The organism is Hydrogenophaga sp., assembly GCF_030158645.1.
Taxonomy (GTDB): domain Bacteria; phylum Pseudomonadota; class Gammaproteobacteria; order Burkholderiales; family Burkholderiaceae_C; genus Hydrogenophaga.
Map to the genome: position 1 here is coordinate 1 of NZ_JAOASO010000136.1, position 55540 is coordinate 55540.

Here is a 55540-nt window from a genome sequence, read left to right on the forward strand (position 1 = left end):
TTTTCAGTCGGCACTTCGACTTCTAGATGGTCAGTTTTCGGTCGGCGTCAACAGCCAAGCCATCCGGAACGGGTTCACACCCCGTTTTGGTCCAGTTCTTTCCATAGAACTCCATGAAAACCTTCCGGACGGCAGCTTGAAAAGGGCACCTTGGAGTACGAGGAGCATCGAGACGGCTCAGGCCCGTCTTGAAGGGATGAAGTCGCAGTTCCAAGGCCAGTACGAACAGTATCTGGCAGCCAGTCGACTGGCGAGCTGAACCCCTATTTTTCATTCGAGCGGCATCGGGTATTGGTCCCGGGGTCTGGTGTTGCTCGCTCCTTTTTCCCGGGACCAGGAGCAGCAGATGAAAAAGTTGACCGTTGAGAACGGACCCAGCAAAACCGGCAATCCCTCGGGTGGTGGTCGCGGAAACAACCCGCCGCGCAAGTAAGTGACATGGAGCCCCGACGGTTGACCGCCGGGGCTCTACCAGCAGCCATGCATCTTCGATGGAGGAGGGCGCTCCTGGCCGCACAACGCAGAACATTCTCTCTACGTTGTCGAACTGGCTTCATGAGAGCAGGGCCCGCGCGCTCCTCCCCGCCGCAGGGCGTGGAGGAGTATTTCTTTGGGGAGGCATGACCAGGTGAGACCTGGGCAGACATGGTGCTACCAATTGTCGAAACAACACCTAAGAATTCAGAATCCAACTCTGGAGTTTTAGCTGACCGTGCAACTGCCGTTGGCCCAGGCGAAGTGAATGTCTCCGTCCTTACGCGTTGTGAGCACACTGCGCGAAACACCTTGCGCCCGGAAGTTTGTAATGCCGGTCGTCTTGGAAGCGTAGTAGTTGGTTGTTTCTTGGGTGGTGTACTGCTTGTAGTCGTCGGAAATGACAACTAACTGCGGGCGACACCCGTAGGAATCGAACATCTCGGGGCAAACGCCATTGGCCCTGCCATGGTGTGACGCCATCAGCACATTGATGTTCGGAACAATCTGGCGGAAACGGGCATTGGTAGCCAGCAGGTGCTCGAAACCGTCGCATTCCATGTCCCCCGAGAACAGGAAAGAGGTGCCGTAAACCGTCAGGTACAACACCAAGCTGAGGTTGTTCTCATCCTCGAATATCGGGTAGCTGTTAAAGAAGTACTCCATTGATACACCCTGGAACTTAGGGACGGATTTCCCGTTGTCACCCACCAAGCCGAACGCACCAAGGCTCCGCACCAGCGTGTCAATGCCTTTGCCCATGCCGTCCTCGCTCTTGAGTAAGCGAATGGTCTCGGGCGATACAGTTGTGTTCCGGGCAATCCAGTCTACGTAGACGCCCTGAGCGAGCAAGTCCGGGTAGCCCGAGACGTGGTCTTCGTCGTAGTTGGTCACTACAAGTTGCTCGAGAAACGTCACACCTAGTCCGCGAAGGTGCTGCCCGGGGTACCAGCATTGAGATGCGTTATGACCGCAGTCGATGAGCACCCGCCGAAAGCCACCAAGGCCGGCTGGAGTGGTCAGGAGCGCGCAGCCGCCGTGCTCGACGTCAAAGACCTGCAGTAGTGCATCGTTTACAGGGAGTACCGCCATCAATTGCCCTTGCTGTGCGCGTACGAGGTGAAAACTTCTACGGCGTAGTGCCGGAAGAACTTGAGGTAGCGGAAGGTCATTCCGAAACCAACTGCCAATGCCGCCAAGGACCATTGAAGGTGGGCCTCCGGCCCGCCATTCCAGCGGTAGGACCAGTAAAGCAGTGCCGCGTTCAAGAAGGCGACGAGCGCCGTGTTGCGACAGAAGCCATAGAGATTCAGGAAATTGTCGAGCCGGTACATAACAACCGCGTCGGAGCGGGCCCGTCCATAGGCGGCCCAAAACATCGACTCACTGGGACCCGTGACGCCCTCCAAAGCAGCCTTTTCAATTGCTCGTTTCCTAGTCTCTTCGGGCAGCGCCTTGAAGTAGCCGGGCATGCAGGCACGCAGCCAGCCCTGCGCGCTTACGCGACCGAAGATAACGTCGCGAGGGAAGCCGAGCAACTTCCCGACGAGCAGTCGCTCGAAAAAGAAAGACGAGCAGCTTGCAACAAGTTGACCAACCGCATAAGCGCTGGCGACTGCAACAACGCCCTGTACGATGGTCCATGAGTCTCTTGCCAACAGTCCCGTGCCTGCGACCTGGTCAGCGACAAACAGCAACAGGAAACCTGCCGACAAATACGCCCAAAAATCGTAAGAGGTGAACGGGATTTTTTCCATTGGGGTTGCCTTCGACTTCAAAGTTTACCGACCAGGGGCACACCAAGCCTAGGCCTGTGCGCTGCATGCATACAGAACTGGAGACGGCGTTGGGGGTTGAAAGCAGTCCTGGCGCACCGTGCAGCGGTATATTGGTTGTATGAAGACTTATCCACCGCTAAGCGGCGACCAACATTCGCGGAGCGCCAAAAAGAATCCAAGGGAGACATTAGTGAAACTGCGCCACACTCGCACTCAACGACCAGTTGGTCAGGGCTTTTTTCACATGGGGATGGTGAAACTCCAAAAGGGGCGCTTTATTCGGTATGTCGTTGATTGCGGCTCGATGGCAATGTACACGTCCGCACGCAACCGGGAGATTTCAGAAGCCATCAGCCAATGGGGCATAGGGACGAAGGTAGATTTTCTGTTTGTGAGTCATGCCCATGCCGACCACGTCAATGGGCTGCGGAAACTCTTCGACCCGCCCTCGGGCCTCCGTGTAGAAACAGTATTCATGCCACTGCTCAGCATGGAGGAACGACTATTTGCGTTTGCTCGGACCTCGGTAGAAGACCCCTTGGCAGCGAGCGATGATTTTTACAGGGAGTTCACCGTAGACCCAATAGCGGCCTTGACTCAGCTCGAGCCCACGCGCATTGTCCTTGTCAGACGGGGGACTCAGGACGGGAATGCTCCTTTTGCGAATCCCGACACAGATGGAGACAGTCCAACTGGCGCTCAGATTCTGATGGACGACCAGCAAGACTGGAAGCTGGTGGGTTCTGGTGTCATAGGTGAGCACCAGCCAGCGGATGGAGAACGGGTTCCTCCTGCAACTGACCAAACCAAAAATATCGCTGGGTCCATACGCAAGGTCAATGTGCTGGAGATGCCAGATACCGTAGGGCTTCTCGTCACAGATAAGAACAGCATCCACTGGTTGTTTTCACCGTACATCGACCCATTAGTAAAGTCCAAGGAGCGCGATTTCCTCGAAAAGCTTGCAGCGTTGCTATGCCTTTCAGTTGAAGATTTAGCGAAGAAGGCAGCAAACTCCAACTTTCGCCTGGAACTGCTTACCAAGCACGAGTCGGCTCTCAGACAAGCCTATATGGACGTTGAGAAAGACCTCAATCTCACATCGATGTGCTTATATTCGGGGCCTTCGCGACAGCCCGCTTCACCAAATGAAGTGTTTTCCAGTTCGCTTCACGCAGGGTGGCACTTCAGGTTGTCGCCTGCAGTGAGGTGCGGATGGCTTGGAACAGGTGATGCAGACTTAAAGACGCAGAGTCGACGCGAGAGTTTCTTCAAACACTTCGGGGCTCTGCTGAAAAACGTTCAGACCTTAACGCTTCCACATCACGGTTCAGAGCACAACTTTCATCGAGAACTTCTTGACAGAATTCAGCCGAAATTCTGTGTGGCGGCAGCTGACCAAGTGGGAAAGTGGCGGCATCCTGGAAGTGGAGTCATTCAGGCTGTGGCAAGCTTCGGGGCCTTCGTTTCGGTAGTTACATCAGGTACGAAATCACTGGCTGAAGACGACGTCTATCTGCTGTGACGGCACGCCAAAAGCCTGACCAGTTCGTCACTTCAAGACTCTTGAAATTTGCGTCGCATAAAGGGGGGGGGGGGGGTTCCTTGATGCTCATTGCAAGCTCACTTCCTACGCGAATGGAGCGAGAGAACATGGTTCCAAATCGGCAATTCGAAATACAAAACCGCTTTTGCGCTTCAAGCCACGGGCAGCCCGAATGAGCCCGAGTAGTAGTCCATCTTGATGCCGGAAGCGAGACGCCGCACTCTTTGCAGCACTGGGTCGGTGGCATGCGCCCAGAGCTCAGCTGTCGCAAGCCACTGCCGCGTTGACTCCGGCAAAGGTCCAACGAATGTGCTTAGCTCCCTCTGAAGGCTCTCCACATATTCCTTGAGCTCTGCGCGCTGTTGCTGCGCCTGAATCTCAGAGAGGAGCTTGTTGCGAAAGTCGAGGAGGTCCTTTTCTCGTCGTTCACGCTCTGCACGGCGTTCTGCCTCCTCTCGCCACTGTCGGTCCCGGTCCTCAATCTCGAGTCGTCGCTGTTTGAGTGCCTTGGCCGCCAGCACGACTCCTTCCATGAAATCTACGAGGACGTCGGCCAAGCGTTGCCGCTTACCGTCAGACCATTTCTTTCTCCCTTCAAAGTAACCACTGAGTTCGAGCTTGAACTTGCCGGTGAAGTGGTAGACCAGAGGCGGTCGCTCCCAGGATGCGTATTGCTTGCCAGGCACAGGCTCCTGAGAGGTAGTGAATTGTTCCGAAAGGCGGAAGACAACTGCTTGTCCGTCGTGCAGGAACTCCAGAGTTTTCTCGCCCGGCACAAGGGTCAACGCGTAGGCGGGTGCGGCCTTCTCGACGGCGTCTAGCAACTGACATGCTTCTTCAATGGCTCCCCTGGAAACCTGACAGTCGAACAGGTCCGTCTTGTGGAGATGGACGAGTTCGTAGGTTAGTTTGCCGCTCAACAGCTGTTGCTTGGTGGCCTTTGCAAACGGGGCGAGCTGGTGCGAGGGTGAAGGCGCTTCAAGGACAATTTTTTGTGGCTCGGCTGAGGCTGGCCTTTTTCGGTTCGGTGGCACCGGAAGGCGATGCCGAGGCGCGTCAATGACCACGGTAGTAAATGTGCTGGGAGGCAGTGCGGGTTTTGTGACCGTCTTGCCGTGCTGCAGCTTCATCCAATAGCCGCGCGGAGGAAGCGGAATGCCGCTTGCACGACAGGCTTTGGACAGCCCTACATCGGATATGTCGAACTCCTGGGCCAGGGTCACAACTGGGAGCTCCCAGACCCTGCGATACAGCTCTTCGCGTGAAACCTCCATTCCGACCGCCTCCTAGAAATGCAAACAATGGGCTACGGGCAAAGAAATACCACCAAGAAAGGCTCGCTCCTGCTTGGAGTCTCTGTGATTGAGCGCTGGCCCCTTTTTTATCTGTTCGCTGCGTTGGTGTACGACTTTGCCTGCAATGAGAGTGACGCCTGCGAACGTCATCGCAGAGGTGTCAGCACCCCACCCTGCGGTTGCTATACGTACAGGGACGCACAGCTTTCGTGCCGTTCATGCGCGCAACCCTCACTTCTTCAGCTGCTTTATGTACTCAATCGATATCAAAGTCATGTCCCATCCCGAGGCTCGGGCCCAGTTTAAAGAAGCCTTCGATTTCATTTGGAGCTTTGAGAGCCCATGTGAATATCGGCTCGACAGCATGGAGTTTGCCTGCCAGTATCCAGGCGAATCAACAGACTCGAGGGTAGAGGTGCTTGTCGCCAGATTACCGAGTCGCACCCACAAGGAAGCTGTAAGCCTCGTTTCCTGCGAGCTTCGTCACATTACGTGGACCACCGGTGACCTGCAGTGCCAAGAGGCGTATGCGGTGCTTGGACCTGACACAGGTGGAATTCACGTACCACTCAGATTGGCGACTGTGACCAACCTATGCAAGGCGTCTCCCGCTTTTCGTATCGTGCTTATTGGCGATGACTACACCATCTGCGCTCGCCATGAACTGACAAAAGAGCACCTCCATCAGTACGAAGTTGACCGCCTGAAGGCGCTGTGTCTTAGCGGCGGGAACTACGACCCTCTTTGCCATCATTCGTACGAGCAACTCAGCGAGGCGAGAGGACGTGGGCTCAGGTTCAGTTTGCCTGGACCCGTCACGCGAATGATGTCACCTGCGGTTTGACTGGCCAAGTGGCAGTTGCAGCCGCAATCGTGGGACTTTCGCACGAAGCCCGGGCGCAAGTTGTAATGCAGCGAGGAACGATTCAAAGCGATACGACGTAAGCATTGACCGACCAGCGCGGCGCTTTTTTCTAATCCTTCTTGCACCGCCGATAGCCACACATAAAAAAGACCGCTGAAGCTTGCGCTGCAGCGGTCTCGAATGATTATGGTCTCAGCTTTTTGGGCTAAGGCCACCTGCAAGGCGGGCGTGATTTTCGACTTGTAGCTTCTACGCTCTGAACTTGCACTATATGGACCTGAACTTGCAACCAATGCGTACGCCCACAGCGGCATCCGCGTGAGCTGCGCGGTGTTCATCCACACACCCCGAGGTGGCCGCATTGCGTGCAGTAGTCACAGCCGTCCTTGCGGATCACCGCGTGCGCGCCACACTCGCCGCACTTCTTGCCCGGCATCATCCCTGGCGTCGCGTCCACCACCACCGGTGAAGCTTGTCCCGACGCGGGCGTCACTCCAGAGCGTTGTGCAATCAGCGTCTGCACCGCGTAGGCGATGGCCGCCACCACCGAGTCGTGCCACATCGGCACATGGGTGCCGTCGGCCTTCTGGTGCGTACCCATGCGCACGGGGCCACGGTCCCACACCACCTTGCGCATGTCGCGCAGGGCACGCTCCAGAAAACCGCCGCGCGCGGCCAGCGAGAGCAGCCGCATGCTGGACGACACCCACTGCTGCGACTCGCCGCTCTGCCCCACCGGCATGAAAAATTCGATCGCGCGTTCCACCGTGCCCGCGCCATCGGCCGTGGGCACCGGCAGGAAGGACACCAGCAGGTACAGGGTCTGGTGGCCCTCCTGCGTCCAGTACTCGATCTTGTCGGCCACGGCAGAGAGCGCGCCCGGTGGCCGGCTCTCGATCACCGTGCGCATCGGGTCCACGGTGGCCACGCTGGCCGTGGTTTCCGGCGTGGGCCCGGTGTCGAGCACCGAGCCCAGGATGGCGTTGGGCCGGTAGGTCGCCAGGCCCTTGAGCTGGGCGCGCCAGGCCTGCTGGTACAGGCCCTTGAAGTCGTCGTAGGGATAGTCCGCCGGCACGTTCACGGTCTTGGAAATGGCGGTGTCCACGAAGGGCTGCACCGCCTCCATCATGGCCAGGTGGCCGGCCGCCGGCATGGCCAGCGCGTTCACAAAGTACTCGGGCAGCTGCGCCATGTCGCCGCCGAGTTCGCGGTAGAGCCGCCAGGCGTGGTCTTCCACAGCGTAGTCGGTGGCGCTGCCGTCGGCCTCGCGCTTCTTGCGGCGGTACATCCAGGAAAACGGTGGCTCGATGCCGTTGGACGCGTTGTCGGCAAAGGCCAGGCTCACGGTGCCGGTGGGCGCGATGGAGAGCAGGTGGCTGTTGCGGATGCCGTGCGTGCGGATGGCGCTGCGCAAGGCCTCGGGCAGGCGGCTGGCGAAGGTGCCTTCGGCGAGGTAGCCGTCGGCATCGAACTTCGGAAACGCGCCCTTCTCCTGCGCCAGCGCCACCGAGGCCGTATAGGCCGCGTCGCGCATGCGCTCAGCGATCTGAGCAGCCTGAGCACGGCCCTCCGCACGGTCGTAGCGCACGCACAGCATGGCCAGCGCATTGCCCATGCCGGTGAAGCCCACGCCGATGCGCCGCTTGGCCGCCGACTCCTCGCGCTGCTGCGGCAGCGGCCACCAGGTCACGTCGAGCACGTTGTCCAGCGCGCGCACCTGCAGCGCCACGGCCGCCTCGAAGGCCTCGAAATCGAAGCTGGGCAGACCGCCGAAGCCGAAGGGGTTGCGTACGAAGCGCGGCAGGATCACCGGGCCGAGGTCGCAGCAGCCGTAGGGCGGAAGTGGCTGCTCACCGCATGGGTTGGTCGCCTCGATCGATTCGCAGTAGCGCAGGTTGTTGTCCCGCTGGATGTGGTCCAGGAACAGGATGCCGGGTTCGGCGAAATCGTAGGTGGAGCGCATCACCGTGTCCCACAGCTCGCGCGCACCCAGGCTGCGGTAGACCCACAGGCCATCGGCGCGCTGGTGGGCGCCTTGGGCCAGCAGCGCCGCACCGGGGCGCGCCCGGTGCACCAGTTCCCACGACTGGTCGTCGGCGAGTGCTTGCATGAAGGCGTCGCTCACGCCCACCGACACGTTGAAGTTGTTCCAGCGCCCGGGCGTTCGTTTGGCGGTGATGAACTCCAGCACGTCGGGGTGGTCGATGCGCAGCACACCCATCTGTGCGCCGCGCCGCGCGCCCGCGCTCTCCACCGTGGCGCAGGACTGGTCGAACACGTTGATGTAGCTGCACGGCCCCGAGGCGAGTGACGCCATGGTCTTGACCTCGGCGCCGCGCGGGCGGATGCGCGAGAAGTCGTAGCCCACGCCACCGCCCCGTCGCATGGTTTCGGCGGCCTCGCGCAGGGCTTCGTAGATGCCGGGGTAACCGCCGTCGTCCAGGCCCTGGATGCAGTCGCCCACGGGCTGCACGAAGCAGTTGATCAGCGTGGCCTGGATGGCGGTGCCGGCCGCGCTCATGATGCGGCCGGCACCGATCGCGCCGGCCTGCAGGTTGTCGAAAAAGCGCTGCTCCCACAGCGCGCGGTCTGCTTCGGGTTCCACCGAGGCCAGCGCACGCGCCACGCGGCGGTAAATGTCCTGCTCACTGGTCTCGCCGTCCTTGAGGTATTTCTCTTTCAGCACGTCCAGCGTGATGGGTTGTTGTCCGATGGCCGTGCTGGCCGATTTCAGAGCGTCGCGTTTCATGGTCGGGTGTTCTTTCGTTAAGCCAGCGCAGGGCGGACACCGCCCAGCAGCCATCGCATCAGGTCCTGCACCGGACGGATCTGCTGGCCGAACGGCAGCACACCCGCACCCCGGAAAAACAGTCCCTTCTGCGCGTCGCCGTCGAGCGCGTGACCGAGCTGCTGGTCGATGCAGAACTGCCCCATCTCGCCCTTGCCGTCGCGCAGGCCGCAATGGGCCAGGCAGTCAAACGCCATGTTGCACTTTTTCTTCACATGCGCAACCGCCTTCAGTCGCGGCTCCAGGCGCAGGTATTTGTCCAGCCAGGGGGTGCGCACGGCGCGCGCGGGCAAGCCGGCCACGCTGATGAACTCCACCAGGTCTTCAGGCCGGGCCTCGGCCAGCACGCGTTTGAAGGCCGCGTCGGCGTCGCACTCCTGCGTGACGGCGAATGCTGTGCCCAGCTGCACCGCGCTGGCGCCCAGGGCCTGCAGGCGCAGGATGTCGTCCCGGTTGCCGATGCCGCCGGCGGCGATCAGCGGTATTTCGCGTTCGATGCCGGCGGTCTTGAAGAACTCGAGCACCTGCGGGATCACAACCTCGAAATCAAAGCGGGTGTCCTGCAGGTCGGCCACCTTGGCCGCACCGAGGTGGCCGCCGGCGAGGCGCGGGTGCTCGATCACGATGGCGTCGGGCAGGTGGCCTTTTTTCTCCCACTTGCGCACCAGCAGCTGCACGCCGCGCGCGTCCGACAGGATGGGGATGAGCGCGGTGTCGGGGTGCTCGCGCGCGAGCTCGGGCAGATCCAGGGGCAGGCCCGCGCCCACCACCACCGCGTCGGCGCCGCTCTCCAGCGCCTGGCGCACGTACTGTTCGTAGGCGCTGAGCGCCTTCATCACATTGACAGCGACCAGACCACGGCCCTGCGCGAGGGTCTTGGCGCCCTGGATCTCGCGGTCGAGCGCCACGAGGTTGGCCGCATCGATGCGTTCGCGCGCGTCGGGTTCCTTGTCGAGGTGGGCGGTGGCGGCCATCAGGTCGGGGTGGCGGCGGCGCAGGTCCACCGCCGAGACCGTGCCCACGCCACCGAAGCCGGCCACGGTGCCCGCCAACGAAGCGGCCGACACACCCACACCCATGCCGCCCTGCACCACCGGCAGCAGCTCGCGCCCGCGCAGGCGCCAGGTGCGCAAACCGCCCGTGCGGGCCAGGGCCTGGAGTTCGGCCGCCAGCGTGTCGGCGGCGTCAGTAACTGATGACTTGTCCATCGTGTTCCACATAAGGTTGGTACGGCCCGGTGCCGCTGTTGGAGGCTACCGAGGCCGCGACGAAGTCACCTTGTTGTGCATCAAACACATGCACTTCTCCGTCCTCGATGACGTAGTGCCAGCCGTGCAGCGTGAGCCGGCCGGCCTCGACCTCGCGCCGCACCATGGGGTAGCCCATGAGGCGTTCGAGCTGCAGCACCACCGCGCGCTGCTCGGTGCGGCGCATCGACTCGGCGCAGGGCTGCACCGGCAGCAAGGCTTCGTCGATCAGCTTGAGCCACGCGGTGAGGGCCACGGCCTCAGCGGGCGCACCTTCGTAGGCGGTGCGGATGGCGCCGCAGTGGCTGTGGCCGCAAATCACGATGCGCTCCACGTGCAGGCTGAGCACCGCAAACTCGATCGCGGCCATCGTTCCGTGCAGGCCGTGCGACTGATCGTGCGGTGGGACGAGGGCGCCCACGTTGCGCACGATGAAGAGTTCGCCCGGTCCGGCGCCGGTGAGCAGGTAGGGCACGAGGCGCGAGTCGGAGCAGCCGATGAACAGCGTCTTGGGGTGCTGGCCCTCGGCCACCAGGTCCTGAAAACGCTGCTGGTGGCGCGGGAAGTAGTCCGAGCGGAAATGCCGCAGGCGCAACAGCAGCTCGTCCGCTGATGCGCCGGCGGCGGGTTCGCTCATTGCACGAGCGGGGTGTCGGCCCCTTCCAGCTCCACGCCTTCAACGTCTGCTTGGCCCACCAGCAGCTGCATGTACTGGCGCAGGGCCGTGGCCTGCGACTGCAGGGCCAGCCTCGCGCCGATCTGCGCCTGCAGCTCGGCGAACTCCGGCAGGCGCCCCGGATCGCGCTCCAGCACCTCGACGATGTGCAGGCCGAAGCGGCTGTGCACCAGGCGCGGGTGCAGACCGAGGGCCTGGATGGCGTCGTTCTGCAGGAACAGCGCCTTGGCCAGCTCGGGCGCGCAGTCCTGCGGCGTGATCCAGCCGAGGTCGCCACCCTGGGTGCTCGACGGGCAGTTGGAGAGTTCGGTTGCGAGCTGCGCAAAACGCTCGATGGCCACGCCCTGGCGCGAAAGCTCCAGCAGCGCGGCCTCGGCGCGCTGGGCCAGCGCGTTCACCGGCACGCCCGGTGTGACGGCAAACAGGATGTGCCGCACATGCAGCGCCTGGCCGACCACAAAGCGCGGCTTGTGGGCTTCGTAGTGGCGTCGGCATTCTTCCGGCCCCGGCTCGGGCGAGTGCACCTCGGCTTCGAGCAAGGCCTCGATGGCGCGGCGGGTGGCGTCGTCGGGCTCGGGCGCATTCAGGCCGGTGAAACGCGGCAGCAGACCGGCGCTCACCGCCTGCTGGCGCAGCAGCTCGGTGCAGGCGCGCTCGCGCAGGGCCTGCTCGCCCAGCACCTCACCGGCTTCGTGCAGGTGGATGCCGTTGATGCTGGCGATCTCGACCGGGACCGTCGCAGCGGCCTCGGGGCTCTTGCAGGCGCAGGCGCTGCTGCCGCAGCCGGACGGTGTGGCGATGTCTTGGTTCATGGGGTCTCCCGTGGGTGGGGTGGATCAGCGCGGCTGGCTGGGGTGGGCCGGGTTGGTCGGGTTGGCCGGCACACCCAGGCGGCGGCTGCGCACCACCTGGTAAGGCCGCACCAGGTAGGCGAGGCTGCCAAAACCGCTCCACACATGCACCAGTCGCGAGAACGGGAACAGCAGGAAGATCGTCATGCCCAGCACCATGTGCACCTTGAAGGGCCAGTCCAGGGCAATCAAGGCGGACGCCTCGGGGCGGAAGGTCACGATGCGCTGCGCCCACTCGGCCAGCACCAGCATGGCGCTGCCGTCCGAGTGCGAATACGAGTACGGCAGCGTGATCAGGCCCAGCGTCAGCTGCACCCACAGGATAACCAGGATCGCCAGGTCGGTGCGGTGGCTGGTGAGGCGGATGCGCGGGTCGAAGATGCGCCGGTGCAGCAGCATGGTCAGGCCCACGAAGCAGATGACGCCGGCGGTGCCACCCGCGTAGATCGCCAGCCGCTGCTTGGTCGCAGCCTCCATGAAGCCTTCGTAGAAAAAGTGCGGTGTGAGCAGGCCCACGGCGTGGCCGAAGAACAGGAACAGGATGCCGACGTGGAACAGGTTGCTGCCCCAGCGCAGCTGGCCTTTGCGCAGGAGCTGCGAGGAATCGCTTTTCCAGGTGTACTGGTCGCGGTCGAAGCGGGCCAGGCTGCCCATGAAGAACACGGCCAGGCAAATGTAGGGATACACGCCGAAGAGGAAGTGGTGCAGTGAGGTCATGCCTGTGCTCCTGATGGGGATGAAGGGTGACGGCCGGTGGCCGACTTCACGATGCGGATGGGTTGCGGCTGGCCGGGCCTGGCCTGGCCTTCGGTGGAGCAGCCGCCGAACACCGCGGGTTCGGCCCAGCTCTCGTCGATGCCGGCGTCGGCCACCACCGGCACCGGTTCGGCTTTTTCGCCGGCAATTTCGAGCACGGCGGCCAGCACGCTGGCGTAGGGGCTCTCGCGCTTGAGCAGCGCGCTGAAGATCACCCGCACGATGTGCGCACTCTCGCCGAGGAACTCGCGCGCCACCGCAGGGGGCTGGGTGGAGGCGAATTCGAGCAACACGCTCAGGTGGTCGGGCAGCTCGGACGGGCCGAAAAACAGACCCGCTTTTTCGTAGGTCTGGATCAGGTCGATCATGGCCGGACCCCGGTCGCGCGAATCGCCGAGCACGTGTTCGAAGAGGTGCAGCGCGGTGCTGCGCCCGCGGTCGAACAGCTCGACGTAGTCGGCCTCGACGACCAGCGCCGGCTGCTGGCTCAGGTGCACCAGCAAGGCGTCGAGCTCGGTCAGGCGAGTGCCAGGCAAGGCGGCCTCGGCGCGCAAGGCCTCGCGCAGTTCCCCGGCGTGTTCGCGCAGCTCGGGGGTGGGGTAACGCAGCAGGTGGGCGAGCACACGCAGGGTGTGGACGGCGGGCTTTTGGGGGGAAGTGAAAAAGCCCATCTCAGACTCCCGCCTTGATCGGAATCGTTCGTTTCTTCTCGCTGCCGAACAAGCTCGTTTCCGTCTGCCCTTCCGAGCAGCCGTTGCCGAAGGTGAAGCCGCAGCCGCCCTTGATGTTGAAGGTGTTCTCGGCGTATTCGCGGTGGGTGGTGGGAATCACGAAACGGTCCTCGTAGTTGGCAATCGCCATGGTCTGGTACATGTCCTCGACCTCGCGCACGCTCATGCCGACCTGGTCGAGCACGTCCTGGTTGATCACGCCGTCCACGTGTTTGGCGCGCTGGTAGCTGCGCATGGCCAGCATGCGTTCGAGCGCACGCACCACCGGCACCGTGTCACCGGCCGTCAGCAGGTTGGCGAGGTACTTCACAGGAATGCGCAGCTGGCTCACATCGGGTATTTCGCCGTTGCCGCCCAGGTGCCCGGCGTTGGCTGCGGCGGTGATGGGCGAGAGCGGCGGCACATACCACACCATGGGCAGCGTGCGGTACTCGGGGTGCAGCGGCAGCGCCACCTTCCAGTCCACCGCCATCTTGTAGACCGGGCTGTGGCGCGCAGCCTCCAGCCAGTTCTCGGGGATGCCGTCGGCCCGCGCCTGCGCGATCACCGCTGGGTCGTGCGGGTCCATGAAGAGGTCGATCTGCGCCTTGTAGAGGTCCATCTCGTTGGGCACGCTCGCGGCTTCCTGGATGCGGTCGGCGTCGTACAGCAGCACGCCCAGGTAGCGGATGCGGCCCACGCAGGTCTCGCTGCACACGGTGGGCTGGCCGGCCTCGATGCGCGGGTAGCAGAAGATGCACTTCTCGGCCTTGCCGCTCTTCCAGTTGTAGTAGATCTTCTTGTACGGGCAGCCCGACACGCACATGCGCCAGCCGCGGCACTTGTCCTGGTCGATCAGCACGATGCCGTCTTCCTCGCGCTTGTAGATCGAGCCCGAGGGGCACGAGGCCACACACGCCGGGTTGAGGCAGTGCTCGCACAGGCGCGGCAGGTACATCATGAAGGTGTTCTCGAACTCCCCCACCATGGCCTTCTGCGCCGCTTCAAAGCCGTTGAAGTTGGCGTCCTTGCTGCGCTTGGCGAACTCGCCGCCCAGGATCTCTTCCCAGTTCGGGCCCCATTCGATCTTCTCCATGCGCTTGCCGGTGATCAGGCTGCGCGGGCGGGCGGTGGGCGTGTGCTTCATCTCCGGCGCCGACTGCAGGTGGTCGTAGTCGAAGGTGAAGGGTTCGTAGTAGTCGTCGATCTCCGGCAGGTGCGGATTGGCGAAGATCTTCATCAGCAGCTGCCACTTGCCACCCTGCTTGGGCACGATGGAGCCGTCGGCACGGCGCGTCCAGCCGCCCTGCCACTTCTCCTGGTTCTCCCACTCTTTCGGGTAGCCGATGCCGGGCTTGGTCTCGACGTTGTTGAACCAGGCGTATTCCATGCCGGGCCGGCTGGTCCAGACGTTCTTGCAGGTGACCGAACAGGTGTGGCAACCGATGCACTTGTCGAGGTTCAGCACCATGCCGATTTGGGCTCGGATCTTCATGCGACTTCTCCCTGCGCCTGGACCGGCACGATCAGTTCATTGGCGACCGGCGTATCGAGCCAGTCGACCTTGTTCATCTTGCGCACCACGACGAACTCGTCGCGGTTGGTGCCGATGGTTCCGTAGTAGTTGAAGCCGTAGCTGAACTGCGCGTAGCCGCCGATCATGTGGGTGGGCTTGGTCACGATGCGGGTCACCGAGTTGTGAATACCGCCGCGTGTGCCGGTGATTTCTGCACCCGGTGTGTTGATGATTTTTTCCTGTGCGTGGTACATGAGCACCATGCCCGGATTCACCCGCTGGCTCACTACTGCACGGGCAGCAATGGCACCGTTGATGTTGAAGAGTTCGACCCAGTCGTTGTCCTCAATACCGGCAACTTTGGCGTCGTCCTCACTCAGCCAGATCACCGGGCCACCGCGATTGAGCGTGAGCATCATCAGGTTGTCGGTGTAGGTGCTGTGGATACCCCACTTCTGGTGCGGCGTGATGAAGTTCAAGGAGATTTCCTTGTTGCCATTGGGCTTGCGCTCCATGATGCCGGCAACGGCCTTCAGGTCCACCGGTGGGCGGTAGCTGGTCAGTCCTTCCCCGAATGCAATCATCCAGGGGTGATCCAGGTAGAAGTGCTGACGACCGGTCAGGGTGCGCCATGGGATCAGCTCATGCACATTGGTGTAGCCGGCGTTGTAGCTGACGGTCTCGCTCTCGATGCCGCTCCAGGTGGGCGAGCTGATGATCTTGCGCGGCTGCGCCTGGATGTCGCGGAAACGGATTTTTTCGTCTTCGCGGTGCAAGGCCAGGTGCGTATGGTCACGTCCGGTGATCTTGGAGAGTGCCTCCCAAGCCTTGACGGCCACATGGCCGTTGGTCTCGGGAGCAAGCTGCAGCACCACCTCGCAAGCGTCGATGTCGGTGCTGATGCTGGGCATGCCCTGAGTCACGCCTTCGGCGCGCACTTTGCCATTGAGTTCGCCCAGCTGGTGCACCTCGTCGGTGGTGTTCCAGCCAATGCCCTTGCCGCCGTTGCCGACCTTCTCCATCAAAGGACCGAGCGCCGTGAAGCGTTTGTAGGTGTTGGGGTAATCGCGCTCGATCACCGAGATTTGCGGTGCAGTCTTGCCGGGGATCAGCTCGCACTCGCCTTTTTTCCACTCTTTCACGTCAAAGGCCTGGGCCAGCTCGGCCGGTGTGTCGTGCATCAGCGGCGTGAGCATCAGCTCTTTTTCGACGCCCAAATGGCCCACGCACACCTCGCTGAAGGCTTTGGCAAAGCCTTTGTAGATTTCCCAGTCGCTCTTGCTTTGCCAGGCCGGGTCCACCGCGGTGGACAGCGGGTGGATGAAGGGGTGCATGTCGCTGGTGTTGAGGTCGTTCTTCTCGTACCAGCTGGCGGTGGGCAGCACGATGTCGCTGTACAGGCAGGTCGTGCTCATGCGGAAGTCGAGCGTCACCAGCAGGTCGAGCTTGCCTTCGGGCGCCTTGTCGTGCCAGACGACCTCGGTCGGCTTGGCCTCTTCCTTGCCGAGGTCCTTGCCCTGCACGCCGTTGCTGGTGCCGAGCAGGTGCTTCAGGAAATACTCGTGGCCCTTGCCCGACGAGCCCAGGATGTTGGAGCGCCACACGAACATGTTGCGCGGCCAGTTGTCCGGGTGATCCGGGTCGGTGCAGCTCATCTTGAGCGTGCCGTCCTTCAATCCGTTGACCGCGTACTCCTTCGGCTCCAAGCCCGCGGCAGCAGCGTCGCGGACCACATGGATCGGATTCGTCTGCAGCTGCGGCGCCGACGGCAGCCAGCCCATGCGCTCGGCGCGCACGTTGTAGTCGATCATGCTGCCGGCGTAGAGCTTCTTGTCGGCCAGCGGCGACAGCACCTCGTCCATGCCGAGCTTCTCGTAGCGCCACTGGTCGGTGTGCGCGTAGAAGAAGCTGGTGCTGTTCATCTGGCGCGGCGGGCGTGACCAGTCGGTGGCAAAGGCCAGCGGCACCCAGCCGGTTTGCGGGCGCAGCTTTTCCTGGCCCACGTAATGCGCCCAGCCACCACCGCTCTGGCCGATGCAGCCGCACATCATCAGCAGGTTGATCACGCCGCGGTAGTTCATGTCGGCGTGGTACCAGTGGTTCATGGCCGCGCCGATGATCACCATCGACTTGCCGTGCGTCTTGTCGGCGTTGTCGGCGAACTGCTGCGCCACGGTGATGACCTGGTCTCGCGGCACGCCGGTGATGCTCTCCTGCCAGGCCGGGGTGTAGGCGGCGTTGTCGTCGAAGTCCTTCGCGCCACTGCCCAGCCCACGGTCGATGCCGTACTGCGCGACCTGCAGGTCGAACACGGTGGCCACCAGGGCATGGCGTTCTTCACCGGCCTTGCCCAGGCGCAGCCGCACGGCTGGCACGCGGGCGTGGTTGATGCTGCCGTTCTGTGCGTTCGGCGTGAAGTGTGGAGAAGCGTCGCCACCGAAGTACGGGAAGGCCACGTCCACCACCTGGGTGTCTTGCTCGCCGTCCTCGATCACCGAGAGCTTGAGCTTCACGTCGGTGTCGCTGCGGGCTTCCTTGGGTTGCAGGTTCCACTTGCCTTCGTCGTCGCGCCCGGCTTCGCCCCAGCGGAAGCCGATCGAGCCGTTGGGCAGCACGGCCCGTCCATCGGTGTCGAAGGCCACCGTCTTCCACTCGGGGTTGTTCTTCTGGCCGAGCTGTCCGTTGAAGTCGCTGGCGCGCAGGTAGCGGTCGGGGACCAGGGTTTTGCTGCCGTCGGCCAGCGTGTGTTCCTTGAGCATCACGAGCAGCGGCAGGTCGGTGTAGCGGCGCGCGTAGTCGTCGAAGTAGCTGCTGCGCGGCTTGCCGCCGTCGGGGAAATAGAAGTTCTTGAGCACCACGTGGCCCATGGCCATGGCCAGTGCGGCGTCGGTGCCCTGCTTGGGGTGCAGCCAGAGGTCGGAGAGTTTGGCGACCTCGGAGTAGTCAGGTGTCACCGCCACCGTCTTGGCGCCCTTGTAGCGAACCTCGGTGAAGAAGTGGGCGTCGGGCGTGCGCGTCTGCGGCACGTTGGAGCCCCAGGCGATGATGAACGAGCTGTTGTACCAATCGGCCGATTCGGGCACGTCGGTCTGTTCGCCCCACACCTGCGGGCTGGCTGGTGGCAGGTCGCAGTACCAGTCGTAGAAGCTCATGCAAACGCCGCCGATGAGCGAGAGGTAGCGCGAGCCGGCGGCGTAGCTCACCATGCTCATGGCGGGGATGGGCGAGAAGCCGATGATGCGGTCGGGTCCATGCTGCTTGATGGTGTACACGTTGGCCGCGGCGATCAGCTGGTTGACCTCGTCCCAGGTGCTGCGCACGAAGCCGCCCATGCCGCGCACCTGCTGGTAGTCGCGGCGCGCTTCGGGGTTTTCGACGATGCTGGCCCAGGCATCCACCGGGGTCTTGGCCACGTTCAATGCGGCGCGCCAGCGCTCCAGCAGGCGCCCGCGCACCATGGGGTATTTCACGCGGTTGGCGCTGTAGAGGTACCAGCTGTAAGAGGCGCCGCGTGCGCAGCCGCGCGGCTCGTGGTTGGGCATGTCCCAGCGGGTGCGCGGGTAGTCTGTCTGCTGGGTTTCCCAGGTGACGATGCCGCCCTTGACGTAGATCTTCCACGAGCACGAACCGGTGCAGTTCACGCCGTGGGTGCTGCGCACGATCTTGTCGTGCGCCCAGCGGTTGCGGTAGGCGTCTTCCCAGGTGCGGTCTTCACCGGTGGTGACGCCGTGGTCGCCCGAGAAGGACTCGCGGGGCTGCGAGAAATAGTTGAGTCGGTCGAGGAAATGGCTCATGAGGAAGCTCCGGGAAATTCGTGACTCGGGGGGTGCATCAAGGGTTCTTCACGTACGCGTTCGTGCGCAGGTAGAACCACCAGTTGAGGACCAGGCACAGCGCATAGAACACGGCGAAGCCGTACATCGCGAACTGCGGCGTGCCGGCCTTGATCTGCTGGCCGATCACCACCGGCGCGATGAAGGCGCCGTAGGCGGCGACGGCCGACGTCCAGCCGAGCACCGGGCCGGCCTGCTGGCGGTCGAAGATGACGCCGATGGTGCGGAAGGTCGAGCCGTTGCCGATGCCGCTGGCAAAGAACAGCACGATGAACAGGCCGATGAAGGCGGGGAAGTACTGCTCGGGCGTGGCCGAGCCGTAGGCCTGCATCATCACGTAGCCCACCGCCACCGAGGCCATCACCATCACCGCCGAGATGACCTGGGTGACGATGGAGCCGCCGACCTTGTCGGAGATCCAGCCACCGATGGGGCGCACCGCGGCGCCCACGAAAGGACCGATCCAGGCGTAGGTCAGGGCCGAGGGGGCGTTCGGGTTTTTGAGTGTGTGCGTCATCACGCCGGCCGCGTCCGCCACATGCTGGAAGCCGAAGATCACCGTGATGGCCAGCGGCAGCACCATCGAGAAACCGATGAAGGAGCCGAAGGTGACGATGTAGAGCGCGGTGAGCGACCAGGTGTGCTTGTTGCTGAAGATCGCGAACTGCTTGGCGACGTTTTCCTTCATGGCACCGAAGGCGGCCAGGCGCATCATCAGCAGCGCCAGGATGATGTCCAGCGGGATGGCGACCCACATGTTCAGGATGCCCAGGCCGGTGGGGGCCGGCAGGTACAGCCAGAGCATGAAGATGGCCGGGATGAAGGCCAGCGTGTAGAGGTAGGTCACCTTGGCGAACGCGACCAGCGGGTGGCCGGTGTCGGGCGACACGGTCTTGAGGTTGTTCATGCCGAACCAGGCCAGGATCGACAGCGGCACCAGCGAGATCACCCAGGCGAAGCCCGCGTTCTGGATCCAGGTGGGCGTGCCGGCGGCGATCTTGCCGAAGATCCAGCCGCTGTCCTTCACCAGCGTCATCGACTCACCGCCGAAGGCGCCGAGCAGCGGCAGCGTCATCACCAGCGGGATGACGATCTGCATGGTGGTCACACCGAAGTTGCCCAGACCGGCGTTGAGACCGAGCGCCGTGCCCTGCAGGCGTTTGGGGAAGAAGGTGCTGATGTTGGACATCGAGCTGGCGAAGTTGCCGCCACCCACACCGGACCACAGCGCCAGCAGCTGGAACGACCACAGCGGCCACTCGGGGTGCTGCAGCGCAAAGCCGGTGCCGATCGCCGGGGCCAGCAGCATGGCGGTGGTGAGAAAGATCGTGTTGCGCCCACCCGCCAGCCGCACCAGGAAGGACGCCGGGATGCGCATGGTGGCGCCCGAGATGCCGGAGATGGCGGTGAGCGTGAACAGCTCGGCCTGGGTGAAGGGGAAGCCCAGGTTGAGCATCTGCACCGTGATGATTCCCCACATGCCCCACACCGCAAAGCCGCACAGCAGGGCCGGCACGGAGATCCAGAGGTTGCGGTAGGCGATGCGCTTGCCGGTGCTGTTCCAGAAGGTCTCGTCTTCGGGGCGCCAATCGACGATGTCCGGCCCGACTTGTTTGGTTTGGTTCATGGTGTGACTGACACGACGTCAGTTCTGAAGGGAAAAGGGTTTGGCGTTGGCGCCCATGACCTCGGTCTGGCGGACCTCGGTCCAGTACATCCAGATGAGCGAGACCCAGACCACGCCGTACATCAACATGAAGGCGCTGGAGCGGATGCCGGTGAGGTCCATCAACACCCCGAACAGGATGGGCAGCACGAAGCCCCCCAGGCCACCGGCCAGGCCGACGATGCCGCTGATGGCACCGATGTTTTTCGGGTAGTCGTCGCTGATGTACTTGAAGACACTGGCCTTGCCGAAGGCCCAGGCGATGCCCAGGATGAACATCAGGCCGGTGAAGAGATAGACGTTGAGGCCGATGTGGAAAGTTTTGGGCCCATCCACCGTCGCCACGGTGAAATCGGTCTGCGGATACGAGAGCAGGAAGAGGCAGATCCAGCTCACCCACAGCACCCACCAGGTGACCTTGTGCGCGCCGAACTTGTCCGACATCACGCCACCCACCGCGCGCAGCACGCCACCGGGCAGCGAGAAGCAGGCCGCCAGCAGTGCGGCCACGCGGATGTCCAGACCGAACTCGCCCACGTAGTACTGCACCATCCAGAGCGAGAGCGCCACGTAGCCGCCGAAGACGATGCTGTAGTACTGGCAGTACTTGAGCACCTTGGGGTCCTTGAGCGCCTTGAGCTGGTCCGTGAAGGACACGTTGCTCGGCACCAGGTGGTCGGGGTTGCTGTAGGTGAAGAGCCAGAACAGCACCACCGTGCCCAGCATGATGGCCGCGTACACCTGCGGCACCATGGCCCAGCCAAAGGCCACCAGCAGCACCGGGGCCACGAACTTGTTGACCGCTGCGCCCGAGTTGCCCGCGCCGTACACGCCCATGGCCATGCCCTGGCGGTGCTTGGGGAACCAGCGCGCCACATAGGGCGTGCCGACCGAGAACGATCCGCCCGCGAGGCCCACGAACAAACCGATGGTGAGGAAGTGCCAGTAGGCGGTGGCGTAGCTCATGAGCCAGATCGCCGGCACGGTGGTGGCCATGAGCAGGGCCATCACGATGCGGCCACCGTAGCGGTCGGTCCAGATGCCCAGCGGCACGCGAACCAGCGAGCCGGTGAGCACCGGTGTGGCCATGAGCAGGCCGAACTGGGTGGAGTTGAGGTCGAGCGCCTTCTTGATCGGGATGCCGATGACGCCGAACATCATCCACCCCATGAAGCACACGGTGAAGGCCAGCGTGCTGACGATCAGCACGGACCACGCTTTTTTGTCGTTGTTCAGTTCAGAAGCCATGTTGTCTTTCTCCACGCGGGGCATGGCAAGACTGTCGGCGCTGGGCGCGCTGGTGGCTATCCGCCTCCCGGGTGGCGGGGGCGGCTCTGAAGAACGATGGGGAAAGGACGCAGGGCGTCCGGAAGAACTACCGCGGCTCTTTTGCAGCCGTCAGTTGATCTGGATCAATGCACGAGAACGATCGTGACCAGCACGCTGGCGTCTTCCGCCGCGAGCAGGCTGTGCGGTACGCCGCCGCGCAGGAAGAGCAGTTGCCCGGCCTGCAGCCGCTGCACGCCTTCGGGTGTTTCGAAATCGATCACACCTTCGAGGCATTGCACGGTGATCTCTCCCGGGACCTGGTGCATCGGCATGCCCTTGCCCAGCGGCAGCCGCAGGCGGATGACTTCGAGCTGCTCCGACTTGAAGAGCGCCACGGACTGCGTGCTGAGCGCGTCGCCGCCCTGGTTCAGGAGGTTGGCCATTTCGCCGGAGTCGAGGTGGTGCAGTGCCATGGGGGTGTCCTGGTCAGGCGTGGCGGGCGGCGAACACCGCTGCCTGCACACGCGAGGTGAGGTGGAGTTTGCGCAGGATGTGCTGCACGTGGATCTTGACTGTGGTCTCGGCGATGTCGAGCTGGCGGGCGATGTGTTTGTTGCTGTCGCCCCGTGCGATCAAATGCAGGATTTCAAGTTCCCGCACCGACAGCGAGGCGAGTTCGGCGCCGGAGGTGGCCGTGGCGGTGGACGCCGGCGCGTCGGGCGCGGCTCCGTTGGCGGGTGGCTGCGAGCGCAGCGCCGACACCAGCTTGGTCGTCATCTCGGGGCTGACCACCGACTCGCCGTCCATCACCTTGACGATGGCCTCGCACAGGTGGTGCGACTCCACCGTCTTGAGCAGATAACCGTCGGCACCGGCCTTGAGCGCGGCCACCAGGTCGGCCTCGTTCTCGCTCACGGTGAGCATGAGCACGCGGCTGCCCGGCGCGGCCTCGCGCAGCGCGGGGATGGCGTCCACGCCCAGCACACCGGGCAGGTGGTTGTCGAGCAGGATCACGTCGGGCCGCCGGCGGGCCGCACAGCGCAGCGCCTCGCCCACGTCGCCCGCTTCGCAGGTCACCTCGAAGCGCGGGTCCTGCTCAAGCAGGGCCATGAGCCCGCGGCGGAACAGGGAGTGGTCGTCCACAACGAGCAACTGGATCGGGCGGGCAGGCGTGTCGGTCATGGGGCGCTGTGTTCGGTGGCGGGGGCGGTGGTCGGGCTGGCCGCCACCGGGTGGGGTGGCAGGGTCAGGGTCACGGTGGTGCCTTGCCCGGGGTCGGAGCTCACCTCGACACGCGCGCCGATGAGGGCGGCACGCTCGCGCATGATCTTCAGCCCCACGTGGGACTCGTCGGGCGTGTCCAGCGTGTCGAAGCCCGCGCCGTCGTCGCGCACACGAAAGCGCCAGTGCGCGCCCTTGATCACATCGAGCTGCACATGGCCGGCTCCCGCGTGCTTGCGCACGTTGGAGAGCGATTCCTGCAGCACATGCAGCACCTGCACCTGCACGTCGGCCGGCAGGGGCAGGCCGTGGCCCTCGACGTGCAGCTTCGCGCTCAATCCGGTCTGGTGCTGGAACTTCTGCAGCGTCTCCTGCAGCGCACGTTCGATGTCGTCGGTGTTGGTGCGGGTGCGAAAGTGCACCAGCAGTTCACGCACGTCGTTGATGCTCTCGCGCAGGCCTTCGTCGAGTTCATCGAGCGTGCTCATCACCCGCGCGTCCTGGCCCTTGCTCGCCGCGTTGCGCAGCAGCTGCACCTGGATCTTGAGAAAGGCCAGCGACTGCGCGATGGAGTCGTGCAGCTCGCGTGCAATCAGCGCGCGCTCTTCGCCCACCGCGGCCTCTCGCTCCAGCGCCGAAGCGCGCAGGCTCTCCAGTGCGTTGGCCAGGTGGCTGGCCAGCGCGTCGAGCAGCTCGGTCTCGCCAGCGCTCAGGCTGGTGTGCGAGCGGTAGAACAGATTGACCTCGCCGATGAGGCGCTGCTGCAGGCGCACCGGCACGCTCACCAGCGTCTCGAAGCCGGCGCGCACGCAGTGGCGCACCTCCTGCTCGTCGTGGCTGCGGATGGGAATCACCCTCGTGCGTGCATCGGGTTGCAGGTTGCCGCAGGCGCAGGCCCCGGCCAGCAGGCTGCGCTCCTCCTCCACCATCTCCTGCGGAAAACAGTCGGAGGCCAGCATCATGTACCGCTGGCTGGCCTCGTCGCTCCAGCGCACCGCCACCGCGTCGGCTTTCACCACCGCGCGCACGCGCTGGGCGAAGCCGCGCGAGAGTTCTTCGATGCTGCCGGCATGCGCCATGAAGGCGCTGACCTCGTACAGCGTCTCCAGTCGCGCGCGCTGTGCCTCGATGTGGCGTGTCTTGGTTTCGACCTGGCTCTCCAGACCGGCGTACATCGACTGCAGCGTGGCCGCCATGCGGTTGAAGCCCGCCGCCACCTGGCCGAACTCGTCGAGCGTCTCGACCTCCACACGCGCCTTGAAGTCGCCCGACTCCAGCCGGCGCAAGCCCTGGCGCAGGTGGGCGAGCGGGTTGATCACGTACATGTAGCCGGTGTATAGCATCACCACCGCGCCGCAGATGGCCAGCGCCATCATGAGGAACTGGAACAGGTTGAGGATGGCGGTGAAACCGGAGAGCTGTTTTTCAATCGCCAGCACCAGGGCATCGATGGCCTCGACGAAGGTGTCGGCCGCGGCCAGCGCCTGCGCCGGCTCGGGCGCTGTGTCTTGCAGCCACAAGGGGCGCTGGTTCTGCCACAGCGCCTCCACGGTGGCGAATTCGCGAGCCACCGCGTCGTCCCAGGGCACGAAGAGCGGGCGGCTGGCATCGCCCTGGCGCAGCAGCTCCAGGCTCTGGTCGAACTGCTGCACCAGCGCCGCCACGTCCTGCGGTGCACGCCCGGCCTGCGCCACGCTGGTGAGGCGCCAGGTCTGCATGCGCATGCGCCCGGCTTCGTTCACCGCGGCCGCACCGCCTTCAAGCTGCCAGGTCACCCACAGTGTGAGGCCGATCGACGCGAGCGCGACGAGCAGCAACCCGGCGCCGATGCGCACCAGTTTGGTCGACAGCGAAGCGGTGGACACCATCGACGCAGGTTAGCGGCTTTCGCCGCCGGCAGATACCCGTGTGCGACGGGCTGCAAGCTCGGGCGGGCGGGGCAGGCCGGGCAGAAAGTGCACCCGCTGGTTGCGCGCACCCGGCGCGGGCGCGACCAGGTCGGCCAGCGTCACGCTGTCGAGCACCTCCAGATAGCGGTCCATGGCCTCGCGCAGCGCCGTCTTGAGGCGGCAGTGGCCGTCGAGGCGGCAGCTGTTGTGCTCGGCGTCGAAGCATTCCACCAGGGTGAAGTCGCTCTCGGTCTGGCGAACCACCTCGCCCACCACGATGGTGTGTGCCGGCTTGAGCAGGCGCAGGCCACCCCCACGCCCGCGCGTGGTCTCCAGCAGGCCCAGGCCGGAGAGCGTCATCACGATCTTGGTGAGGTGGCTGCGCGAGATGCCGTGGGCCTCGGCGATTTCACCCACGGTGGCGCGCTGCTCGCGCTGTTCGCTGGCGGCGCAGTACATCAGCACGCGCAGGCTGTAGTCGGTCCATTGGGTCAGTCGCATGCCGCATCCTCCTGATGGCCGATGTCCGTGTGGATGGTCTGAATGTTCATGTTGTCTGCATTTTATGCCTTAATATATTCATACCAAATGAACATTCAAGGACCTTGACCATGAACACCACCTTCGCCCCCGCCGACACCCTGGAGCGTGCCAGCCAGCCCATTGGCCATATCGCTGTTGCGTTGCCGGGTTCCACCGCTGTGTTCCGCCGCCTCAAGCTCGACTTCTGCTGTGGCGGCCAGATCGCCCTGCAGCAGGCCTGTGACAACAAGGGCCTCGACGTGGACGCGGTGCTGGCCGAGCTCGCGCGGCTGGACCGCCCGGACGCGCCCGCAGTGCCGCAAGCCCCGGCCGAGATGATCGACCACATCCTCACGCGCTACCACGCGGTGCACCGGGAGCAGTTGCCCGAGCTGATCCGCATGGCGCGCCGGGTGCAGGCGGTGCACCGCGAGCACCCCGATGTGCCCACGGGTCTGGCCGAACACCTCGAAGCCATCGAGACCGAAATGCTGGAGCACATGGCCAAGGAGGAAAACATCCTCTTCCCCATGCTCAAGGCGGGTGGGCGCGGCATGGCGGTGCACCCCATCGGCGTGATGCGCGAGGAACACACCAGCCACGGTGAACAGCTTGATCGCCTGATGGCGCTGACGCACGACGCCACGCCACCCGAAGGCGCGTGCAACACCTGGCGCGCGCTCTACGCCGGCATTGACCAGTTTGCCGACGACCTGATCGCCCACATCCACCTGGAAAACAACCAGCTGTTTCCGCAGTTCGAACCCCGGCCGGCAGCCTGCTGCTGAGGGCCCAGCGGTGCCGCCCTTGGGTGGGAGCGGCTATGCTGGCAGCGACCCGCAACGCCCGCCCGACCACCCACACCCCCCATGCCAACCCCGGACATCGCCTGGGCCTACCCGCTGCTGCTCAAGAGCCACCTCGGCCTGGTCGTGACCAGCGTGGGCCTGTTCTCTGTGCGTGCACTTGCCGCGCTGCAGGGCCAGGTCTGGCCGTTTCGCAAGGGCTGGCGCCGCGCGAGCGAGGGGGTCGACACCGCGTTGCTCACGGCCGGCGCGGGCCTGTGGTGGCTGCTGCAGCTCAACCCGCTGCACACGCCCTGGTTCGGCCTCAAGCTCGGCCTGCTGGTGGTCTACATCGCGCTGGGCACGGTGGCCATGCGCAGCACCGCATCCACCCCGGTGCGTGCGCTGTGCCTGCTGGCCGCGCTGCTCTGCGTCGCCTTCATGGCTTCGATGGCGCTGGCGCGCCATCCTCTGGGCTGGTGGGCGCCATGAGCCTGCACCGTTCGAGCGCGGTTCGCTGGCTGCTGTGGCTGGCGGGCAGTGTGGCGCTGGCGCTGGGCCTCATCGGCGTGGTGCTGCCCGGCCTGCCGACCACGCCCTTCATCCTGCTGGCCGCCGCCTGCTACGCCAAGGCCTCGCCCCGGCTGCACGGCTGGCTGCTCAACCACCGTTTTCTCGGCCCCATGGTGCGCGACTGGGAAGCGCACCGCAGCCTCACACGCCGCAGCAAAACCGTGGCACAGGTGAGCATGGTGGTGATGGTGGGCCTGTCGGCGTGGGGACTGCGCGAGCGGCCGGTGGTGCTCGCGATCGTGTTGATCGCAGCACTCATCGGCGTGTGGGTGGTGGCGCACATTCCCACCCGAAAACCTTGATTCAGCCCTGGGCTCTTCTCGCCAGAACTTCAAACGCCGGCAAGGTCTTGCCTTCCAGCACTTCCAGGAAAGCACCACCGCCGGTGGAGATGTAGCCCACGTCCTTCTCGATGCCGTATTTGGCAATGGCCGCCAGCGTGTCGCCGCCACCCGCGATGCTGAAGGCGCTGCTCCTGGCAATCGCTTCGGCGATCACCTTGGTGCCGTTCTCGAAGGCCGCGAACTCGAACACGCCGACCGGGCCGTTCCACACAATGGTGCCGGCCTTCATCAGCTGCTCGGCCAGCTTGGCCGCGGTCTGGGGGCCGATGTCGAGGATCAGGTCGTCGTCGGCCACGTCGGTGGCGGCTTTCACCGTGGCCACGGCGTCGGCGCTGAAGCCCTTGGCGGTCACCACGTCGGTGGGAATCGGCACCTCGGCGCCGCGCGCCTTCATGGCGTCGATCACGGCCTTGGCCTCGTTCACCAGGTCGGCCTCGGCCAGGCTCTTGCCGATCTTCAGGCCCGCCGCGAGCATGAAGGTGTTGGCGATGCCGCCGCCCACGATGAGCTGGTCGACCTTGCTCGCCAGGCTCTTCAGGATGGTGAGCTTGGTGCTGACCTTGCTCCCGGCCACGATGGCCACCAGCGGGCGCTTGGGCGCGAGCAGCGCGGCGGCAATCGCGTCCATCTCGGCGGCCAGCAGCGGACCGGCGCAGGCAATCGGTGCGGTCTCGGCGATGCCGTAGGTGGTGCCCTCGGCGCGGTGCGAGGTGCCGAAGGCGTCGTGCACAAAGATGTCGCACAGGGCACCGAGCTTCTTCGCGAGTTCGGGGCTGTTCTTCTTCTCGCCCACGTTCAGGCGGCAGTTTTCCAGCAGCACCACCTCACCGGGCGCCACCGAAAAATCGCCATCGACCCAGTCGGCCACCAGGCGCACCGGGCGGTTCATCAGCGCCGACAGGCGCGCGGCCACGGGCTGCAGCGAGTCTTCGGGCTTGAACGCGCCCTCGGTGGGACGGCCCAGGTGCGAGGTGACCATGACGGCCGCGCCCGCGTCGAGCGCCATCTGGATCGCCGGGATGCTCGCGCGGATGCGGGTGTCCTCGGTGATGCGACCCGTGTCGTCCTGTGGCACGTTGAGGTCGGCCCGGATGAAGACGCGCTGGCCCTGGACGCGGCCACTGGAGCAGAGATCGGAGAAGCGGATGAAGGACATGGTGCTGTGCAGGTGGGTGGATGACAAACCCACGCATTGTAGGAAAGGCCCTTCCTCAGCCCTCCCTCAATCGTCATCCTCGTGGTCCGACTGCCCTGCCAGCAGACCGCTCCATACCTGGGCCGACACCAGGCCTTTGGGCGACTGCTGCCACTGCCAGGCGCCGAACGCCAGCACCGCGGCCAGCAGCACCACCGCCAGCCAGACCCGGTTGTGCTTCACCAGGCTCGGGCCTGGACCCTCCACGCGGCCGGTGAGCATGGGCAGCGCCTGGTTCTTGCGGCGCAGCAAGCTCAAGCCCGCGATCAGCGCGATGTGGCCGAGCACGACCACCAGGAAGGCCTCGCCGAAGAACTCGTGCACGTCTTCCAGCCAGTCGCCCCAGTCGTTGTAGCTGCCGTAGCCGCTGAGCGTGAGCGGCACCATCATCACCAGCAGCGCGAACACGGCGAGTGCCATCAGCAGGTTCTGACCCTGGCGCCAGTGGATGGCTGTCAGACCCGGCGCCGAGGTGAATGAACGCAACCACGCCGGTGCGCCCGCGAGCTTGCGCCAGAGCTGACCCAGGCCCGCCTGGCGCGGCCCGAGGAGGCCGTACAGCAAGCGAAACGCGAGCAGCCCGGCCAGGGTGTAGCCCAGGGTGACGTGCAGCAGCCGCCAGCGTTCACCGTCGGCGGTGATGTAGGCGCCCACGAAGCTCAGTGCGAAAAGCCAGTGGAACATGCGCATGGGCGCGTCGATGACGAGCCGCGTGGGCACAGGCAGGGCACGTGTGGCCTCGGGGCGGGTGGAAGTGTTGAAGTCGGGTGCGGTGTGCATGGTCGTCTTTCAGAAGTTCAGTCGTCCCAGCCGCGGCGCAGCCGCGCGTCCAGGCCCGGCGGGAAACGGAGGTTGTCGTCGTCGTACAGGCCCTGGTGGGCGCCGGTGTGGCAGGCGGCGCAGTTGGCCGCGCTCTTCACGCTGGCGTGTTTCCACACGGCGGGGTCGATGCCCCGGTGCTTGCGCTCGAACCAGGCGGAGCGCGTGATGCGGTCCTGCGGGGGCTCTTCGTTCACGCGCTTGTAGGTGCCCGCGTGCGTCTGCAGCCACTGGCCGAGTTGGGTGACGGTGGCGGCGTCGAGCGAGGCGTCGGTGCCGAAGTGCTGGTCGAGCCCGCCCATGATGCGTTGCCACGAACGCGCCGGCAGCATGCCCGGCGGGTAGGCGGTGTGGCAGGCAGCGCACTCCTGCGTGTAGGCCTGCGGCACGCTGCGCGGCATCATCGGGCCGCTGTCGGCGTGGGCGGTGGTCAGGCCGGCGAGGGCCATGACCAAGGCAGTGGAGATCGTTTTCATGGAGCGGCTTTCAGGGTTTGAGGCTGAGCAGGTACGCCATCACGTCGGCCTTCTCGGCGGCGCTGCATTCGCGGCTAAGCACGTCCTTGCAGTTGCGGCGGAACCACTTGTCCGACTTGGCGGCATCGGTGAAGGCCTGGGCGTTGAAGGCCGGCGCCAGCGGGGCGATGGGCTTGGCCGTGCTCGCGTGTTCGCCCTGGCGTGTGGGCGGTGTGCCGTGGCACGAAGCGCAGGACCATTCACCCCCGTGGCGCTGGTTGAAGAAAGCCTGGCCTTTGGACGCGTTGCCCGGCGCGCCGGCTTGCGCGCTCCAGCGGCTGAGCTGCTCGGCCGGCGTGGTGTCGCCGGCGTGGGCGGCCACCGCTTCGAGGGCCAGCAGCGCGAGGGCTGCGAGTCGGAGAACTTGGGATGCGGGGTTCATGGCGTGCGTCGAGTGATCGGGGTGAAGGCATCTTGCGAAACCCCGGCTGTACGGCACCTGAAGCGCGCGTTCATCGGGCGTTCAGGTTCGACCCGCACAATGGTCCGGCGCATGGTCAGCCCTTTGCTGCCTGCCCCACCGTGAAACCACCGCGCTCCTCAACCCTCCCGTTCATCGCGCTGACCAGCCTGCTGGCCGGCGTGTTGCTCAGCTCGCCTGCGAGCGCCAGCGACCGGGACCACGACCGGGCGCGCGCGGCCGTGAAAGCGGGTCAGGTGGTGCCGCTGCGCACCGTGCTCGAACGCCTGGAGCGCGAGCACCCGGGCCAGGTGCTGGACGTGGAGCTGGAGGACGAAGACGGCCGGCTGGTGTACGAAGTCAAGCTGCTGCAGGGCGACGGGCGGCTGGTGAAGCTCGAACTCGACGCCAGGACCGCCACCGTGCTGCGCCGCAAGGAACGTTGAGCCCACCCACCCATGCGCATCCTGCTGGTTGAAGACGACCCCACCCTGCGCGCGCAGCTGCGCACGGGCCTGCATGAGGCCGGCTACGCGGTGGACGAGGCCGACAACGGACGCGACGCGCACTTTCTGGGCGACACCGAAGCCTTCGACGCGGTGGTGCTCGACCTCGGCCTGCCAGTCCTCGATGGCCTGAGCGTGCTCAAGCGCTGGCGCAATGCAGGCCGGGTGGTGCCGGTACTCATCCTCACCGCGCGCGACAACTGGAGCGAGAAGGTGGCCGGCATCGACGCCGGTGCCGACGACTACCTCACCAAACCTTTCCACATGGAAGAGCTGCTGGCGCGCCTGCGCGCGCTCATCCGCCGCGCCGGTGGCCTGGCCTCGCCGCTGCTGCAGTGCGGCGAGCTGGCGCTGGACACGCGCAGCGGCCGCGTGACGCTGCAGGGCCAGACCGTGGCGCTGACCAGCCACGAATACAAGGTGCTTGAGTATTTGATGCACCGCCCGGGCGCGGTGGTTTCGCGCACCGAACTCACCGAACACATCTACGCGCAGGACTTCGAGCGCGACTCCAACACCATCGAGGTGTTTGTCGGCCGGCTGCGCAAGAAGCTGCCGCCCGCGCTGATCGAGACTGTGCGCGGGCTGGGCTACCGGCTGGTACCGCCGCCATGACACGCTGGACCGGCTCGCTGCGGATGCGCCTGCTGCTGGGTACCCTGGTGGCGCTCGCGCTGGCGCTGCTGCTGGCCGGCGTGGTGCTCGGGGGCCTGTTCCGCGACCACGTGATGCGCCAGTTCGAGACCACGCTCACCCAGCAGCTCGACCAGCTCACCGCGCGGCTGGTGTTCGACGCCGGCGGCCAGCCGCAGATCGATCCGCAGGCGCTGTCGGACCCGCGCTGGCAGCGGCCGTTTTCCGGTCTGTACTGGCAGCTGGACCAGCTCAGTGCGGACGGCCAGAGCCGCAGCGGCGTGCTGCGCTCGCGCTCGCTGTGGGACAGCAGTCTCACGCTGCAAGCCGACGCGATGGCCGATGGCGGCATCCATGTGCACGAAGGGCTGGGCCCGCAAGATGCGCCGGTGCTGATGCTGGAGCGCACGGTGCGCGCGGCGGAGACGCCCGACGCGCAATGGCGCCTGATCGTGGCGGGCGACCTGCAGCAAACCGCCCAGGCGATCGACCGCTTTCGCGGCGTGCTGGCGCTGTCGCTGCTGATCCTGCTCGCGCTGCTGGCGCTGGCGGCGCTGGCGCAGGTGCTGGTGGGTCTGGCGCCGTTGCGCGCCCTGCAACGCGCGCTCAACGAGGTGCGTCAGGGGCGCGTGCAGCGCCTGCAAGGCGACTTTCCCTCGGAGGTCCAACCCCTGATCAACGACTTCAACCAGGTGCTGGCCACCAACGCCGAGGTGGTGGCGCGCGCCCGCACCCACGCGGGCAACCTGGCCCATGCGCTGAAGACACCGCTGGCGGTGATGGCGCAGGCCGCCAGCGCCGGTGCGGCGGATCTGCCGGCGCTGGTGCAGGCGCAGGTGGCGGCGTCGCGGCGCCACATCGACGCCCACCTCAGCCGTTCGCGCGTGGCGGCCTCGCTCCAGTTGCCCGGCCAACGCACGCCGCTGGCTCCCGTGCTCGCGGGACTGCTGCGTGTGATGGAGCGCGTCCATGCCGAGCGCCATCTCGCCTTCACGCTGGCGCCCATGGACGACTCACTGGCCTTCGCCGGCGAAGAACAGGACCTGCAGGAGATGCTGGGCAACCTGCTGGACAACGCCGGCCTGTGGGCGCGCAGCGCGGTGCGGATCGGCGCGGCCCGTGAAGGCGAAACGCTGGTGATCACGGTGGACGACGACGGCCCGGGCATCTCGGCAGCGCAGCGCGACGCGGTGCTGGCGCGCGGTGCGCGGCTGGACGAATCGGCTCCGGGCAGCGGCCTGGGCCTGGCCATCGTGGCCGATCTGGCCCGCCTCTATGGTGGCGACATCGCGCTGGAGCGCAGTGCGCTCGGTGGGCTGTGCGCCCGCCTCAGTTTGCCGCGGTCGGCGTGACCGGAGCGAGCTGCGCGTAAGACGCCACGCACGGCGCGAGGATGTCGAGCGCCAGTTCGTGCGCCTGGGTCTGCACATCCATCAGGCCGAGCACCGAATGAAACAGGTTGTCGTGCGAGAGCGGCTTGTCGGCCTGGGCCTTCAAGCACGCCTGCCCCACGCCACTGCGCTGCTGCAGGCCCGGCGAGAGCCAGGCCACCATGGGCACATGGGTCTGCTGCTGCGGCGCCATGGCGTAGGGCACACCGTGCAGGTACAGCCCCTTTTCGCCGAGCGATTCGCCGTGGTCGGACAGGTAGATCAGGCCGGTGGCGTTGGCGCCGCTCTGCTCGCGCGCCTTGAGCCACCGCAGCGACAGGTCCAGAAAATGGTCGGTGTAGGCGATCGAGTTGTCGTAAGCGTTGACCAGTTGCTCGGGCGGGCAGTCGGACAGCGTGTTGCTGGTGCACTCGGGCATGAAGGGTTTGCGGTCGGGGGACGAGCGCTTGTAATAGGCCGGTCCGTGGCTGCCCATCTGGTGCATCACCAGCACCACGCCGCGCGCGCGGCGTACCGGGTCGAGCGCGGCGATGCGTTCGTCCAGGCCGTCAAGCATGGCGGGGTCCAGACACTCTCCGCTGTCGCAAAGACCGGGGATCTTGAGGTCGAGCGTGCTGGCGTTGGGCACCCGGGCGCACACGCCCTTGCAGCCGGCCTGGTTGTCGATCCACAGCACGGCCAGACCCGCGCGCTGCAGCACGTCGAGCAGGTTCTCGTGCTCGGGCGTCTGGTCGCCGCCCTGCGCGCGCGTGAGCGGCGAGAACAGGCAGGGCACCGAGACCTTGGTGTTGGTGCCGCACGATTGCACCTGGCTGAAGTTGACCAGGCCTTCCTCGGCCTGCCAGCGCGCGAGCGCCGGCGTGGTGTGGCGCGCGTAACCGTTGAGGCCGAAGTTCTGTGCGCGCGCGGTCTCACCCACCACCAGCATCAACAGCGGTGGTTGGCCCTGACTGGTGTAGCTGGTGCCGAGCCGGGCGTCCTCGCCCACGGGCTTGAGGGTCTGCACCTGTTTGGGCAACTGGTCGATGGCCAGGCGGCTGCCCGCATACAAGGTGTTGACCGGGTTGATCATGTAGCGCAGCTCCTTGTGGTTGCGCATGAGGGACGCCAGGTCCTGGTAGGTCACCAGGGTGGCCACGACCACGACGACCACGCCGACCAGGGCGCCCAGCGCGTTGCGTCCGGTCTGCGGCAGCCAGCTGCGCGTGGCCAGGGGCCGGCGCCAGATCGCCCACAGCGGCAGGCCCGCCACCAGCAGCACGGTCAGCGGCAAGGCCCAGGACATCAGATCGCGCACCTCGCGCACATCGGTCTGCACCACGTTGGCCATCATGGTCGGGTCGATCACCGCGCCGTACTGCAGCATGAAGTGGGTGTTGAAGGCGCTCACCAGCACCAGGGCCGTGGCGACGGGGCGGAACACGCGCGGCCAGGCCAGCAGCGAGAGCAGGGCCGCCGTGACACCCACCACCACCAGGCCGAAACCCCCCAGCAGCGCCAGGCGCTGCGTTGGCGTGCCGGCCAGCTCGTTCACACGCAGCCACAGCGGCAGGTTGCCGGCCACGGCCAGCCACAGCGCGAGCAGCCACACGGAGGTGGCGGGGCGCCAGGTGGGCTGGGAAAGGCGGGTGCCGGACGGCAGCGCCGGGGAAAGAGTCGAAGACATGGGCGAAGCTTCTGAAGTCGGAACATGCCGACCCCGACAGCTTCGCGCCCGCGGGTTAAGTGATCCTTATGGCGCCGGGCGCGGCCAGCGCAGCGTGAAGCGCGTGGTCATGGGCGCTTCGCCGGTGTCGCGCTCCAGCGTGGCACCCAGCTGCTCGGCGATGCGCTGGACCAGGCGCAGGCCCAGCCCCAGGCCCGACGTGCTGTGTGCCGCAACGGGCGCAGGCGCACCGGGCCGCTGGCCATCGTCGCTGACCGAGACGCCGGCTTCGCTGGCGCTTTGCCAGACCTCCACCACCACCTGCGTGTCGGCCGGGGTGTGGCGCAAGGCGTTCTCGATCAGGTTGCGCAAGGCCAGCTCCAGCAGCATGGGCTGCACGTGCAGGACCACCGGCGCGTCGGGCTGCTCCAGCGACAGCTCGTGGCGGCTCTCGAAGCCCTCTTGCGCGTGGGACGCGATCAGGTCGGCGGCCGCCTCGCCCAGGGCCACGTCCTTCCAGGCCTCACGGCCCGAGCCGTCGCGCTGCGCGCGCGCAAGTTCGAGCAACTGCGACAGGATGTGGCCGGCCCGCAGCGCGGAGGCCTCCAGCTGCGCCAGCCGTTCGGGCGAGGGGTCGTGTTGGGCCGCACTGGCCTGCAACGACAGGGCCGCCAGCGGCGTGCGCAGTTCGTGCGCCACGTCCGACGCAAATTCGCGCTCGCGCCGGGCCTGCATCTGCAGCGAATCCACCAGCGTGTTGATGGCGCGCACGGTGCTGGAAAACTCGTGGAAGCGGTGCGCCGTGTCCAGGCGCTGACCGCCCAGCCCGTCGAGCGCGGCCACGTCGCGCGAGAGGCGCACCAGCGGACTCAGACCCCGGCGCAGCGCCCACCACAGCAGCAGCGCCACCAGCGGCAGCACCAGCAAGGCCGGCCGCGCCAGCTTGAGCGCCATGTCGCGACCGAGGTCCACCCGGTGGTCCAGGTCCATCAGCACCGCCACGAAGTCGGCCGCGTGTTCGTCCTGCCCCGGGGCGGCGTACACCCGCCAGCGCACCTCGCCGTTGCCGGTGGTCTGCACCCGGTTGGAGAACCCCCGCGCGGGCGGATCGCTCAACCCGAGGCTGCCGGCCAGGTTGTGCGTGTCGGTGAACAGCTCACCATCGACCCAGTGCAGCACGGCCACGTCCTGCACGTAGGCGCGGCTGCGGCTGGAGGCGATGGGCTCGGGAATGGACAGGGTCTTGTCGGGCTCGACCGACAACCACAGGCGCGCCACCGCTTCGAGCTGGCCGTCGGTGATCTCTTCGGCCTCGTGGTGACCGGTGTACCAGGCCACCAGCAGCAGCGTGGTCCACACCACCAGCAAGGCACCCACCACCCAGGCCCAGAGGTAGCGCCACAGGGTGGGCAGGCGCGCGCCCGGTGCGGGCGTCGTCATGCGGGCGGGTCTTGTTGCGGCACAAAGTAGCCCACGCCGCGCACCGTCTTGATGAGCGACTCACCCAGCTTGCGCCGCAGGTGGTGGATGTGCACTTCGATCGCGTTGCTCTCCAGCGCCTCGCCAAAACCGTACAACGACGACTCCAGGCGCGACTTGGACAGCACCTGGGGTCGCGCCTGCAGCAAGGCCATCAGCAACGCAAATTCCTTGCCGCCCAGCGGCACCAGCTCGCCCGCGCGCAGCACGGTGTGGGAGGCCGGGTCCACCACCAGCTCGCCATGGGCGATCACCGGGCTGCTGCGCCCGCTGGCCCGGCGCAACATGGCGCGCAGGCGCGCCAGCAGCTCGGTGGCATCAAAAGGTTTGACGATGTAGTCGTCGGCGCCGCTGTCCAGACCGCTCACGCGATCGCTCACACCGTCGCGGGCGGTCATGATCAGCACCGGCAGGTCGTTGCGCGGCAGCGCGGTGCGTCCGGCCACTGGCGGGGCCTGGCGGCGCAGGCGCGCCAGCAGATCGAGGCCGTCCCCATCGGGCAGGCCGAGGTCGAGGATCAACACGTCCACCGGCTCCACCGACAACACATGCCACGCCGCCTCCAGCGTGCCGCACACGTCCACCGCGTAGCCGGCTTGCTTGAGCGACGCCTGCAGGCCGCTGGCGATGCCGGGGTCGTCTTCCACCACGAGTGCGCGCATTGTTGGGTCGGACATCAGGTCCGCAGGTTGAGGGAGCTGTTCATTATGAAGACGCTGCTTAAGACGCACTTAACGAGCGCCACCGAGACTGGCACCCATGAACCGCTCCGGCTCCACAGCCGTCCCGCTCGACCCACCCGCCGCTGCCCCGGCCGCACCCGCCATCGCCCTCTGGTGGCTGGGGGCGCTGCTGCTGACCGGGCTGTGGGACATCGGCGGACTCGATCTGGCGGTCATGCGCCGGATCGGCACGACCACCGGCTTTCCCTTGCAGCACACCTGGGTGCTCGAGCGGGTGCTGCACGAGGGTGTGCGCCAGGCCGCCACCGGCCTCTTTGTGCTGATCGGGGTCTGGGCGCTGTGGCCCGTGCGCTGGAACCACGAACGCCTGTCGGTTCTCACCTTGCCCCGGCGCGAGCGCTGGGCGGTGTTGGGGCTGGTCACGCTGTCGCTGATCGTGGTCAACCTGATCAAGAACGCCAGCCAGACCAGTTGCCCGTGGGACCTGCAGGCCTTCGGCGGGCCGGCGGTGTATGTGTCGCACTGGACCTGGGGCCTGGCCGATGGCGGCACCGGGCGCTGTTTTCCCGGTGGTCACGCGTCCAGCGCGTTCGCCTTTCTGGCGCTCGGCCTGCCCTGGCTGATGCCACCCGAGGGCACATCACGCAGCCAGGTGGCGGGCTTGCGCTGGCTGCTGGCCGTGTTGTTCGCGGGCGCGGTGGCGGGCACGGTGCAGACCGTGCGCGGCGCCCACTACCCCAGCCACACGCTGTGGACGCTGGTGATCTGTGGTGGCGTTTCGTTGGCGCTCTGGCGCCTCATGCTTCCACGGCTGGTTCCAAAACCCGCCTGAACGCCCTCACCAGCCCAGCATCAGGCGCAGCGGCAGGTACACGGCGGTGCCACAGACGATGGTGCCCAGCACGCCGCGTTTCCAGAAAAACCACGCCATGCCCGCGAATGCAGCGAACAGGCGCGCGTCCTGCCAGGTGGTGATGAACACGCCCTGCGTGGTGACGATCTCCGGAATGACCACGGCCGCCAGCGCCGCGATGGGCGCGTACTGCAGGCCGCGCTGGGCCCAGTGCGGCAAGGTCCAGGGCTTGCTGGAGATGAAGAAAAAGCCGCGTGTGATCACGGTGATGCAACCGAGCAGCACGATGGTGAGCAGGGTCCAGGGGTCCAGGTCAAACATGGCGCACGCCACCCGCCGGGTCTTGCGGACCCAGTTTCTCCAGCACCAGGCAGATCGCCACCGCGCTGGCAATCGCCACCAGGATGTTGAGCTTGAGCGGCAACGCGATCGCCGCCACCGCCGCCGCGCCGGCCACCCCGGCAGAAACCACGCGCAGCCGGGAGGTGGCGAGCGAACACAACACGCCCAGCAAGGCCAGGATGCCGGCGAAGCCCAGGCCCCAGGCCACCGGGATCACGTTGGTCAGCGCGATGCCGAGCAGGCTGGCGCCCATCCACGACACGTAGTTCACCGCGCAGTTGCCCATCAGGTAGGCCTGCTGGCCCGCCAGTTCATCGGGCGTTGAACCCGGCTTGGGATACTTGCGCGCAAAGAACACATAGCTGAGGTCGGCGGTGATGTAGCCGGTGACCATGCGCTGCCAGCGCGGCAGGTGCATGAGGTAGGGCCGCAGGTGGGCGGAGAACACCACGAAGCGCAGGTTCACGCAGAACGCCGCGGCCAGGATCACCCACAGCGGCGCACCGGCCGCGATCATGGGCACGGCCGCCAGCTGGGCGCTGCCGGCGTACACGATCAGCGTCATGAGCACCGCCTCCAGCGGCGAGAGGCCGGACTGCACCAGCGACACGCCCGTCATCAAGCCCCAGGCGCCGATGCCCATGGCCACGGTGGTCTGCTCGCGAAAGCCTTGCCAGAACTCGGGGCGGCCGCGGTGCTCGCGCAGGAAAAACATCAGGCCGGCGCTTTCTGCGCGGGCGCTGCGTCGAACACATCACCGACTCGCAGCTCGTGGCCGCGCAGGAAGTCGGCCGCCGCCAGGCGCTTGCCGCCCGCGCGCTGCAGCTCGGTCAGCACCAGCACGCCATGGGCGGTCTGCACCTGAATACCGTCGTCGCCCAGTGCGAGCACCTGCCCCGGCGCCGCAACGGCCGACCCGTCCACCGCCCGGGCGGCCCACACCTTCACCGGCTCACCCGCGCGGGCCGTGGCGGCACCAGGAAACGGGTTGAACGCCCGTACCCGCCGCGCCAGCAGCTCGGCGGGTGCTGTCCAGTCGAGGGTGGCCTCGGCCTTGTCGATCTTGTGCGCGTAGGTCACGCCCTCGGTGGGTTGTTTCTGCGCACTCAGGCCACCGCAGGCGGCGATCTCCAGCGCCTCGACGACGAGCCGCCCACCGAGCACGGCCAGGCGGTCGTGCAGGCTGCCGGTGGTGTCGTCCGCGCGGATCGGCAGGCGCTCCACGAGCAGCATGTCGCCGGTGTCCAGCCCGGCGTCCATCTGCATGATGGTCACGCCGGTCTCCGTGTCGCCGGCCTCGATGGCGCGGTGGATGGGCGCCGCGCCGCGCCAGCGCGGCAGCAACGAAGCATGGATGTTCAGACACCCCAGACGCGGCACGTCGAGCACCCACTGCGGCAGGATCAGGCCGTACGCGGCGACCACCATCGCATCGGCCTGCGCGGCTTCGATGGACTCAAGCGCCGCCGCGGCGTCTTCGGGGTATTTGCCGTCCAGCCGGAGACTGCGCGGCTGCGCCACGGCGATGTGGTGCTGCAGCGCGAGCTGCTTCACGGGTGAGGCCTGCAGCTTCATGCCGCGGCCGGCCGGCCGATCGGGCTGGGTCAGCACCAGCGGCACCTGAAAACCAGCGGCCAACAAACGGGCCAGCGCCACGCTGGCAAATTCCGGCGTGCCGGCAAAGATGAGTTTCATGAAGAAAGGTCGAGACCGGACAAAGGCCTCAAGCCTTCATCGCCTCCCGCTGGGCCTTGACCATCTTGGACTTGATGCGCGTGCGCTTGAGCGGCGAGAGGTATTCCACGAACACCTTGCCCATCAGGTGGTCCATCTCGTGCTGGATGCACACGGCCAGCATGCCATCGGCCTCGATGGTGCGCTCGGCACCGCTCAGGTCTTGCGCCCGCACGCGCACGGACAGCGAGCGCTCCACGCCGTCGTAGATGCCGGGCACCGAGAGGCAGCCCTCTTCGCCCTTGCGCGTCTCGGGGCTGGCCCATTCGATCACCGGGTTGATCAGCACCATGGGCTGGTCGCGTGTCTCGCTCACGTCGATGACGATCAACCGTTCATGCACATCCACCTGCGTGGCGGCCAGGCCGATGCCGTGGGCGTCGTACATGGTGTCCAGCATCTGCCGGCTCAGCTGGCGGATGCGGTCGTCCACGGCCTTCACCGGGCGGGCCACGGTGTGCAAACGGGGATCGGGGTAGCAAAGGATGGGCAGCAGGGACGGCTGATTCATGGAAAAAATGGGGCAAACGGAGGGCTGACACGGCACCGCCCAATGTACCCGGGCGACGGCTGGCGGCCAGCCGGGGACGAGCGGAATACGGTGTCGACATTTTCGCCACTTTTGCCACGACGCGTGAAACCCCTCCGCCATAAACATTGCCTAATCAAAGGCTTGGGCGCAAAATCAAATGCGATTTGTCAAGACACGAGCGCCACCCGGAGGGCAGCTGTCGTTTCACCGAAACGCCCGCTGACAGCCGGCCATCGCCGCCCCAGGGGCCACCACATGCCATTGAAGAACCGCTTGCCTGCCGACTTCCGTTCCTCGCGCCCCACAAGCCACCTCCGGCCCCTGGTTTGGGCCGTTGCCCTGATCGGTGCTGCTGCTGCAGGCACGGTATCGGCACAAAACTTCCCCATCACGCCCGGCCAGCGCGCCACCGCCAGCCAGGTCGCGCAGACCGGCGTGCCGCTGTCCGAGCTGGCGCCCAACGCGCCCGACAGCTACACCATCAAACGCGGTGACACGCTCTGGGCCATCTCGGGCATCTTCCTCAAGACGCCCTGGCGCTGGCCCGAGCTCTGGGGCATGAACCTGGACGACATCCAGAACCCGCACCGCATCTACCCCGGGCAGGTCCTGTACCTCGACAAATCCAATGGCCGAGCCCGGCTGACCACACGCCAGCCCGGCAGCGGTGACGGCGAAACCGTGCGTGTGTCCCCGCGCACCCGCTACGACAGTCTGGCCGACTCGGCCATTCCGCCGGTGAACCTGCAGGCCATCGAAGCCTTCCTGACCGAACCCTTGATCGTGGATGAAGCCACGTTCTCGCGCGCACCGCGCATCGTCGCCACCCAGGAAAACCGCGTCATGCTCAGCCGGGGCGACCGCGCCTACGCCCGCGCGCAGTACGGCGACGGCCCTCAGGCCGAGCCCTTGACCGTGATCGATGGTCGGTCCACCCAGTACCGTGTGTTCCGCAACGCCACACCGCTGCGCGACCCCACGACCGCCGAGATCCTGGGCTACGAGGCGCAATACGTCGGCAAGGCCAGCGTGGTCAGCGGCGAGACCACCCGCCAGGGCGTCGGCCCCAAGGGCCAGGCCGTGACCGAAACGGTGCCAGCGGCGATCGATATCCTGGCTGCCAAGGAAGAAATGCGCGTGGGCGACCGCCTGCTGCCCGAGCCGCCGCGCGAGCTGACCAACTTCGTGCCGCGCGCACCGCAAAGCATTCAAACCGGACAGATCGTGTCGGTGTATGGCAACGCGGTGAACTTCGCCGGACAGAACCAGGTGGTCACGATCAACCGCGGCACCTCGCACGGTATCGAGCGGGGCCATGTGCTGGCGCTGCAGCGCGAGAGCAACCTCGTCACCGACACCACCGACGCCACGCGCCCACAGATTCGACTGCCCGGTGAGCGCAACGGCCTGATGATCGTCTTCCGCACCTTCGACAAGGTGTCCTACGGGCTGGTGCTGCAGATCACCGACAGCGTCAAAGTCGGCGACCGCTTCATCAACCCGTAAGGCGATGCAGCGGCAGGAGCTGGCCGCCTGGTTGCGGCTGCTGCTCACGCCCGGCGTGGGCAAGGAAACCGCCCGCAAGCTGCTGGCCGCGTTCGGCCTGCCGGAGGCTGTGTTCGCCCAGCCGCTGGATGCGCTGCAAACCGTGGTCGGGCCGAAGACCGCGCAAGCGTTGCAACGAACCCCCGACACGCTCGATGCGCAGGTGGCCCAGGTGCTGTCCTGGCTGGCCGAGGATGCCCGCCGCCACGTGTTGACACTGGCCGACCCGCGCTTCCCGCCCGAGCTGCTGCAGATGGCCGACCCACCGGTGCTGCTGTACGTGTTGGGCGATCTGGACGTGCTGGCCCACCCGCGCCGCCTGGCCATGGTGGGCAGCCGCAACCCCACGCCGCAAGGCGAAGCCAACGCCCACCAGTTCGCCCGCGCGCTGGGCGAAGCGGGTGTGTGTGTGGTTTCCGGTCTGGCGCTGGGGGTGGACGGCGCGGCGCACACGGGGGCGCTCGACGGTGGCGCGCCCACGATCGCGGTGGTGGGCACCGGTCTGGACCGCGTGTACCCGAGCCGTCACCTGGCGCTGGCGCACCGCATCGCCGCACACGGCGCCATCGTGAGCGAGTACCCGCTGGGCACGCCGCCGCTGAATGCCAACTTTCCCCAGCGCAACCGCCTGATCGCGGGCCTGTCACAGGGCACGCTGGTGGTGGAAGCGACCTTGAAATCGGGCTCGCTGATCACCGCCCGCCTGGCCGCAGAGCAAGGCCGCGAGGTGTTCGCCATCCCCGGCTCGATCCACGCACCACAGTCGCGCGGCTGCCATGCACTCATCCGCCAGGGCGCCAAGCTGGTCGAGTCGGCGCAGGACATCCTGGAAGACCTGCGCATGGTCGAGCCCCGTGGTCTGTCCGAATCGCCCGCAGAGGCGGCTGATGCCGGCGGCTCCGACAGCCTGCTCGGCGCGATGGGTTTCGACCCGGTGAGCCTCGATGCGCTGCAGGCCCGCACCGGGCTGGACACACCCCACCTGCAGGCGCGCCTGCTCGAACTGGAACTCGACGGCGCGGTGGGCCGCCTGCCCGGGGGCTTGTTTCAGCGCCTGGGTCGGGCCTGACGCGGGTGGTCAGTCCCGCACATGCGGGTTGTGTCGGCGCTCCGCGCCAAAACTGCTCTCGGGACCGTGACCCGGGATGAACACCGTGTCAGGGCCCATGGGCCACAGCCGCTCCTTGATGCTGCTGATCAACTGCGCGTGGTTGCCCTGCGGAAAATCGGTGCGGCCGATGCTGCCGGCGAACAGCACATCGCCCACAAAAGCGCGCTGGGCCTCGGCCGAGTGAAACACCACGTGCCCCGGCGTGTGGCCAGGACAGTGGCGCACATTCAGAACGCTGTGTCCGATCTGAACCGTGTCCCCGTCGGCGAGCCAGCGCGTGGGCGTGAAGGCGCGCGCCGGGGGAAAGCCGAACATCGCACCCTGCTGTGGCAAGCCGGTGATCCAGAACTGGTCGCCGGGATGCGGCCCGATGATGGGCAGGTCGAGCTGTTCGGCGAGGTCGGCCGTGCCACCCGCGTGGTCGATGTGCGCGTGCGTGAGCCAGATCGCCTTCAGGTTCACGCCGAGGCGCTCAACTTCGGCCAGCAGCAGGTCGAGATCGCCGCCGGGGTCGATGATGGCCGCGTCTTTCGTTTCATCGCACCAGACGATGGAGCAGTTCTGGGCGAAGGCGGTGACGGGAACGGTGAGGTAACGCAGCATGGAAAGGGTCTCGGGCGTGTGACAGCTTCCAAGGTTAGCCGCTGTCGGGTGCGATCAGCCAGGCCCGGCGCTCGCGGCGTCCAACTCGTCGAAGCACGCGCGCACGGGCGGCAGTGCCGCGGCCAGCAACGGCTCCGCCAGCGTGCGGGCGCGGACCCGGTTCGGATCGCACAGCAGCCAGGCCAGCTGGTCTGCGGTGCAGAGATTCAGGACGTCCGGGCCGGACCCGGCGCCCAGGCCCTGTTGCGCCAGTTCGGCGGCGGCCGGCACCCAGGGACCGAGGGGGCGCCACTGCTGGGCGATCAGGCTGGCCAGGCGGTCACGCCACTGGCCGAGTGCGGCGACAAAAGGGCCACTCATGCGCCAGCCCGGCACAGCATCGAGTTCGCGCAACACGACGCTCCAGGCCATGTCGTGCAGCAACGCCAGCAGGTAAGCGTCGAAGGGGTCACGCCCCTGGCTGCGCGCGATCTCGGCCGCCAGCTGGGTCTTGAACTCGGTGTGTTTCCACAGACGCGGCGCGGCACGCCGGATCAAGGGCCCGCTGCGCCCATCCAGCATCGGCTTGAGCACCACCCGGGCAATCGCTGCGCGCAGCCCCCCGACACCGAGCATCTGGATCGAATGGCCGAGCTCCATGACCGGGCGTTCGCGGCGGTAGAAGGCGCTGTTGGCCATGGCGACGACCTCGGCCACCAGCGTCTGGTCGCGCGACACGTGTTCGACCAGCTCGCCCAGCGAACTGCTCTCCGAGCGCAGGCGGGCGAGCAGGGCCGGCACGACACCGGCGGCTCGCGGCAACAGGTTGGCCGCGGGATCGCCGGCACGCGCCTCCAGGGCTTGCAGCACACCCTGCTCGCGGGCACCCAGGGTGTCCGCGAGGTCGGGTTCGCACTGCACCATCCAGGCCAGCAAGGCGCCATCCAACACCGGGCGGCGCAGGTGCCAGGTCTGGGCGGACGGCGGGCTGGACGCCGGCGCGGCGGGCGGCTCGGCCGGCAACGGCGGCCCCACCGGGTCGACGGGCTGGTTGGCGAAAAGTCTCAGGAACCAGGCCTTCATGGGGTGGACGTGCAAGCTGCGTTGCTCACGAGCCTACACCGCGTGGCGCTCGCCGCGCTGATGCGGAGGTACTCAGTGCGCGGCGGTGCCCGCACCCGCGGCGGGCTGGTGCCGCATGCGCTTGATATCGCGCTGCGGCGGCGCGCCAAACAGGCGGCTGTAGTCGCGGCTGAACTGCGAGGCGCTCTCGTAGCCCACGCGCGCCGCCGTGCTGCCCGCGTCCAGGGCCTGGTGGAGCATGAGGTGGCGCGCTTGCTGCAACCGCAGGTGCTTCTGGTACTGCAGCGGGCTCATGCCGGTGAAGTGGCGAAAGTGCAGCCGGAAGGTCGAGGGGCTCATGTGCACGCGCGCGGCGAGCTCGTCCATCAGCACGTCGTGCACGAAGTTCTGCGTGAGCCAGGCCATGGCCTGCGCGATCTGGTGGCTGGGTGAGCCGGCCGACACCAGCTGGCGCAAATAAGGCCCATGGGGCCCGGAGAGCAAGCGCACCATGATCTCCTGCTGGATCAGCGGCGCCAGCGAGGCCACCAGCGCGGGCTCGTCCAGCAGGCGCACCAGGCGGATGGCGGCGTCGAGCAAGGACGCATCGAGCGTGTTCAACGAAATCGCGCGCGGCGCCTCGTCGCGCGGCACCGGCGGCAGCTCCATCTCGGCGGACTGCTGCATCAGGGCGCGCGCGTCCAGCGCCAGAAACAGGCACATGAACGGCCGGGCTGCGTCGGCCCGCGTGACGTGCGCCACCACGGGCAGGTCGGCGGTGATCAGCAGCGACTGACCCATGCCGTAGTCCAGCACCTGCTCGCCCACGGTGACCTGTTTGCCGCCCTGCGCGACCACGGCCAGGCCGAGGCCGTAGATGCAGGGCATGGGGTCGGTCTTGCCGCTGCGCCGGTGCAACGAGAGTTGCGGGATGGCGGTGGTGTGGTCGCCATCGATTCGGGCAATCCGGCCGATGTCGTGGGCCAGGGTGTCAATGGACATGGGTGGTTCGGCGGGTTGAGCGGTTGATCTGCGGGCGAAGCGGGTTTTTCCGGGGAATCGCCCGCACAGACTGTACAAGTCGGGCGGGAAGCTTGAACCTTTGCCGCCAGAGAAACATCGAAAAAGGCAAAACAAGCGTCAGAAACGGCAAACACAACCGGCGCCGGACACCGACACTTCCGGTCAGCCATCCCTTTGCAGATCCCCGCCCACCCCACGGAGAACCGATCCCATGAGCACCCTCAACGTCAACGGCAAAACCCACACGGTCGACGTCGACCCCGGCACCCCCATCCTCTGGGCCCTGCGCGACACCCTGGGCATGACCGGCACCAAGTTCGGCTGCGGCGCGGCGCTGTGCGGCGCCTGCACCGTTCACCTGGACGGCCAGGCCATCCGCTCCTGCATCACGCCCATCGCAGCCGCCGAGGGCAAGAAGATCACCACCATCGAAGCCGCCACCAACGGCAGCGACCGCGTGGGCGCGGCCGTGCACAAGGCCTGGGTGCTGCACGACGTGGCGCAGTGCGGCTACTGCCAGAGCGGCCAGATCATGAGCGCCACCGCCTTCCTCAAATCGCTGCCCAAGGGCCAACAACCCACCGCCGCCGAGATCGACTCGGCCATGGCCGGCAACGTGTGCCGCTGCGGCACCTACGCCCGCATCCGCGCCGCCGTGACCGACGCCGCCAAAGCCCTCGCCTGAAGGAACCCACCATGCTGAACCACATCGATCCCACCGAGCTGCCGCGCGCGCTGCAACACATCCTCGACCGCGATCAGGCAGACACCCCCGCCACCCTGCCGCGCCGCAGCTTCCTGAAAGTGGTGGGCGCCGGCGGCTTTGCGCTCGGCACCTTCCCGCACTTGGCGATGGCGCAGGCCGACGCCAAGCCCGCCACCGGCCTCAAGCCCACCGAGCAGCCGCTGGCCTTCGTGCAGATCGCACCCGACGGCTGGGTCACGGTCACCATCAACCGGCTCGAATTCGGCCAGGGCGTGCAGACCGGCCTGCCCATGATCCTGGCCGAGGAGCTGGACGCCGACTGGTCCAAGGTGCGCAGCCAGCACGGCAACGCCGACGCCGCCTACCTGGACCCGCTGTTCGGCATCCACCTCACCGGCGGCTCCACGGCCATCAAGCACAGCTACACGCAGTACCGCGAACTCGGCGCGCGCGCCCGCGCCATGCTGCTCTCGGCGGCCGCCGCGCGCTGGAACGTGGACGTGTCCACCCTGCGCACGCAGGCCGGCACCGTGATCGGCCCCGGCGGACGCAAGGCCGGCTACGGCGAACTCGCCCAGGCCGCCATGGCCCTGCCCGTGCCCGAGAAGGTCGTGCTCAAGGACCCGAAAGACTTCCGCATCATCGGCAAGGCGACCACCCGCCTGGACGCCCGCGCCAAGAGCAGCGGGCAGCAGGACTTCGGCATCGACGTGCGCCGCCCCGGCCAGCTCACCGCGCTGGTGGCGCACCCGCCGGTGTTCGGCTCGAAAGTGAAGACCCTGGACGACAGCGCGGCGCGCGCCGTCAAGGGCGTGAAGGCCGTGCTGCGCGTGCCGCTGGACCGCGGCGCCGAAGGTGTGGCGGTGATCGCCGACGGCTACTGGCCCGCCAAGCAGGGGCGCGACGCGCTCAAGCTGACCTGGGACGACTCGGCCGTGGAGAAGGTCGACAGCGCGCGCCAGCTGGTGCAGTACCGCGAACTGGCCAAACAACCCGGCCCGCGCGCGTTCGACGCCGACATGGCGCCGCTGGCCAACGCGCCGCGCACGATCGAAGCCGAGTTCGTCTTCCCCTACCTGGCCCATGCGCCCATGGAGCCGCTGAACTGCACGGTGCAGCTGTCTGAAGGCCGCGCCGAGCTGTGGGTGGGCACCCAGTTCCCGGGTGTGGATTCCGCAGCGGCCGCACGTGTGCTGGGGCTCAAGCCCGAGCAGGTCAAGATGAACGTGCAGATGGCCGGTGGCGGCTTCGGCCGCCGTGGCCTGCCCAGCAGCGACTACGTGGTCGAGGCCTGCGAGATCGCCAAGGCCGCGCGCGCCGCCGGCATCAACGCCCCGGTGCGCATGGTCTGGAGCCGCGAGGACGACATCAAGGGCGGCTACTACCGCCCCATGCACCTGCACACCGCGCGCATCGGGTTCGACGAGCGCGGCAACGTGCTGGCCTGGGACCACGTGCTGGTTGGTCAGTCCATCATGGCCGGCACCTTCTTTGAAGGCGGCATGGTCAAGAACGGCATCGACGCCACCGCCACCGAAGGCATGCGCGAACCCTACGGCCTGCCGATGCGCCTCACCGTGCACCACCCCAAGGTCAACGTGCCGGTGCTGTGGTGGCGCAGCGTGGGTTCCACCCACACCGCCTTCGTCATGGAGACGCTGCTCGACGACATCGCGCGCGCCACGAAGCAGGACCCGGTGGCCTACCGCATGCGCCTGTTCGGCGACAAGCACCCGCGCCACCGTGCCGCGCTGCAACTGGCTGTGGACAAGAGCGGCTACGGCAAAAAGCAGCTGCCCGCCGGCCGCGCCTGGGGCGTGGCGGTGCACGAGTCGTTCAGCTCGGTCGTGGCCTACGTGGTCGAGGCCTCGGTGAAAGACGGCAGCCCGGTGCTGCACCGCGCCACCGCCGGCGTGCACTGCAACCTGGCCATCAACCCCAAGAGCGTGGAAACACAGGTGCAGGGCGCGGCCGTCATGGGCCTGTCAATGTGCCTGCCGGGCTCGGCGATCACGCTCAAGGACGGCGTGGTCGAGCAGAGCAACTTCGGCGACTACACCGTGGCCCGCATCACCGACATGCCCGAGATCAACGTGCACGTGGTGCCCAGCGCCGACGCGCCCACCGGCATCGGTGAGCCCGGCCTGCCGCCGCTGGCGCCCGCGTTCGCCAACGCCCTCGCGCAACTCACCGGCAAGCCGCTGCGCGAGCTGCCGTTCAAGCTGGCCTGAGGCCGCTCGGAGCGCATCGATGGAAGACCTCGACACCCGCGTGCTGCGCACCGCGGTGGGTTGGCACGGCGCCGGTCTGCCGGTGGTGCTGGTGACGGTGGCGCGCACCTGGGGTTCGTCGCCCCGGCCGCCGGGCTCGCTCATGGCCATCAACGGCCGGGGCGAAACGGTGGGCTCGGTCTCGGGCGGCTGCATCGAAGACGACCTGATCCACCGCATCCGCGAAGGCGGTGTGCAGGCGGCCTGCGCCACCGACACACCCGCCGTGCTGCGCTACGGCATTTCGGCCGACGAGGCCCACCGCTTCGGCCTGCCTTGTGGTGGCACCGTGGAGCTGGTGCTGGAACCCGTCTCGGTGCGCAGCCAGCTCCCCGAATTGCTGCACGCCTGCCTGCAGCGCCGCAGCACCGAGCGCGTGCTCAACCTGGCCACCGGCGAGGTGGTGCTGAACGAAGGAAGTCGCGACGGCCTGCCGCGGCTTGACGACCAGCATCTCACCACCCACCTCGGGCCACAGGCAAGACTCATCGTCATCGGCGCGGGCGACCTCTCGCGCTTTCTGTGCCAGATGGCGCTGGGCCTGGGCTTCGAGGTGATCGTGTGCGACCCGCGCGACGAGAGCCGAGCCAGCTGGCAGCTCGACGGCGTGGAACTCAGCCACGAGATGCCGGACGACCTGATCCTGCGCCTGAAGCCCGACGCACGCACCGCCGTGGTGGCCGTGACGCACGACCCCAAGCTCGACGACCTGGCGCTCATTGACGCGCTGCAGTCGGACGCCTTCTACGTGGGTGCCATCGGCTCGCGGCGCCACAGCGAGCTGCGCAAGACGCGGCTGCACGAACACTTCGACCTCTCGCACCAGGCGCTGGATGCGTTGCACGGACCCGCTGGCCTCTACATCGGCAGCAAAACCCCGGCCGAGATCGCGCTTTCGATCATGGCGGAGGTGGTGGCGGTGAAAAACGGCGTGGGGGCTGCCGCCGTGGTGCCGGTGGCGGCGGGCAAGGCCCGGCTCGATCAGCCCGGGCGCGAGGCGTTCACCGCACCGGTCTGCGCGGTCTGAGGTTCACAGGCTCAGGTCGTACCCGATCGTGATCGGCGCGTGGTCGCTGAACTTCACGTCCTTGTAGATGTGTTCCGTGCGCGCCAGCGCCGCCAGGGCGGGTGTGGCGAGGTGGTAGTCGAGTCGCCAGCCCACGTTGTTCGCATAGGCCTGGCCGCGGTTGCTCCACCACGTGTAGCAGGCGTCGGTGGTGTCGGGCTGCAGGCGGCGGTACACGTCGACCAGACCACCATCCGTCAGCAGCGTGGTCATCCAGGCGCGCTCTTCGGGCAGGAAGCCGCTGTTCTTCTGGTTGCTGCGCCAGTTCTTCAGGTCGGCCTGCTGGTGGGCGATGTTCACGTCGCCGCACAAGATGAACTCGCGCTCGCCCTTGAGCGCCATCAGGTGCGGGTGGAACGCCGCCAGAAAGCGGTATTTCGCCTCCTGTCGCTCGGGGCCCGATGAACCGCTGGGAAAGTAGGCGCTGATCAGCGAGAGCTTGCGGCTGGGGGTGTCGAAGCGCAGTTCGGTGTAGCGACCCTCGGCGTCGAACTCCTCGCACTGGAAGCCAGTGACCACGTCACTGGGCTCGTGGCGGGTGTACACGCCCACGCCCGAGTAGCCTTTTTTCTGCGCAAAGTGGAAGTGACCACGCAGACCGGCGAGTTCCTCGAAGCGGCCGGCCACGTCCTGCGCCTGGGCCTTGACCTCCTGCACGCAAATACAATCCGGCTGGTGCGCGGCGAGCCATGTCTCCAGGCCCTTGCTGGTGGCGGAGCGGATGCCGTTGAGGTTGAGGCTGGTCAGTTTGAACAAGGAAACCCCCATGGTGTTGGATACAGGCGCGGCCCATGCGGGCGCCCCGGACGCTGCGCTCGCGCAGGAATTCGTGCAGTTCTGTGTGGATGCCGGCGTGCTGCGGTTCGGCGAATTCAAGACCAAGGCGGGACGCCTGTCGCCCTACTTCTTCAACGCCGGTCTGTTCGACGACGGCGCCAAGCTCGCTCGGCTCGCGCAATTCTATGCAAAGGCCCTGATCGCCAGCGGCGTCGAGTTCGACATGATCTTCGGCCCCGCCTACAAAGGCATTCCGCTGGGCGCGGCACTCGCCATCGAACTCTCGCGCCTGGGCCTGAATGTGCCGTTTGCCTACAACCGCAAGGAAGCCAAGGCCCACGGCGAGGGCGGCACCCTGGTGGGCGCGCCGCTCAAGGGCCGGGTGCTTATCGTCGACGACGTGATGTCGGCCGGCACCGCCGCGCGCGAGTCCATCGCCCTGATCCGGGCCGCCGGCGCCACACCGCACGCGGTGGCCATTGCGCTGGACCGGCAGGAGAAAGCCACCGAGGTTGGCCCGGACGGCACGGTGCGCGACGTGGACCACAGTGCGGTGCAATATGTGCAGAACCAGCTTGGCCTGCACGTGTGTGCAATTGCCACCCTGGCGGATTTGCTGCAGTATCTGAGCGTTCACACCGGGGGGGAGCTCGATGCGCACCGCCAGCGGGTGCAGGCCTACCGCCTGCGCTACGGCGTGAACTGAAACCCCAACATGACCACTGTCCGTTCATCCACAGACTTCCCGCTCAGCGCCTGCGCCTGGGTGGTCGGCGCGGGCCTGTGGACCTTGGTCAGCGCACACGCCCAGGGCATCTACACCTGCACAGACAGCAAGGGGCGGCGCATCACCTCGGACCGCCCGATCGTGGAATGCCTGGACCGCGAGCAACACAAACTGGGCAACACCGGCATCGTGCGCCAGGTTGTGCCGCCGAGCTACACCGCCGACGAACGCGCCAGGATTGAAGACAAGCAGCGCGCAGAAAACGAGGTCAAGGCCCGCGCGGCCGAAGAAAAACGCCGCGAACGCGCCCTGCTGATCCGCTACCCGAACCAGGCGGTGCACGACAAGGAGCGCGTGGAGGCGCTGGCCCAGATCGACGAGGTGATCGCTGCCGTGAACAAGCGCGAGGTGGCGCTGAAGCAGCAGCGCAAAGAAGTCGAAACCGAGATGGAGTTCTACCAGGCCGATCCGAGCAAGGCGCCGTTCTGGCTGCGCCGCAAGCTCGACGACAGCGAGAAGCAGATGGCGGTGCAGAAGCGCTTTCTGGAAGAGCAGGCCCAGGAGAAGCTCCGCATCAACCAGCGTTTCGACGAAGAGCTGGTCAAGCTGCGCCAGCTGTGGGGGCCGACCGCCGCCGGCGCGGGTGGTGGCCCGCTCAAGCGCTGACGTCCACCCCCACCGGGCGCCTTCACTGCAGTTTCTGGCGCAGCACGTCGTTGACTTGCTGCGGATTGGCCTTGCCCTTGCTGGCCTTCATGACCTGACCCACCAGCGCATTGAAGGCTTTCTCCTTGCCGGCGCGGAACTGGGCCACGTTCTCGGCGTTGGCGGCCATCACCTCGTCGATGATCTTCTCCAGCGCGCCGGTGTCGTTCATCTGCTTGAGGCCTTTGGCTTCGATGATTGCGTCCACCTCGCTGCCCTCGCCGGTCCACAGCGCATCAAAGACCTGCTTGGCCGCGTTGTTGCTGACGGTGCCGTCGGCGATGCGACCGATGAGGGACGCCAGCTGCGCGGCCGTGACCGGCACGGCGGCCATGTCGCTCTCGTCGGCGTTGAGCCGGCGCGACACCTCGCCCATGATCCAGTTGCTCACCAGCTTCGCCTGGCCACAGGCCTTCGCTGCGGTCTCGAAGTAGGCCGCCATCGCCGGGCTCTGCGTGAGTGTGGTGGCGTCGTATTCGGGCAGGCCGTAGTCGCGCACCAGGCGTTCGGCCATCTGGCGCGGCAGCTCGGGCATGCCCGCACGCACCTGCTCCACCCAGTCGCGCGCAATCACCAGCGGCGGCAGGTCCGGGTCGGGGAAGTAGCGGTAGTCGGCGGCGTCTTCCTTGGTGCGCATGGCGCGCGTCTCGCCGGTGTCGGGATCGAACAGCACCGTGGCCTGCTGGATCGCGCGGCCGTCCTCGATCTCCTCGATCTGCCAGCGGATCTCGTAGTCGATCGCCTGCTGCATGAACTTGAAGCTGTTCAGGTTCTTGATCTCGCGGCGCGTGCCCAGCGGTGCGCCGGGCTTGCGCACCGACACGTTGGCATCGCAGCGGAACGAGCCCTCCTGCATGTTGCCGTCGCAGATGCCGATCCAGGTCACGATCTTGTGCAACTCTTTCGCATAGGCCACCGCCTCGGCGCTGGAGCGCATGTCGGGCTCGGTCACGATCTCCAGCAGCGGCGTGCCGGCGCGGTTGAGGTCGATGCCGCTTTGCCCGATGAAATCTTCGTGCAGGCTCTTGCCCGCGTCTTCTTCCAGGTGTGCGCGCACCAGGCGAACCGTCTTCTTCTCGTCGCCGAGGAAGAAACCAACCTCGCCGCCCTGCACCACCGGGATCTCGAACTGGCTGATCTGGTAGCCCTTGGGCAGGTCGGGGTAGAAGTAGTTCTTGCGCGCGAACACGCTCTGCTCGGCGATGTGCGAGCCCAGCGCCAGACCCAGTCGGATCGCGAGTTCCACCGCGCCCTGGTTCATCACCGGCAGCGTGCCCGGCAGGGCGAGGTCCACCGCGCAGGCCTGCGTGTTGGGCTCGGCACCGAACGCTGTTGGCGCGCGGCTGAAGATCTTGGACTGTGTGGCGAGTTGCGCGTGGGTCTCGAAGCCGATGACGACCTCGTAGCCTTGCACCAAAAGGGATTTGCTGGTGTTGCTCATGATCCGAATCCCGAGGGCGAACGGCTGTGCCAGTCGGTCGCCTGCTGGAAGGCGTGCGCGGCGTGCAGCAGTTCACCTTCCTTGAAATAGTTGCCCACGAGCTGCAGGCCCACCGGCATGCCGCCGACGCCGAAGCCCGCCGGCACGCTCATGCCGGGCAGGCCGGCCAGGCTGGTGGACAGGGTGTAGATGTCGGCCAGGTAATTGGCCATCGGGTCGTCGCTCTTCTCGCCGATCTTCCACGCCACCGTGGGCGCCACGGGACCGGCGATGAGGTCGCAGCGCTCGAAGGCGGATTGAAAGTCTTGCGCGATCAGGCGGCGGATCTGCTGGGCCTTGAGGTAGTAAGCGTCGTAGTAGCCGTGGCTCAGCACGTAAGTGCCGATCATGATGCGGCGCTGCACCTCGGGGCCGAAGGCCTCGCTGCGCGACTTCTTGTACATGTCGATCAGGTCGACGTATTTCGCCGCGCGGTGGCCGAACTTCACGCCGTCAAAACGGCTCAGGTTGCTCGACGCTTCCGCGGGCGCAATGATGTAGTAGACCGGAATCGAAAGCTCGGTGCGGGGCAGCGAGATGTCGACCAAGGTGGCGCCCAGCCTTTCGTATTCCGCCAATGCGGCGCGCACGGCGGCCAGCACATCGGGCGCGCAACCCGCGCCGAAAAATTCGGCCGGCAGGCCGATGCGCAGGCCGTTGAGCGGCCGCGCCGCGGTGGCGCCCTCGCGCGGGCGGCCGATGGCGGCGCTGTAGTCCTCGGCGGGGTGGTCCAGGCTGGTGGAGTCGCGGTCGATGTCGGGGCCGGCCATCGCGGTCAGCAAGGCCGCGCAGTCGGCCGCGCTGCGCGCCATGGGACCGGCCTGGTCCAGGCTGGAGGCAAACGCCACCATGCCGTAGCGCGAGCAGCGGCCGTAGGTGGGCTTGATGCCGGTGATGCCGGTGAAGCTGGCGGGCTGGCGGATCGAACCGCCGGTGTCGGTGCCGGTGGCGGCGGGCATCAGGCGCGCAGCCACCGCTGCGGCCGAACCGCCCGAGGAGCCACCGGGCACGCGGGTGGCGTCCCAGGGGTTCTGCACCGGGCCAAACGCGGAGTTGTCGTTGCCCGACCCCATGGCGAACTCGTCGCAGTTGAGCTTGCCCAGCGACACGGCACCTTGTGCGGCCAGGCGCTGCACCACGGTCGCGTCGAACGGGCTCTGGTAACCCGCCAGCATCTTCGATCCGGCGGTGGTGGGAAAGTCTTTCGTGACGAAGATGTCCTTGTGCGCCAGCGGCACACCCAGCAGCGGCGTGCGTTCGCCGGCGGCCACGCGGGCGTCGGCTGCGCGGGCCTGGGCGAGCGTGGCTTCTTCGTTGAAGGCAAGGTAGGCGCCGAGCGAGGCGAATTGTTTTGCGCGGGCCAGCAGGTGCTGTGCGGCTTCGACGCTGCTGGTCTGCTTGGCGGCGATGGCGGTGGCGAGCTCGAGCACGCCCATGTCGTGAAGCGCTTTCATTCGATCACCTTCGGCACGAGGAACAAGCCGCGTTCCACGGCGGGAGCACTCTTCTGGTTGGCCTCGCGGTTGTTGGGTTCGCTGGCCACGTCGGGGCGCAGGCGCAGACTCACATGGTCGATCACGGCAGTGGGGTGGGCCAGCGGCTCCACGCCGGTCGTGTCCACCGCGTTCATCTGCTCCACGGTGTCGAAGAAGCCGTTGAGCTGGGACAGCATGCGTTCGCTCTGCGGCCCGGAGAGCTCCAGGCGCGCCAGGTTGGCGATGCGGCCGATGTCGGACAGGGTCAGGGACATGTCGAGGTGGTTCCGGAAGTTGGGATCTGCGGCGCCCCAAGTTCAGCCAAAGGCGCTGAAACGCGGTGTAAATCGCAGAAATGGGGCCTGCTTGCGTGCAGTTGTGCACAGGGGATACGGTATTATCCAAGGTTTAACGGCAGACCCCGTACCGCCACGGTTTTTGCCTTGGAATCAAACACTTAGAACCGATGTCCGGCCTACCTTCTGGCTCCATCCCAGGTCCCGCATTCGGCCTCACTTCCGGCTTGGAGCGCGCCATGCCACGCTCCGGCTCCACAGGATCCACCCACCATGTTTGAAGCTTTCCGTCGGCAATTCTCGACCGACCTGGCCATCGACCTCGGCACCGCCAACACCCTCATCTACGTCCGCAACAAGGGCATCGTGCTCGACGAACCTTCGGTGGTCTCGATCCGCCACGAAGGCGGGCCCCAGGGCAAGAAGACGATTCAGGCGGTGGGCCACGAAGCCAAGGCCATGCTGGGCAAGGTGCCCGGCAACATCGAAGCCATCCGCCCCATGAAAGACGGCGTGATCGCCGACTTCACGGTGACCGAGCAGATGCTCAAGCAGTTCATCAAGATGGTGCACCCGCGCTCGATGTTCAAGCCGAGCCCGCGCATCATCATCTGCGTGCCCTGCGGCTCGACCCAGGTCGAGCGCCGCGCGATCCGCGAATCGGCGCTCGGCGCCGGCGCCAGCGAGGTCTACCTGATCGAGGAGCCGATGGCGGCAGCGATCGGCGCCGGCCTGCCGGTGTCGGAAGCCTCGGGCTCGATGGTGGTCGACATCGGCGGCGGCACCACCGAGGTGGGCGTCATCAGCCTGGGCGGCATGGTCTACAAGGGCAGCGTGCGTGTGGGCGGTGACCGTTTCGACGAAGCCATCATTGCCTACATCCGCCGCAACTACGGCATGCTGATCGGCGAGCCCACGGCCGAAGCCATCAAGAAGCAGATCGGCTCGGCCTTCCCGGGCTCGGAAGTCAAGGAAATGGAAGTCAAGGGCCGCAACCTCTCCGAGGGCGTGCCGCGCAGCTTCACCATCTCCAGCAACGAGATCCTGGAAGCCCTGACCGACCCGCTCAACAACATCGTGACCGCGGTGAAGATGGCGCTGGAACACACGCCGCCCGAACTGGGTGCCGACATCGCCGAGCGCGGCATGATGCTCACCGGCGGCGGCGCGCTGCTGCGCGACCTGGACCGCCTGCTGGCCGAAGAAACCGGTCTGCCCGTGCTGGTGGCCGAAGAACCGCTGACCTGCGTGGTGCGCGGTTGCGGCATGGCCCTGGAGCGCATGGAGCGCCTGGGCACCATCTTCACCAGCGAATAAGCCCGCGCCGCACCCCGGCGCCCCCGCACACGCACCACCAGACCCACCCCGAGCGTCATGCCACTGG

The 55540-nt window shown here is 66.5% G+C and carries 54 protein-coding genes (1 of these 54 cut by a window edge); 18 read left to right on the forward strand and 36 right to left on the reverse strand.

Going from position 1 to position 55540, the window contains the following annotated elements:
* Positions 1 to 259, forward strand: a 259-nt coding sequence (locus tag Q1W68_RS14340) for a hypothetical protein (protein WP_300716977.1), incomplete at its 5' end; no start/stop codon positions are given.
* Between the two features lie 443 nt (positions 260 to 702).
* On the opposite strand, the gene Q1W68_RS14345 is transcribed toward Q1W68_RS14340, so the two are convergent.
* A complete protein-coding gene (locus Q1W68_RS14345) occupies positions 703 to 1368 on the reverse strand; it encodes a hypothetical protein (protein WP_300716978.1) in 666 nt (221 codons plus the stop codon).
* Between the two features lie 197 nt (positions 1369 to 1565).
* On the reverse strand, positions 1566 to 2231 hold the full coding sequence (locus Q1W68_RS14350) for a hypothetical protein (RefSeq protein WP_300716979.1): 666 nt from the start codon (positions 2229 to 2231) through the stop codon (positions 1566 to 1568).
* A 211-nt stretch (positions 2232 to 2442) separates the two neighbouring features.
* On the opposite strand from Q1W68_RS14350, the gene Q1W68_RS14355 reads away from it, so the two are divergent.
* Positions 2443 to 3777 (forward strand): hypothetical protein, encoded by a 1335-nt coding sequence (locus tag Q1W68_RS14355; protein ID WP_300716980.1) that lies wholly within the window; start codon positions 2443 to 2445, stop codon positions 3775 to 3777.
* 173 nt (positions 3778 to 3950) lie between these two features.
* Here Q1W68_RS14355 and Q1W68_RS14360 read toward each other — a convergent pair whose 3' ends face one another.
* From Q1W68_RS14360 to Q1W68_RS14430, 16 genes are all read right to left on the reverse strand, one after another.
* Entirely contained in the window at positions 3951 to 5072 is a 1122-nt protein-coding gene (locus Q1W68_RS14360) for a hypothetical protein (RefSeq protein WP_300716981.1), read from the reverse strand.
* 771 nt (positions 5073 to 5843) lie between these two features.
* A complete protein-coding gene (locus tag Q1W68_RS14365) occupies positions 5844 to 6296 on the reverse strand; it encodes a hypothetical protein (RefSeq protein WP_300716982.1) in 453 nt (150 codons plus the stop codon).
* Positions 6293 to 8707, reverse strand: coding sequence for an adenosylcobalamin-dependent ribonucleoside-diphosphate reductase (locus tag Q1W68_RS14370; RefSeq protein ID WP_300716983.1), 2415 nt, complete (start codon positions 8705 to 8707; stop codon positions 6293 to 6295). Before Q1W68_RS14370 ends, Q1W68_RS14365 begins: the two co-directional genes overlap by 4 nt.
* Positions 8708 to 8724: 17 nt before the next feature.
* On the reverse strand, positions 8725 to 9954 hold the full coding sequence (locus Q1W68_RS14375; protein WP_300716984.1) for a nitronate monooxygenase family protein: 1230 nt from the start codon (positions 9952 to 9954) through the stop codon (positions 8725 to 8727).
* Complete coding sequence (locus tag Q1W68_RS14380; protein WP_300652434.1) at positions 9932 to 10630, reverse strand: carbonic anhydrase; 699 nt, start codon at positions 10628 to 10630, stop codon at positions 9932 to 9934. Before Q1W68_RS14380 ends, Q1W68_RS14375 begins: the two co-directional genes overlap by 23 nt.
* Entirely contained in the window at positions 10627 to 11481 is an 855-nt protein-coding gene (locus Q1W68_RS14385) for a peptidylprolyl isomerase (protein ID WP_300652431.1), read from the reverse strand. The genes Q1W68_RS14380 and Q1W68_RS14385 overlap by 4 nt, the downstream gene beginning before the upstream one ends.
* A 24-nt stretch (positions 11482 to 11505) precedes the next feature.
* Positions 11506 to 12237 (reverse strand): respiratory nitrate reductase subunit gamma, encoded by a 732-nt coding sequence (gene narI / locus Q1W68_RS14390; protein WP_300659712.1) that lies wholly within the window; start codon positions 12235 to 12237, stop codon positions 11506 to 11508.
* Complete coding sequence (gene narJ / locus Q1W68_RS14395) at positions 12234 to 12947, reverse strand: nitrate reductase molybdenum cofactor assembly chaperone (protein WP_300716985.1); 714 nt, start codon at positions 12945 to 12947, stop codon at positions 12234 to 12236. Before narJ ends, narI begins: the two co-directional genes overlap by 4 nt.
* Position 12948: 1 nt before the next feature.
* Positions 12949 to 14481: a nitrate reductase subunit beta gene (gene narH / locus Q1W68_RS14400; RefSeq protein ID WP_300716986.1), complete on the reverse strand. Its 1533-nt coding sequence runs from the start codon at positions 14479 to 14481 to the stop codon at positions 12949 to 12951.
* Entirely contained in the window at positions 14478 to 18296 is a 3819-nt protein-coding gene (locus Q1W68_RS14405) for a nitrate reductase subunit alpha (protein WP_300716987.1), read from the reverse strand. Before Q1W68_RS14405 ends, narH begins: the two co-directional genes overlap by 4 nt.
* 37 nt (positions 18297 to 18333) lie before the next feature.
* Entirely contained in the window at positions 18334 to 19962 is a 1629-nt protein-coding gene (locus Q1W68_RS18435) for an MFS transporter (RefSeq protein ID WP_366146709.1), read from the reverse strand.
* Between the two features lie 18 nt (positions 19963 to 19980).
* The gene (locus Q1W68_RS18440; protein WP_366146711.1) at positions 19981 to 21249 is read right to left on the reverse strand and encodes a nitrate/nitrite transporter; all 1269 of its coding nucleotides are present in this window, start codon (positions 21247 to 21249) and stop codon (positions 19981 to 19983) included.
* 164 nt (positions 21250 to 21413) lie between these two features.
* A complete protein-coding gene (locus Q1W68_RS14415) occupies positions 21414 to 21743 on the reverse strand; it encodes a cupin domain-containing protein (RefSeq protein WP_300654898.1) in 330 nt (109 codons plus the stop codon).
* 13 nt (positions 21744 to 21756) lie between these two features.
* Positions 21757 to 22452, reverse strand: coding sequence for a response regulator (locus Q1W68_RS14420; protein ID WP_300654901.1), 696 nt, complete (start codon positions 22450 to 22452; stop codon positions 21757 to 21759).
* Positions 22449 to 24359, reverse strand: coding sequence for a type IV pili methyl-accepting chemotaxis transducer N-terminal domain-containing protein (locus Q1W68_RS14425; protein WP_300654903.1), 1911 nt, complete (start codon positions 24357 to 24359; stop codon positions 22449 to 22451). The genes Q1W68_RS14420 and Q1W68_RS14425 overlap by 4 nt, the downstream gene beginning before the upstream one ends.
* Positions 24360 to 24368: 9 nt before the next feature.
* Positions 24369 to 24881, reverse strand: a complete 513-nt coding sequence (locus tag Q1W68_RS14430) for an Rrf2 family transcriptional regulator (RefSeq protein ID WP_300716988.1) — start codon at positions 24879 to 24881, stop codon at positions 24369 to 24371.
* Positions 24882 to 24991: 110 nt separating this feature from the next.
* Here Q1W68_RS14430 and ytfE point away from each other — a divergent pair, with 110 nt between their 5' ends.
* From ytfE to Q1W68_RS14445, 3 genes are all read left to right on the forward strand, one after another.
* Positions 24992 to 25690, forward strand: a complete 699-nt coding sequence (ytfE, locus tag Q1W68_RS14435; protein ID WP_300654907.1) for an iron-sulfur cluster repair protein YtfE — start codon at positions 24992 to 24994, stop codon at positions 25688 to 25690.
* 81 nt (positions 25691 to 25771) lie between these two features.
* Positions 25772 to 26179, forward strand: coding sequence for a SirB2 family protein (locus Q1W68_RS14440; protein WP_300654910.1), 408 nt, complete (start codon positions 25772 to 25774; stop codon positions 26177 to 26179).
* Positions 26176 to 26562, forward strand: coding sequence for a YbaN family protein (locus Q1W68_RS14445; protein ID WP_300654912.1), 387 nt, complete (start codon positions 26176 to 26178; stop codon positions 26560 to 26562). Before Q1W68_RS14440 ends, Q1W68_RS14445 begins: the two co-directional genes overlap by 4 nt.
* A 1-nt stretch (position 26563) precedes the next feature.
* Here the strand turns inward: Q1W68_RS14445 and Q1W68_RS14450 are convergent, their stop codons facing one another.
* The 4 genes from Q1W68_RS14450 to Q1W68_RS14465 form a co-directional block, all read right to left on the reverse strand.
* Positions 26564 to 27760 (reverse strand): phosphoglycerate kinase, encoded by a 1197-nt coding sequence (locus Q1W68_RS14450; protein WP_300717017.1) that lies wholly within the window; start codon positions 27758 to 27760, stop codon positions 26564 to 26566.
* A gap of 66 nt (positions 27761 to 27826) precedes the next feature.
* On the reverse strand, positions 27827 to 28579 hold the full coding sequence (locus Q1W68_RS14455; protein ID WP_300654917.1) for a cytochrome b/b6 domain-containing protein: 753 nt from the start codon (positions 28577 to 28579) through the stop codon (positions 27827 to 27829).
* A gap of 17 nt (positions 28580 to 28596) precedes the next feature.
* Entirely contained in the window at positions 28597 to 29094 is a 498-nt protein-coding gene (locus Q1W68_RS14460) for a diheme cytochrome c (protein WP_300654918.1), read from the reverse strand.
* 10 nt (positions 29095 to 29104) lie between these two features.
* On the reverse strand, positions 29105 to 29515 hold the full coding sequence (locus Q1W68_RS14465; RefSeq protein ID WP_300654920.1) for a DUF1924 domain-containing protein: 411 nt from the start codon (positions 29513 to 29515) through the stop codon (positions 29105 to 29107).
* A gap of 140 nt (positions 29516 to 29655) precedes the next feature.
* Between Q1W68_RS14465 and Q1W68_RS14470 the strand changes: the two genes are divergently transcribed.
* The 3 genes from Q1W68_RS14470 to Q1W68_RS14480 are packed head-to-tail and all read left to right on the forward strand — an operon-like array spanning position 29656 to position 32024.
* Positions 29656 to 29979 carry a PepSY domain-containing protein gene (locus Q1W68_RS14470; protein ID WP_300654922.1) on the forward strand — a complete coding sequence of 108 codons (324 nt, stop codon included), beginning with the start codon at positions 29656 to 29658 and terminating at the stop codon, positions 29977 to 29979.
* A 12-nt stretch (positions 29980 to 29991) separates the two neighbouring features.
* Positions 29992 to 30654, forward strand: a complete 663-nt coding sequence (locus Q1W68_RS14475; protein WP_300654924.1) for a response regulator transcription factor — start codon at positions 29992 to 29994, stop codon at positions 30652 to 30654.
* On the forward strand, positions 30651 to 32024 hold the full coding sequence (locus tag Q1W68_RS14480; protein ID WP_300654926.1) for a sensor histidine kinase: 1374 nt from the start codon (positions 30651 to 30653) through the stop codon (positions 32022 to 32024). Before Q1W68_RS14475 ends, Q1W68_RS14480 begins: the two co-directional genes overlap by 4 nt.
* Here the strand turns inward: Q1W68_RS14480 and Q1W68_RS14485 are convergent.
* From Q1W68_RS14485 to Q1W68_RS14495, 3 genes are all read right to left on the reverse strand, one after another.
* Positions 32002 to 33729, reverse strand: a complete 1728-nt coding sequence (locus tag Q1W68_RS14485; RefSeq protein ID WP_300654928.1) for a phosphoethanolamine--lipid A transferase — start codon at positions 33727 to 33729, stop codon at positions 32002 to 32004. The genes Q1W68_RS14480 and Q1W68_RS14485 overlap by 23 nt on opposite strands.
* Positions 33730 to 33795: 66 nt before the next feature.
* A complete protein-coding gene (locus Q1W68_RS14490) occupies positions 33796 to 35148 on the reverse strand; it encodes a HAMP domain-containing sensor histidine kinase (RefSeq protein ID WP_300659727.1) in 1353 nt (450 codons plus the stop codon).
* Positions 35145 to 35849 carry a response regulator transcription factor gene (locus Q1W68_RS14495; RefSeq protein ID WP_300654968.1) on the reverse strand — a complete coding sequence of 235 codons (705 nt, stop codon included), beginning with the start codon at positions 35847 to 35849 and terminating at the stop codon, positions 35145 to 35147. The genes Q1W68_RS14490 and Q1W68_RS14495 overlap by 4 nt, the downstream gene beginning before the upstream one ends.
* A gap of 97 nt (positions 35850 to 35946) precedes the next feature.
* On the opposite strand from Q1W68_RS14495, the gene Q1W68_RS14500 reads away from it, so the two are divergent.
* Positions 35947 to 36702: a phosphatase PAP2 family protein gene (locus tag Q1W68_RS14500; protein ID WP_300654932.1), complete on the forward strand. Its 756-nt coding sequence runs from the start codon at positions 35947 to 35949 to the stop codon at positions 36700 to 36702.
* A 6-nt stretch (positions 36703 to 36708) separates the two neighbouring features.
* Here Q1W68_RS14500 and Q1W68_RS14505 read toward each other — a convergent pair whose 3' ends face one another.
* The 4 genes from Q1W68_RS14505 to def are packed head-to-tail and all read right to left on the reverse strand — an operon-like array spanning position 36709 to position 39310.
* The gene (locus Q1W68_RS14505; RefSeq protein ID WP_300654934.1) at positions 36709 to 37044 is read right to left on the reverse strand and encodes an AzlD domain-containing protein; all 336 of its coding nucleotides are present in this window, start codon (positions 37042 to 37044) and stop codon (positions 36709 to 36711) included.
* A complete protein-coding gene (locus tag Q1W68_RS14510) occupies positions 37037 to 37780 on the reverse strand; it encodes an AzlC family ABC transporter permease (RefSeq protein ID WP_300654935.1) in 744 nt (247 codons plus the stop codon). Before Q1W68_RS14510 ends, Q1W68_RS14505 begins: the two co-directional genes overlap by 8 nt.
* Entirely contained in the window at positions 37780 to 38760 is a 981-nt protein-coding gene (gene fmt / locus Q1W68_RS14515) for a methionyl-tRNA formyltransferase (protein ID WP_300654937.1), read from the reverse strand. Before fmt ends, Q1W68_RS14510 begins: the two co-directional genes overlap by 1 nt.
* A gap of 28 nt (positions 38761 to 38788) precedes the next feature.
* Positions 38789 to 39310, reverse strand: coding sequence for a peptide deformylase (def, locus tag Q1W68_RS14520; protein WP_300716989.1), 522 nt, complete (start codon positions 39308 to 39310; stop codon positions 38789 to 38791).
* Positions 39311 to 39586: 276 nt separating this feature from the next.
* On the opposite strand from def, the gene Q1W68_RS14525 reads away from it, so the two are divergent.
* Positions 39587 to 40837, forward strand: coding sequence for a LysM peptidoglycan-binding domain-containing protein (locus Q1W68_RS14525; protein WP_300654942.1), 1251 nt, complete (start codon positions 39587 to 39589; stop codon positions 40835 to 40837).
* A gap of 4 nt (positions 40838 to 40841) precedes the next feature.
* Entirely contained in the window at positions 40842 to 41945 is a 1104-nt protein-coding gene (gene dprA, locus Q1W68_RS14530; RefSeq protein ID WP_300654944.1) for a DNA-processing protein DprA, read from the forward strand.
* Positions 41946 to 41954: 9 nt separating this feature from the next.
* Here dprA and Q1W68_RS14535 read toward each other — a convergent pair whose 3' ends face one another.
* The 3 genes from Q1W68_RS14535 to Q1W68_RS14545 are packed head-to-tail and all read right to left on the reverse strand — an operon-like array spanning position 41955 to position 44633.
* Positions 41955 to 42590 (reverse strand): MBL fold metallo-hydrolase, encoded by a 636-nt coding sequence (locus Q1W68_RS14535; protein WP_300654947.1) that lies wholly within the window; start codon positions 42588 to 42590, stop codon positions 41955 to 41957.
* A gap of 54 nt (positions 42591 to 42644) precedes the next feature.
* The gene (locus tag Q1W68_RS14540) at positions 42645 to 43667 is read right to left on the reverse strand and encodes an HDOD domain-containing protein (protein ID WP_300659736.1); all 1023 of its coding nucleotides are present in this window, start codon (positions 43665 to 43667) and stop codon (positions 42645 to 42647) included.
* A gap of 57 nt (positions 43668 to 43724) precedes the next feature.
* Entirely contained in the window at positions 43725 to 44633 is a 909-nt protein-coding gene (locus Q1W68_RS14545; RefSeq protein ID WP_300654952.1) for an AraC family transcriptional regulator, read from the reverse strand.
* Between the two features lie 232 nt (positions 44634 to 44865).
* On the opposite strand from Q1W68_RS14545, the gene Q1W68_RS14550 reads away from it, so the two are divergent.
* Genes Q1W68_RS14550 through Q1W68_RS14560 form a run of 3 tightly spaced genes read left to right on the forward strand, consistent with a single transcriptional unit; the run spans position 44866 to position 48657 of the window.
* Entirely contained in the window at positions 44866 to 45339 is a 474-nt protein-coding gene (locus tag Q1W68_RS14550) for a (2Fe-2S)-binding protein (protein WP_300654955.1), read from the forward strand.
* An 11-nt stretch (positions 45340 to 45350) separates the two neighbouring features.
* Positions 45351 to 47591, forward strand: a complete 2241-nt coding sequence (locus Q1W68_RS14555; protein ID WP_300716990.1) for a xanthine dehydrogenase family protein molybdopterin-binding subunit — start codon at positions 45351 to 45353, stop codon at positions 47589 to 47591.
* Positions 47592 to 47610: 19 nt separating this feature from the next.
* Positions 47611 to 48657, forward strand: a complete 1047-nt coding sequence (locus tag Q1W68_RS14560; RefSeq protein ID WP_300716991.1) for an XdhC family protein — start codon at positions 47611 to 47613, stop codon at positions 48655 to 48657.
* A 3-nt stretch (positions 48658 to 48660) separates the two neighbouring features.
* On the opposite strand, the gene Q1W68_RS14565 is transcribed toward Q1W68_RS14560, so the two are convergent.
* Entirely contained in the window at positions 48661 to 49452 is a 792-nt protein-coding gene (locus Q1W68_RS14565; protein ID WP_300716992.1) for an exodeoxyribonuclease III, read from the reverse strand.
* Between the two features lie 10 nt (positions 49453 to 49462).
* On the opposite strand from Q1W68_RS14565, the gene pyrE reads away from it, so the two are divergent.
* Positions 49463 to 50179 carry an orotate phosphoribosyltransferase gene (gene pyrE, locus Q1W68_RS14570; protein ID WP_300654962.1) on the forward strand — a complete coding sequence of 239 codons (717 nt, stop codon included), beginning with the start codon at positions 49463 to 49465 and terminating at the stop codon, positions 50177 to 50179.
* A 9-nt stretch (positions 50180 to 50188) separates the two neighbouring features.
* Entirely contained in the window at positions 50189 to 50866 is a 678-nt protein-coding gene (locus Q1W68_RS14575; RefSeq protein WP_300654965.1) for a DUF4124 domain-containing protein, read from the forward strand.
* 22 nt (positions 50867 to 50888) lie between these two features.
* On the opposite strand, the gene gatB is transcribed toward Q1W68_RS14575, so the two are convergent.
* Genes gatB through gatC form a run of 3 tightly spaced genes read right to left on the reverse strand, consistent with a single transcriptional unit; the run spans position 50889 to position 54135 of the window.
* Complete coding sequence (gene gatB / locus Q1W68_RS14580; RefSeq protein ID WP_300659751.1) at positions 50889 to 52346, reverse strand: Asp-tRNA(Asn)/Glu-tRNA(Gln) amidotransferase subunit GatB; 1458 nt, start codon at positions 52344 to 52346, stop codon at positions 50889 to 50891.
* The gene (gene gatA, locus Q1W68_RS14585) at positions 52343 to 53839 is read right to left on the reverse strand and encodes an Asp-tRNA(Asn)/Glu-tRNA(Gln) amidotransferase subunit GatA (protein WP_300716993.1); all 1497 of its coding nucleotides are present in this window, start codon (positions 53837 to 53839) and stop codon (positions 52343 to 52345) included. Before gatA ends, gatB begins: the two co-directional genes overlap by 4 nt.
* Complete coding sequence (gene gatC, locus Q1W68_RS14590; RefSeq protein WP_300716994.1) at positions 53836 to 54135, reverse strand: Asp-tRNA(Asn)/Glu-tRNA(Gln) amidotransferase subunit GatC; 300 nt, start codon at positions 54133 to 54135, stop codon at positions 53836 to 53838. Before gatC ends, gatA begins: the two co-directional genes overlap by 4 nt.
* A gap of 294 nt (positions 54136 to 54429) precedes the next feature.
* On the opposite strand from gatC, the gene Q1W68_RS14595 reads away from it, so the two are divergent.
* On the forward strand, positions 54430 to 55473 hold the full coding sequence (locus Q1W68_RS14595) for a rod shape-determining protein (RefSeq protein ID WP_300716995.1): 1044 nt from the start codon (positions 54430 to 54432) through the stop codon (positions 55471 to 55473).
* 57 nt (positions 55474 to 55530) lie between these two features.
* A protein-coding gene (gene mreC, locus Q1W68_RS14600) for a rod shape-determining protein MreC (RefSeq protein WP_300651644.1) crosses the window boundary here: on the forward strand, positions 55531 to 55540 show its start. 929 nt of this gene lie beyond the right edge of the window; the window shows 10 of its 939 coding nt (coding positions 1-10); its start codon is at positions 55531 to 55533; the stop codon falls past the right edge of the window.

Bases quoted from the DNA above. Each gene is read 5' to 3' on its own strand.
- Q1W68_RS14350 (WP_300716979.1), bottom strand. From the start codon at position 2,231: ATGGAAAAAATCCCGTTCACCTCTTACGATTTTTGGGCGTATTTGTCG.
- Q1W68_RS14360 (WP_300716981.1), bottom strand. From the start codon at position 5,072: ATGGAGGTTTCACGCGAAGAGCTGTATCGCAGGGTCTGGGAGCTCCCA.
- Q1W68_RS14365 (WP_300716982.1), bottom strand. From the start codon at position 6,296: ATGAACACCGCGCAGCTCACGCGGATGCCGCTGTGGGCGTACGCATTG.
- Q1W68_RS14370 (WP_300716983.1), bottom strand. From the start codon at position 8,707: ATGAAACGCGACGCTCTGAAATCGGCCAGCACGGCCATCGGACAACAA.
- Q1W68_RS14375 (WP_300716984.1), bottom strand. From the start codon at position 9,954: ATGGACAAGTCATCAGTTACTGACGCCGCCGACACGCTGGCGGCCGAA.
- Q1W68_RS14380 (WP_300652434.1), bottom strand. From the start codon at position 10,630: ATGAGCGAACCCGCCGCCGGCGCATCAGCGGACGAGCTGCTGTTGCGC.
- Q1W68_RS14385 (WP_300652431.1), bottom strand. From the start codon at position 11,481: ATGAACCAAGACATCGCCACACCGTCCGGCTGCGGCAGCAGCGCCTGC.
- narI (WP_300659712.1), bottom strand. From the start codon at position 12,237: ATGACCTCACTGCACCACTTCCTCTTCGGCGTGTATCCCTACATTTGC.
- narJ (WP_300716985.1), bottom strand. From the start codon at position 12,947: ATGGGCTTTTTCACTTCCCCCCAAAAGCCCGCCGTCCACACCCTGCGT.
- narH (WP_300716986.1), bottom strand. From the start codon at position 14,481: ATGAAGATCCGAGCCCAAATCGGCATGGTGCTGAACCTCGACAAGTGC.
- Q1W68_RS14405 (WP_300716987.1), bottom strand. From the start codon at position 18,296: ATGAGCCATTTCCTCGACCGACTCAACTATTTCTCGCAGCCCCGCGAG.
- Q1W68_RS18435 (WP_366146709.1), bottom strand. From the start codon at position 19,962: ATGAACCAAACCAAACAAGTCGGGCCGGACATCGTCGATTGGCGCCCC.
- Q1W68_RS18440 (WP_366146711.1), bottom strand. From the start codon at position 21,249: ATGGCTTCTGAACTGAACAACGACAAAAAAGCGTGGTCCGTGCTGATC.
- Q1W68_RS14415 (WP_300654898.1), bottom strand. From the start codon at position 21,743: ATGGCACTGCACCACCTCGACTCCGGCGAAATGGCCAACCTCCTGAAC.
- Q1W68_RS14420 (WP_300654901.1), bottom strand. From the start codon at position 22,452: ATGACCGACACGCCTGCCCGCCCGATCCAGTTGCTCGTTGTGGACGAC.
- Q1W68_RS14425 (WP_300654903.1), bottom strand. From the start codon at position 24,359: ATGGTGTCCACCGCTTCGCTGTCGACCAAACTGGTGCGCATCGGCGCC.
- Q1W68_RS14430 (WP_300716988.1), bottom strand. From the start codon at position 24,881: ATGCGACTGACCCAATGGACCGACTACAGCCTGCGCGTGCTGATGTAC.
- ytfE (WP_300654907.1), top strand. From the start codon at position 24,992: ATGAACACCACCTTCGCCCCCGCCGACACCCTGGAGCGTGCCAGCCAG.
- Q1W68_RS14440 (WP_300654910.1), top strand. From the start codon at position 25,772: ATGCCAACCCCGGACATCGCCTGGGCCTACCCGCTGCTGCTCAAGAGC.
- Q1W68_RS14445 (WP_300654912.1), top strand. From the start codon at position 26,176: ATGAGCCTGCACCGTTCGAGCGCGGTTCGCTGGCTGCTGTGGCTGGCG.
- Q1W68_RS14450 (WP_300717017.1), bottom strand. From the start codon at position 27,760: ATGTCCTTCATCCGCTTCTCCGATCTCTGCTCCAGTGGCCGCGTCCAG.
- Q1W68_RS14455 (WP_300654917.1), bottom strand. From the start codon at position 28,579: ATGCACACCGCACCCGACTTCAACACTTCCACCCGCCCCGAGGCCACA.
- Q1W68_RS14460 (WP_300654918.1), bottom strand. From the start codon at position 29,094: ATGAAAACGATCTCCACTGCCTTGGTCATGGCCCTCGCCGGCCTGACC.
- Q1W68_RS14465 (WP_300654920.1), bottom strand. From the start codon at position 29,515: ATGAACCCCGCATCCCAAGTTCTCCGACTCGCAGCCCTCGCGCTGCTG.
- Q1W68_RS14475 (WP_300654924.1), top strand. From the start codon at position 29,992: ATGCGCATCCTGCTGGTTGAAGACGACCCCACCCTGCGCGCGCAGCTG.
- Q1W68_RS14480 (WP_300654926.1), top strand. From the start codon at position 30,651: ATGACACGCTGGACCGGCTCGCTGCGGATGCGCCTGCTGCTGGGTACC.
- Q1W68_RS14485 (WP_300654928.1), bottom strand. From the start codon at position 33,729: ATGTCTTCGACTCTTTCCCCGGCGCTGCCGTCCGGCACCCGCCTTTCC.
- Q1W68_RS14490 (WP_300659727.1), bottom strand. From the start codon at position 35,148: ATGACGACGCCCGCACCGGGCGCGCGCCTGCCCACCCTGTGGCGCTAC.
- Q1W68_RS14495 (WP_300654968.1), bottom strand. From the start codon at position 35,849: ATGCGCGCACTCGTGGTGGAAGACGACCCCGGCATCGCCAGCGGCCTG.
- Q1W68_RS14500 (WP_300654932.1), top strand. From the start codon at position 35,947: ATGAACCGCTCCGGCTCCACAGCCGTCCCGCTCGACCCACCCGCCGCT.
- Q1W68_RS14505 (WP_300654934.1), bottom strand. From the start codon at position 37,044: ATGTTTGACCTGGACCCCTGGACCCTGCTCACCATCGTGCTGCTCGGT.
- Q1W68_RS14510 (WP_300654935.1), bottom strand. From the start codon at position 37,780: ATGTTTTTCCTGCGCGAGCACCGCGGCCGCCCCGAGTTCTGGCAAGGC.
- fmt (WP_300654937.1), bottom strand. From the start codon at position 38,760: ATGAAACTCATCTTTGCCGGCACGCCGGAATTTGCCAGCGTGGCGCTG.
- def (WP_300716989.1), bottom strand. From the start codon at position 39,310: ATGAATCAGCCGTCCCTGCTGCCCATCCTTTGCTACCCCGATCCCCGT.
- Q1W68_RS14525 (WP_300654942.1), top strand. From the start codon at position 39,587: ATGCCATTGAAGAACCGCTTGCCTGCCGACTTCCGTTCCTCGCGCCCC.
- dprA (WP_300654944.1), top strand. From the start codon at position 40,842: ATGCAGCGGCAGGAGCTGGCCGCCTGGTTGCGGCTGCTGCTCACGCCC.
- Q1W68_RS14535 (WP_300654947.1), bottom strand. From the start codon at position 42,590: ATGCTGCGTTACCTCACCGTTCCCGTCACCGCCTTCGCCCAGAACTGC.
- Q1W68_RS14545 (WP_300654952.1), bottom strand. From the start codon at position 44,633: ATGTCCATTGACACCCTGGCCCACGACATCGGCCGGATTGCCCGAATC.
- Q1W68_RS14550 (WP_300654955.1), top strand. From the start codon at position 44,866: ATGAGCACCCTCAACGTCAACGGCAAAACCCACACGGTCGACGTCGAC.
- Q1W68_RS14555 (WP_300716990.1), top strand. From the start codon at position 45,351: ATGCTGAACCACATCGATCCCACCGAGCTGCCGCGCGCGCTGCAACAC.
- Q1W68_RS14560 (WP_300716991.1), top strand. From the start codon at position 47,611: ATGGAAGACCTCGACACCCGCGTGCTGCGCACCGCGGTGGGTTGGCAC.
- pyrE (WP_300654962.1), top strand. From the start codon at position 49,463: ATGGTGTTGGATACAGGCGCGGCCCATGCGGGCGCCCCGGACGCTGCG.
- Q1W68_RS14575 (WP_300654965.1), top strand. From the start codon at position 50,189: ATGACCACTGTCCGTTCATCCACAGACTTCCCGCTCAGCGCCTGCGCC.
- gatB (WP_300659751.1), bottom strand. From the start codon at position 52,346: ATGAGCAACACCAGCAAATCCCTTTTGGTGCAAGGCTACGAGGTCGTC.
- gatA (WP_300716993.1), bottom strand. From the start codon at position 53,839: ATGAAAGCGCTTCACGACATGGGCGTGCTCGAGCTCGCCACCGCCATC.
- gatC (WP_300716994.1), bottom strand. From the start codon at position 54,135: ATGTCCCTGACCCTGTCCGACATCGGCCGCATCGCCAACCTGGCGCGC.
- Q1W68_RS14595 (WP_300716995.1), top strand. From the start codon at position 54,430: ATGTTTGAAGCTTTCCGTCGGCAATTCTCGACCGACCTGGCCATCGAC.